The organism is Rhodococcus sp. P4_E4 (assembly GCF_056401575.1).
Map to the genome: position 1 here is coordinate 56,776 of NZ_JBFUJB010000006.1, position 57,671 is coordinate 114,446.

Consider the following 57,671-nt stretch of genomic DNA (forward strand, 5'->3'; position numbering starts at 1 on the left):
TAGTCCGAAGAATGCCGGGAACGTTCCCCACAACAGGAACGCCGCCACACCGTAGAAGATCCCCGAGGACGAACCGGACCTAGCGCGTTCGTCCTTGTTCACGGAACCGGAGTTCACGGGACCGGGCCGTCGTCGGGGCCGGGAGCAACGACGTCCACGTACTCCGGCAGCAAGGGACGAACGGCAGCGAACCACGGCGAGGCGTCGGACGGCAACGCTTCCACTGCACGGACGTTCGAGTCATGTTCGATCGCTTCGAGTCCTTCGGGAGTAGCTCGCACCAGCACGCCCACCGCGCAGGCGCACCCGGCGGACAATTGCTTCGCCGACGCGAGCGCCACCTGTTGCTGACGATCGGTGTCGCCGCCGAGCGAGATCAGTCGCGTGGCTGCAACACCGGGCGATCTGCGCACTGCTTCGTCGTTGTCGGGAACGGGCACGGACATGAGCGGCGTCTGGACGCGCTCGATCGGAACTCGGAACATGACCCTGGACACGCGAACGCCCGAGACCTCAGCGCCCGGCACCTGAACACTGCTGGTCGACGTGATGACCTCGTCGACGGTGAGTGCCTTCGTGAACGAGACCAACGCCCACACCGGCCCATCGACCGACGCGACCGAATCTCGCGCTCGGTCGAGGTAGTCCGGCACAGCTTCCCCACTGTCCGGACCGAGAGTGTCCGTCGTGATCGGCGGGGTCGGCACGGGATTCGCGAACCCCACGCCCACCACCGCCGCCACACCGACCACCACCGCGACGACGGCCAGCGCGGGGGTAAGCCCGCGCGGTGTCATGAGGACCGGAGAACTTCGAGTGCGTGTTCGAGGTCCTTCGGGTACTTGCTCTTGATCTCGACCCAGCGACCGTCCGCCGGGTGGGCGAAGCCGAGCGAGACTGCGTGCAGCCACTGGCGTTCGAGACCGAGCCTCTCGGCAAGTCGGGGGTCCGCGCCGTAGGTCAGGTCGCCGCAGCACGGATGGCGCAACGCCGAGAAGTGGACACGGATCTGGTGTGTGCGACCGGTTTCGAGGTGCACGTCCAGCAGACTCGCTGCCTGGAACGCCTCGATGGTGTCGTAGTGCGTGACGCTGGGCTTGCCGTCGGCCGTGACCGTGAACCGCCAGTCGTTCCCGTGGTGGCGTCCGATCGGGGCGTCGATGGTTCCGCTGCTCGGGTCGGGGTGTCCCTGCACGAGTGCGTGGTAGCGCTTGTCGATGGTCCGCTGCTTGAAAGCGCGCTTGAGCAAGGTGTATGCGCGCTCGGAGGTGGCAACCACCATGACACCCGACGTTCCGACGTCCAGACGGTGAACGATGCCCTGACGCTCGTGGGCACCGGACGTCGAGATACGGAAACCGGCCGCGGCAAGTCCGCCGATGACGGTCGGTCCCGTCCACCCGACGCTGGCGTGCGCGGCAACTCCGACGGGCTTGTCGACTGCCACGACGTCGTCGTCGGCGTAGAGGATCTCCATCCCCTCGACCGGTGTCGCCTCGATGGTCAGGGGCCGCGGCGGTTCGGGCAGGACAACCTCGAGCCACGACCCTGCGGTCAGACGATCGGACTTGCCGACCGCCACACCGTCGACGAGTACCGAGCCTTCTTCCGCGAGTGTCGCGACCACGGTGCGCGAGAGTCCGAGAAGGCGCGCGAGGCCGGCATCGACCCGCATGGCGTCGAGGCCGTCGGGCACGGGCATCGAACGGGATTCCCTCACTTGGTTTCTCCCTCGGCTGCGGCCTTCGATTCGGTGAGCTTCTTGTCGTCCGCCTTGTGATCACGCAGGCGTTCACCGTTGGGTTCGAAGCCGAAAAGAGTCAGTACGACAAGCAGGATCGCGCCACAGACGATCGCGGAATCCGCGATGTTGAACACGGGCCACCAACCGACGGAGACGAAGTCCACCACATGTCCGCGCATGATTCCGGGAGAGCGGAAGAATCGGTCGACGAGGTTACCCAGCGCGCCGCCGAGCACGAGGCCGAGACCCAGCGCCCACCACGGTGATCGGAGCGTGCGACCGATCTTGATCACACCGATGACGACACCGATGGCGACGAGGGTGAGGATCCACGTCATCGACGTCGCCATCGAGAACGCTGCACCGGGATTGCGCACCATCGTGAATGTGACCACGTCACCGATGATTTCGATCGGCTGCCCCGGCTTGACCGCGGCGACGGCCCACACCTTCGTGAGAATGTCCGAGAGCAGGATGACAGCGGCGATGGCAATGAGCATGGTCAGCCGGCGGGGCTTTGCGACCGGCGCAACCGCCAGGTCACCGTCTTCCGATTTCACGGCTTCCGGTTTCACGGTTTCGGGCTCGTCGGCCTTCGAGATTTCGGTAATCGGCTGATCCTCCGCGTTGACATCTCGGTCTGGGTGGTCTGTACTCACGCAACCATCATCCCTCATGTTCACCGCACCGGGTCACGCACTCTGCAACTGCGGCTAGCCTGGAGCGCGTGCCACTGCTGTCCACGACCGGCCGACGAGTTCCGTTCGCCCTCGCTGCCCTCGCTCTCACCACCGTTCTCACCGCTTGCGGCGACTCGGATCAACCTCCCACCGCACCTACCTCGTCGCCGAGCGAAGTCACTGTTCCGGTGACCGCCGCCACCGTCGAGGTACTCGATGCGGGAAGCGAACCGCGCGAGGTGTTGCGCATGAACTTGCCTGTCGGCACCACGCAGACGGCGACGCTCGTCACCCAGGCGGTCGTGAGTCAGCAGATCGATCAACAGCCGGCACAAGATTTCTCTTCGCCGGAGATCACGATCCCGCTCTCGGCAAACGTGACCGCTGACGATCCCACCGCTGTCGTAGACCTGACGCTGTCGTCGATGACCTCGCCGGATGCAACGCTGCAGGCAGCGCTGAGCGGGGCCGACGGATCTGCGGCCGGATTGTCGGTCACGGATTCGGGCGCCATCACCGCCCTACGGTTGAAGCCGTCCGCCAACTCGGCCAATGCTGCCCGCGCTGCAATCGAACAGGCGCTCGGCCAAGCGGTCTACCGGACCGTTGCACTCCCCGACGCTCCGGTCGGTGTCGGCGCACGTTGGGTGGTTCGACAACAAGTCAGCAGTGAAATCCTGCTCGATCAGACAACCACCGTCACGCTCACCGCGCGCGATGGTAATCGGCTTTCGCTCGCGGTGGACGTATCGCAGACCCCGCAGAGCCCGGTCTGGAACCTGGCCGGTGACGCCGGAACGCTGAACATCGATCAGTACGTCATGGCCGGCTCCGGAAACCTCACCGTCGACCTCTCACTCCCCTTGCCGATCGACGGACAGATGACCGTCGGCGGCGACCAGGCGTACGGAGATCCGGACAGTTCCTCGGTGATCCGGCAGACCATCTCCAACAGCATTCGGTGGGAATCGTGACACGCCGATCGCTCGCACTGGGCCTGACAGCAACGGCGGCACTGTTCGTCGTCACCGGTTGCGGCTCGGACGACTCTCCTAGTGCTGACACAACTACGCAGGTTTCCGCCCCACAGGTCGGCTTGACGCCGTTCACAGCTGCTCCGGCCGCATCGCTGAGCGGGGCACCTCTCGACCGTGATGCGCTGCAACGAGCCGCGCTCACCCTCTCCGAACTACCTGCGGACTTCGACATAGTTCCCGACCCGGTCGACGACCTCGGCCTCGCACCGGCGCCGGAGAGTTCGGAGGCGGACAAGTCGAGCACCGACCCCGCCGTCTGCGCCCAGGTTCTGGCGCCGATAGCCACCCAGGCTCCCGAATCGGTCGCCGACCTCTCCGACATGTTCACCGGCCCCGATTTCACGAGCATCGATCAGGACTCTGCTTCGTACGCCGACGGCACCGCGGCAGCAGCAGCTTTCGAGAAACTTCAGACCACGCTGGCCGGGTGTGCGGAGTATTCGGGAACCGATGCCGACGGAACGAAAATCACCTATCGCGTCGGCGGAGCGTCGGGCCCGAACGTCGGCGACGCGTCTTTCGCTTTCCGAATCATCACGGAGAGTGGCGGTTTCACCTTGGTCGCCGATGCGATCGTGGCCGCAGTCGGGACCACGTTGACCCAGGTGTCCGCAACTGCGCCGAGTCCGATCGCCCCCGACGTGCTGCACTCGATGGCATCGGCTGCCGCCGATCGCCTGCGCGCACAAACGCCCTGACAACGAGCGGATTAGACCCGTCTCGGCCTTACGCGAATGATTCGGGACCACAGACCCTTTGACAACTGCCCGTCCACACTGAACGGTGAGAGTAGGTACGAAACAGACCAACGCGACACACTGATGTGAGGAGCCAGAGTTCATGCCGGAACCCAGAAGGTCAGATCACACCGATTACGTAGCCGTCAATCCGATCTTCTCGAGGCCCGGCGAGGATTCGGTTGCATCGAAGTACACACTCGAACCCGACGGCATGCTTCCCGAGACCGCCTATCAGATCGTCCACGACGAAACGATGCTCGACGGCAATGCGCGGCTCAATCTCGCGACGTTCGTCAGCACGTGGATGGACGATCACGCCACCAAGCTGTATACCGAGTCGTTCGACAAGAACATGATCGACAAGGACGAGTATCCACAGACCGCCGCGATCGAAACCTATTGCTGGCGCATCCTTGCCGACCTCTGGCACTCGCCCTCCCCCAAGGACGCAATCGGTACCTCGACGATCGGTTCGTCCGAGGCGTGCATGCTCGGTGGCCTGGCGATGAAACGGCGCTGGCAGCACGCACGAAAAGCCGCGGGCAAGTCGACCGAAAAACCAAATCTCATCATGAGTTCCGCCGTCCAGGTGTGCTGGGAGAAATTCTGCAACTACTGGGACGTCGAGGCGCGCTACGTGCCGATCAGCGAGGAACACCGGACCCTCGACGGTCACGATCTGGACAAGTACGTCGACGAGAACACGATCGGCGTCGTCGCGATCATGGGTGTCACGTACACCGGGATGTACGAGCCGGTCCTGGAAATCTCGAAGGCACTCGACGCGATCCAGGAAAAGACGGGACTCGACGTTCCCATCCACGTCGACGGCGCTTCCGGCGCAATGATCGCCCCGTTCCTACAGCCCGAACTCGAATGGGATTTCCGGCTCCCACGCGTGCACTCCATCAACACCTCGGCGCACAAGTACGGACTCGTCTACCCCGGCCTCGGCTGGGTGGTCTGGCGATCGCAGGATCTACTTCCCGACGACCTCGTGTTCAAGGTGAGCTACCTCGGCGGCAGTATGCCGACCTTCGCGCTGAACTTCTCGCGGCCCGGCGCTCAGGTGATCCTGCAGTTCTACTTGTTCCTGCGTCTCGGCCACGACGGCTATCGCGCGATCCAGCAGTCCTCACAGGACGTGGCGAAATTCCTCGCCGAAGGAATCGGGAAATTGGACGCCTTCGAACTGTGGAACGACGGTTCCGACATCCCGGTCTTCGCGTGGCGCCTCGCCGAGGGCCACACGTCCAACTGGACGCTGTACGACCTGTCCGACCGACTGCGGGGCAAGGGCTGGTTGGTGCCGGCCTATCCCATGCCGGACGATCTCTCGGATCTGACAGTGCAGCGCATCGTGGTTCGTAACGGACTGAGCATGGACCTGGCAGCCAATCTGCTGCGCATCATCGAAGAGGAAACCGCGTTCCTCGACGAACTCGACAGCCCGATGCCGCGGCCACGCGTCACCGAGGGATTCCATCACTGACGACGCTCACTGCATGAAGAGCGGCCGCCGACTCCCTTTCGGGAGTCGACGGYCTTCGAGAGCTTCCAGACGCCGTCCTCGTAGACGAACGAAGCCTGCAGACCCTGCTGCAGCGGCTGGCCGTTGACGACGATGTTCAGCGAAGCTGCGGCCGTCTCGCTACCCGTGTCGGTGACCGGGTCGAGGATCTCGACCTGCGCGCCGGCAGCCTTGGCGGCAGCGGCGACCTGGTTGATCAGCTCGGGATCCTGCTCGGCGCCCTGGACGAGGTTGACCTTGTCTGCGGCCGGAACGGTCTCGTCGAGTGCCTGAGCGACCTTGCCGTTGAGCTCAGCAGACGTCGGGAGCTCGGGAGCTGCAACGTCCGTGGTGCTGGTGGTGGCCGTCGCACTCTTGGACGTCGTGGTGGGTGAGTCGGTCTTGTCATCCGAGCCACAAGCGGTCATCGTCAGGGCTGCTGCGATCGCCACGGCTGCAACGGTCATCTTCTGAAGCTTCAACTTCTCAGTCCTATCCATTCGGGTGTTCACATTCGAGCGTCAGTCGAACATCGTGCTTGCTCGAGGATCGTCGACAACATTACCCAACGGTAAGCGGAAAAAGTCTAAGGACATCCTCAGAGAAGGCTGTCGACCGCATCTGCTACCTCGAGCACCTCATCCGATTCGGCGAAGGTTTTGGCTATTCCCGTTCCGCTGGAACGGGTTTCGAAGCGAACTGTCACCACTCCGTGCCCGGCGCCCTGCACCCAACCGTGTCCGTATTCTGGATGCTTCACGTCCAAACCAGGGTGCCAGTAGCGCTGAGGGACGCGTGCGGCCACCGGAACGTCGAGTTCGGCCTCATCGAGGGCGCCCGTGAGAGTCTCGACCGGATAGCCGGGAACGTCCTGATCCAACTCGGGAAAAAGTGATCCTTGCCGAACGGTGGACAAACCGGCGAATCCCACACCGACCAGGCGAATCGGCCCCAATTCCTGTGGATCGATGACCTGTTTCTGCGCGGTCGCGATAAGGATTTGGCGGTCGATCGTGGCAAACGGCAGCGTCACGGATCGCGTCAGAATGCTCATGTCGGACTTCTTGAGCTTCAGTACGACGGTGCGAGCAGCTCTTCCGTCCTTCTCCAGCCTGGAAAATGCTGCACGACCACTACTTTCGACGGCCGCGCGCAATTGTGCCATCGTGACGATGTCTGCGGCGAACGTGGATTCCGCGCTGATCTGCTTGGATTCGGCACGCTCGGCGACCGGCCGATCGTCGATCCCCTGCGCAAGCCGATGCAACCCCGGTCCGACAGTGGTTCCGAGTATCGACGCCACCTCGGCTATGGGAGTGCGGGCAAACCCTCCGATGGTTTCGATGCCGAGACGCTTGAGCTTTTCCTCGGCAACAGGACCGATCCCCCACAGCTTTCGCACCGGAAGAGGATCGAGCAACTCGTGCTGCATCCCGGGAGGAATCACTGCGACGCCGTCGGGCTTTGCCAGTCCCGACGCGATCTTGGCGACCTGCTTACCTGCGCCGGCACCGATCGAGGCGACCAACCCGGTCTCGGCCTTGATCAACGCCCGCAGGTCCTCGCAAAACGCGCGGACCTCGTCGGCCCCAACTCCGGCCAACTCCACCGGTTCACCGAAGGCCTCGTCCACCGACAATTGCTCGAGGATCGGCATACGAAGGCGCAACGCGTCGAAGGTGCGTTTACTCAGAACTGAATACAACGACATCCGCGGTGGCAATACCACCGCTCCGCCACCGACCATCCGGCGTGCTTGGTGCATCGGCATTGCCGAACGCGCACCGAAAACTCTCGCTTCGTAACTTGCCCCGGCCACCACTCCGCGCCCGCCCAAGCCGCCGACCAGCACCGGCCGACCTCGCAGCGTGGGACGCGTCAACTGCTCGGCGGAAGCGAAAAACGCATCCATGTCGAGATGCAGCACCCACCTGCGACTTCGTGTGGGATCACCTTGATTCATCGGGAGTTACGGTTCTCTCAAAAGTAGGTGCAGAATTTACGTCCGCGCCTTCTTCTTGGGCGACTTCTTCTTCGGCAGGGGTAGTACGTCGGCAGTCCGTTGAATGAAGGCGTGCAGGTGATCGAGGTCCTGCAACCGTTCCTCCGTCACCCGGTAGTAATCCTTCGCTCCCGGGTACGGCGGAGCCAGATCCGCCTCTGATCCGAACTCCGCACTGACCTCGGTGGGTTTGACGAACAGAACGTCTCCGCAGATCAAGCCCACGATCTTCTCGTCGCAATACAATCCGTACTCGCCGAACATCGCCCTTGCCCGCACGTCGAGCGGTTCCAACTGCTCGAGAATGCGCGCCACGGTTTCCTTGCTCGTACTCATGAGAGCAAACTACTCCGGCACCCCGACATACAGACATTCATCGGGGAACCGGAGTAGTTACGGCGGTATTAGACCTTCGTGATCGCGGCGCGGATACCGTCACCGAGATCGACGGCGTCGTCTCCCGCTTCACCCACCGAGAACGAGGTGGCCAGAACCTCACCGGCGATCAATTCGCGATGACGCTCCGCCCACTCCTTGCAGTCCTGCGGAACCTCGAGTACGACGTTGATCCGGTCCGAGACGTCCAAACCGGCGGCACGACGCGCATCCTGCAACTGACGGATACGGTCCTTCGCCCAGCCCTCGGCTTCGAGTTCCTCCGTCACGACGGAATCGAGTACGACGAGTCCCGCACCGTCGGGCAATGCAGCCGTCGAATCAGGCTCGGCTGCAACCAGTTTCTGCGTGTACTCCTCGGGCAGCAGTTCGATGCCCGCCGCAACCACGACGCCGTCAGCGTTCTCGGTCCAGTCGCCCGCCTTGACCGCCTTGATGACAGTCTGAACGGACTTGCCCAGACGCGGTCCTGCAGCACGCGCGTTGACCGCGATCTCGAAGCGCCCGTGCACGTCGACGTCATCGGTCAGATCGACCTTCTTGACGTTGACCTCGTCGGCAATCAGTCCGAGGAACGGACGCAGACGCTCGGCATCCGGCGCCGCAACCGTGACCTCGGGCAGCGGAAGACGAACTCGCAGATTCTGCGCCTTGCGCAGGCTCAGCACCGTGGAGCACACGGTCCGGACGTCGTCCATCGCCGCTACCAGCTCGGGGTTCGCGGGGAGCTCCGACGCCTCGGGCCAATCAGCCAGGTGAACCGAGCGCTCCCCGGTCAACCCGCGCCAGATCACCTCGGATACCAGCGGCAACAGCGGCGCAGCGAGACGCGTCACGACCTCGAGCACGGTGTGCAGGGTGTCGATCGCGTCGCGATCCTCGTCCCAGAACCGCGAACGAGACCGTCGCACATACCAGTTGGTGAGCGCATCACAGAACAACCGAAGCTCGTCGCACGCGCCGGCGATGTCGTTGACCTCGAGGGCCTCGGTGATCACGTCGCGGGTGGTAGCGAGCTTGGCCAGGATGTACTGATCTAGGATGTTCTCCGAATCGGTACGCCACACACCGGATTCCGGCGCGTACAACTGCAAAAAGCTCCAGGCGTTCCACAGCGGGAGCAACGCCTGACGTACGCCTTCGCGGATGCCCTGCTCGGTCACGATGAGGTTTCCGCCGCGCAAGATCGGCGAGGACATCAGGAACCATCGCATGGCATCGCTGCCGTCGCGGTTGAACACCTCCTTCACGTCCGGGTAGTTGCCCTTGGACTTGCTCATCTTCAGTCCGTCGTCGCCGAGCACGATGCCGTGCGCAGCAACGGTTTTGAACGCCGGACGATCGAAGAGTGCGGTTGCCAGTACGTGCAGCGTGTAGAACCAGCCGCGAGTCTGCCCGTTGTACTCGACGATGAAATCGCCCGGGAAATGGCCCTCGAACCATTCACGGTTCTCGAATGGGTAGTGCACCTGCGCGTACGGCATCGAACCGGATTCGAACCAGCAGTCGAGCACCTCGGGAACGCGGCGCATCATCGACTTCCCGGTCGGGTCGTCGGGGTTCGGACGGACCAGGTCGTCGATCATCGGGCGATGCAGGTCGGTCGGACGCACACCGAAGTCTGCCTCCAACTGATCGAGCGAGCCGTACACGTCCGTACGCGGGTACTGCGGATCGTCCGACACCCACACCGGGATCGGGCTGCCCCAGTAACGGTTTCGGCTGATGTTCCAGTCTCGTGCACCTTCGAGCCACTTGCCGAACTGGCCGTCACGGATGTGCTCGGGCACCCAGGTGATGTCCTTGTTCAGCTCGACCATGCGATCTCGGAACTTGGTGACCGCGACGAACCACGAGGGAACCGCCATGTAGATCAGCGGCTGCCCACTGCGCCAACTGTGTGGGTACGAGTGCTCGATCGTCTCGTGCCGCAGCAGCTTTCCGGCAGCCTTGAGGTCCTTGATGATGACCGGGTTGGCGTCGAACACCATCAGGCCCTCGTACGGCGGAACCATCGAGGTGAACTTTCCACCCGGATCGAGCGGCTGTACGACCTCGATACCGTTGGCCGTGGCCACGTCCATATCCTCTTCACCGAAAGCCGGTGCGAGGTGGACGATTCCGGTTCCGGAGTCGGTTGTCACGTAGTCCGCCGAGAGCACGACGTGCGCATTCGGATGTCCGAGGAAGAAGTCGAACGGCGGAGTGTACGACAGTCCGACCAGCTCGGCGCCCTTGTGACGGGAAACGACCTCGGGGTCCTCCCCCAGTTCACGTGCGTAATGAGCTACCCGTGCTTCTGCGAGCACGTACCGCTTTCCGTCCTCGCCGAGCACCTGGACGTAGTCGACCTCGGGATGAACCGCAGTGGCCAAGTTGGACGGCAGTGTCCACGGAGTCGTGGTCCAGATGATCGCGTTTGCGCCGTCGAGGGGTGAACCCGGAGCGACCAGCGGCATGTCGACCGTGACTGCAGGATCCTGACGCATCTTGTACGCGTCGTCGAGACGAGTCTCCTGATTGGACAGCGGAGTCTGCTCGTACCAGCTGTAGGGCAGCACACGGAAGCCCTGATAGATCAGGCCCTTGTCGTGCAGCTCCTTGAAGGCCCACATGACGGACTCCATGAAGTCGACGTCCAGGGTCTTGTAGTCGTTGTCGAAATCGACCCAGCGCGCCTGGCGGGTGACGTAGTCACGCCACTCGTCGGTGTACTTGAGCACCGAGGCCTTGCAGTACTCGTTGAACTTGGCCAGACCCATGACTTCGATCTCGGCCTTGTCCTTGATGCCGAGCTGCTTCTCCGCTTCGAGCTCTGCCGGAAGGCCGTGGCAATCCCAGCCGAAGCGTCGTTCGACCTTGCGTCCACGCATTGTCTGGAAGCGCGGCACCAGGTCCTTGACGTACCCCGTCAGCAGGTGGCCGTAGTGCGGCAAACCGTTTGCGAATGGCGGTCCGTCGTAGAAAACGAACTCTTCGTTACCGTCCCGATTGGAAACCGACGCACGGAAGGTGTCGTCGTCGTCCCACTGTTTCAGGACTTTCTGTTCCAGTTCGGGGAACTTGACTCCGGTGTCGGCGGGGACACCGTAGTCGACTTTGGGATACCCGTTACTCGCCATGGCGATCTCCTCGTGCCAGTCGGACTCGGCACGGGGACGACGTGACGCTTGTGCGCCGACACCGCGGTACCACCCCGTTTGCACCCCGCAGATCCGTGCTTTCACACCGGATCTCGAGCTGCCACTCGATCGAGCTGTGACGGGCTCACCCGTTCGGTTCTACTGGGTCCTCGACACGTACGAAAGCGTCGACAACCGTTCTTCCGAAAGCTCCCCGGTGATTGCCGGATCACAGCCTGGTATTCGTGTTGGACAGTCTAATACTCGTCCTGGACCTTGTCGGAACTCGCCCTAGGTCTTGTCGGGGGCACCCGGCGACCCGCCGTGGTTTCCCTGATTGTCGTCGTTGGCAGTAGCTGCATCATCGGTCGAGGAATCCGAGGAACTCTCGACTCGACCGTAAGGCGACGACACGCCGCTGCCCGATATCGGGTCATCCAACGAAGGAACCGCCTTCCTGCTGGTCAGCGCACTGACCAGCAGGAGGACGGCACCTGCTACACAAATCGCGATACATGCCCACGCCCAGATCAGCGACCCTGTGGTCAGGGCAACGATCAGGAGAGCGAAGCCAACTCCCGCGAGAACCAACGTCACGACCAGCACGTATCAACCTTTGTCCGGTCCGATAGCTGAGCCGACGAGGCGCTCTCGGTCAGCTGTTTCCCTTGGCGAAGGACGGGCTGTAGGAATCCTGTCCACCGTCGACCGGAACGGCCGAGCCACGCTGTTCGAGCTCTTCGAGCTGCGATTCCAGGTAGGACTTCAGGCGCACCCGGTACTCACGTTCGAACGTCTTGAGCTGCTCGATACGGCCCTCGAGGACCGAACGCTGCTGGTTGATGGTCGCCATGATTTCGGTGTGCTTCTTCTCGGCGTCTGCCTTGAGAGCGTCTGCCTTCTCCTGAGCCTGGCGAAGCTGGGTCTCAGAGCGAGTCTGAGCGTCGGTCAGCATTGCCTCCGACTTGTTGCGCGCATCCGCGATCATGCCGTCGGCCTTGCTGCGAGCCTCGCTCATGAGCTGCTCGGAGTTGGTGCGAGCACTGCCGAGCAGCTGCTCGGATTCGGTCTTGGCATCGTTGGTGAGGCGATCCGCCATCTCCTGAGCCAGTCCGAGGACCTTCGCGGCCTGCATGTGGGTGTCGCCACTCTGCGGCGCTGCAACGGCAGCGGCGGCGGGAACCGGAGCTGCAACGGGTGCAGGCTTGGGCGGTTCGACGACCCGAGCGGGCTCCGGCTTGGGCTGCGCTGCGACGGGTGCTGCCTGCTGAGCAGGTGCCGGCGACTTCTTGGCAGCCGCGAGCTCCTGATCCAGCTCACCTACGCGCTGGCGCAGGTCCGCATTCTCTTCGATGAGCTGCGACAGCGCCTGCTCGACGAGGTCGAGGAATGCGTCGACCTCGTCCTCGTTGTAGCCACGCTTGCCGATAGGCGGCTTGCTGAACGCAACGTTGTGCACGTCAGCTGGAGTCAGTTGCGGCATGGAAGGATCCCTTCACGCGTCATTTGGCGGTCTAGCAAGCATTCAGTTGCAACACAGTCTACGTAGTGGCGAACCACCGGATGAGTTATGGCTTCCATTCTGGCATACCACTCACTCGGACTGCGCTCAGCGAACAACCGACATCAGGATGATGACGATGAAAAGCAAGACCATGATGGATAGATCCAAGCGAACTCCACCGAGGTTGATCGGGGGGATCAACCTGCGGAGCAGTTTCACCGGAGGATCGGTGATCGTAAAAATGGTTTCGAGAATGACTGCGACCAATCCGGTCGGTCGCCAATCTCTGGCAAACGAACGAACGAACTCGACGATCACTCTGCCGATCAGCAACAGCCAGAAGACAACCAGCACCAGATAGATCACAGAGAGAAGCGCGTCCACACCCTCACTCTGCCTGACTTCTGCGGTGTGTCCAAAACAGACACACCGCAGCAATTCCGGAACCGGCCCGCATCGAGTCCGTCTTGTAACGGCCGGCGATGGGTCCGAATGCGGCGTCCGCCGAGACGGGCCGCCGTTCGAATGTGCTCACGTCACCCCTGCTCAGGGGCCGGACTGCGGTCGAGACCATCATTTCTGGCTGTAGAAACCCGTCTCCGCGATACGACGGCGTTCCTCAGCGGAAACGTCGATGTCAGCCGGTGAGAGAAGAAACACTTTGGTGGCTACCTTGTCGAAAGAACCACGCAATGCGAACGCCAGGCCGGCCGCGAAATCGACCAGACGCTTCGCGTCGGCGTTGCTCATGTCGACCAGATCCATGATGACGGGGGTGCCGTCGCGGAACCGCTCACCGATGGTGCGGGCCTCTGCGTAGCTCTGCGGACGCAGTGTCGTGATCTTGGCGAGCGGGCCGCCGTCATCGACAACAGGCGCACGTCGCGCTTCGGGACGCTCTGCACGGGCGTCGACCGCGAGGTTTCCACGGCTTGCCGGACGCGGCGCCATCGCCGGGCGGCTACTGCGGCTGGGAACGGTGTCGACGCGGGGCCGGGAATCGTAGCGATCGAACTCCGCGTCCTCTTCGTCACGACGACTGGGCGCGTAGCTCGCCTTCGAGAAGGCAGGTTCGACGAACTCGCGGTCGTCGCGCTCGGCATAGCCGTCGTGACTACGACGGGGTGCGCGGCGAGCCTGATCGGGCTCCTCCACGTATTCGTCCTCGTAGTCATCGAGGGGAACCATGCCGAAGTAAGCCTTGAACTTATGCAGGTTGCTCATTGATCGACCTTCCTTGGCGCGGCGGAATCAATCCGACTGCGACCGGTCGCAGCGGTGTGGACGGGTTGGGCGATCACCTGAGCGATCACCTCGAGATTACTGGTCGTGAGCCGAGCAGTGCGGTTCCGACACGCACGCACGTTGATCCGTGGCGCACTGCGGCCTCCAGATCACCGGTCATGCCAGCCGAGAGTTCGGTTGCCCGGGGATGCGATTCGAGAATCAAAAGATGTGCCCTGCGGAGGATTTCGAACTGCTCGTCCGGATCTGATCCAAGTGGCGGGACGGCCATCAGTCCCGCAAATTCGAGACCTTCGGCTGATTCGATCCGCTCGGCGAGAGGGGTTAGCTCTCCCGTCGGAACTCCGCCACGCGCAGGGTCTCCGTCGAGACTTACCTGGATGAGCACCCGCAGCGGCGCTTTACGCTCCCCGTCGGACAAAGCTCCGAGCGCCGCCCGATCGAGTGCATCGGCCAGTCGTGCACTGTCCACCGAGTGAATTGCGTAGGCCCACTTCGCTACCGAACGCGCTTTGTTGCGCTGCAACTGCCCGATCATGTGCCAGCGAACCGGATCGTCGATCGCGCCGCTCTGTGCAGCGCCGTCGAAGTCCGCGACCTTCTCCACTGCTTCCTGCTCACGAGACTCACCGAATTCACGGCAACCCAGTTCGTACAGGATTCGGGCGTCGGACGCCGGAAAGAATTTGGTAACTGGCAGCAGTGCTACGTCGGAAACTTCACGACCGGCGGCAAGGCAGGCGGCCGCCAGCCGCGCACGCACCGAGTCGAGTGCCGTCGATATTTCTGTCAGCCGCATATCCGTCTGGCGCATTTCTGCCTAGACGGTTTCCTGCGCTGCGGGCGCTTCCATCCAGATCACTGCAGCTTGACGCCCGGTCAGAGATTCTCGGCGATGACTGAACAACGCGCGATCCTCGATCGTGCACCGCGGGTCCTCGGCAACACCGGACACACCCGCGGCGAGCAACTGCTTACGCAGTCCCGCACGCAGATCGAGTCCCGGCGTGCCCTTCTCGGTGCGAGTTGCGCTGCCCGGCAAGTGCTTTTCCACGTCCGCACGCATCGCGGCGGGAACCTCGTACTGGCGTCCGCTCGCTGCCGGGCCGAGGAAGGCACCGATACGTGAGACGTCCGCGCCCTGTCGCACCATCTCCGCGAGGACACGCGGGACGATACCGATGCGGGCACCGATCCGTCCGGCATGAACTGCCGCGATCACACCGGCCTCCTCGTCGGAGAGCAGAACGGGAACACAGTCTGCGCTGAGGGTGGCGAGCGCCAGGCCGGGAACGGTGGTGACCAGAGCGTCCGTCACGGGAATCACTTCGTCGGTCGGTTCCGTCACGACAGTGACGTTGCGCGAGTGGATCTGTTCCATCCACACGAGATGGTCAGGCTCGACGCCTATTTCGCGTGCCAGACGACGGCGATTCGCCTCGACGGCTGCCGGATCGTCTCCGACGTGATCGCCGAGATTGAACGACTCGTACGGCGACGCGGAAACACCACCGGCTCGGCTGGTCACGACGCGGCGAATGCGGGTGCGGATGGTCGACTTCTCGGTACTCAAGATAAGTGTGCTCACAAACGTCGAAAGTTGTCGTCCGGCTCAGACGTGACCGGACATCCAGTCAAGAACAGGGTACCCAGAAATTCCGGGCACCCTGTTCTCGAAACTGTTTGTAGCCCTGCGTCAGCGACGCATGAAGACAGGCACATCGACGTCGTCGTCGCCCTCGTCTTCCTGGACCGGCGCATGGCGTGGGCCACCGATCGGAGGCAAGCTACCCGAACCCGTCGTCTCGCGCGCTGCGGAAATCGGCTGCTCGCCAGCAGGTTCGGCGGCCACCGGTGACCGGCCGACCTCACCCGCGCGCCCGGCGCCGATAGCTCCACGTCCCTGTGCGGTCGACTCCACGGGACGACGAGCCGGAGCTCCTCCGTCGAATCCCGCAGCGATGACCGTCACACGAACCTCGTCACCGAGTGAATCGTCGATGACCGTTCCGAAGATGATGTTGGCGTCGATGTGCGCGGCTTCCTGCACCAGCGAAGCCGCCTCGTTGATCTCGAACAGGCCCAGATCGCTACCGCCGGCGATCGACAGGAGAACGCCGCGGGCGCCTTCCATCGATGCTTCGAGGAGAGGCGAATTGATCGCAGATTCCGCCGCCTTGATCGCGCGTCCCTCACCACGTGAGGATCCGATGCCCATCAACGCACTGCCTGCACCGGACATGACACCCTTGACGTCCGCGAAGTCGACGTTGATCAGACCCGGGGTGGTGATGAGGTCGGTGATGCCCTGGACACCGTTGAGGAGAACCTCGTCGGCGCTGCGGAAGGCGTCCATGAGGCTGACGGCCGCGTCACCCAACTGGAGCAGGCGATCGTTGGGAATGACGATCAGCGTGTCGCAGGACTCACGGAGCGCCTGGATTCCGGTATCCGCCTGTCCCCCACGACGCTTGCCCTCGAAGGAGAACGGCCGAGTCACGACGCCGACGGTGAGTGCGCCCAGCTTCCGGGCGATGCTTGCCACGACAGGGGCACCACCGGTTCCGGTGCCACCACCCTCGCCTGCGGTCACGAACACCATGTCGGCGCCCTTGATGACCTCTTCGATCTCGTCCTTGTGATCTTCGGCTGCCTTGCGACCCACTTCAGGGTCAGCACCGGCGCCGAGGCCACGGGTCAATTCACGACCGACGTCGAGCTTGACGTCGGCGTCACTCATCAGAAGGGCTTGCGCGTCCGTGTTGACCGCGATGAACTCGACTCCCTTGAGTCCCTGTTCGATCATGCGGTTGACTGCGTTCACGCCGCCGCCGCCGATGCCGACGACCTTGATTACGGCGAGGTAGTTGTGCGGGGGCGTCATCGGCTCTCGCCTTCCGTGTCGTGTTTCACGCTGTTTGTCAGTGCTGCTGTCTTTTTACTGCTGCTGTATTTGTAACTGCTGGTGTATTTGTTACTGCTGGTGTTCGAGATAAACTCTAAACCTCAACCACAGGGTTAGAGTTATGTCAAGTATTCGATCTGAAACGAAACGCTATGCACCGTCGTCGCGTTCCGCCATTAGGCGCGCCGAGACACACCGAAGTATTTGCCACGCACCGGCGCACGGGTGCACCGTGCGCTATCGGACCGTCGGAAGATCAGGACTGGACACGTCGTACGTCTGCCCCGGTTGAGTCAACAGAGGAAGCGTCACGGCAGCCTTACGATCCGAGTGCTCGACACCGCCCCAGTTTACGACGCGACCGTCGAGCAGAGTCAGCGTGACACTCGAAATCGACCGAGCGGCAACCTCTCCCACCTGAAATCTCAGATCCGGCGGCAACACCGACAACACCTCGAGCGCGGCAAGCGTCGGCTCGTCGTTCCATCCCGGCGTCGGTGTCACCAGACGCGGAACCCCCGGCGGCGGGACTCCCATCTCGAAGTCGACACCCTTCTCGTCCAGCAGGTGTGCCCCCTCGGGTGAGTCGACGAAGACAACCGGTACCCGTTCGGTGACGGTGACGCGAATGGTCGACGGATACATCCGCTGCACTCGGGCGGAGGCCACCTTCGGAATCGTCGCTACACGTGCGGCGGCGGCGCCGGTGTCGACCCGCATCAACGGCTGACCGGTCGGTACTGCCAGGAGCGAAAGGATCTGTTCCTCACTGACCGTCGTCGCACCGAGAACTTCGGTGCCCCGGACCGAGAGCACCGGAGACAACCAGGCCGTCAGCGCAATTCCCACCACCAGCACGATTGCCAGCGGTGCCACGATCAGCGGTCGCTTGAACCACTTACGAGTCGGCGTGGGTTCGGGAGCCGGCTCCGTCGACCGCGTCGAATATCGCGATTCGGTGCGAGTACTGCGCCGACGCGTACTGGTGGCTCGCCTGGCCTGAGGATCTCGACGCCCGCGACGACTTCGTGCGTCGGGTGTCATCGCGGCGCGGGATGCGGCGCCGAACGCAAAGCATCGAGGATCTGTTTGCCGAGCATGGTCACGTCACCGGCGCCCATCGTGATGACGATGTCGCCGGGGTGAGCCAACGCCGCCACCTGCTTCGGTGCCTGCGACAGATCGGGTTGATAGTGAACAGGTTTGGTGACCGATTGAGCGACAAGCGCACCGCTGACTCCCGGCATCGGCTCTTCGCGAGCACCGTAGACATCAAGAACCACTACCTCGTCGGCCAAGTCCAGTGCCTGCGCGAACTCCACGGCAAATGCCGCTGTGCGCGAATAGAGGTGAGGTTGGAAGACCACGATCACACGTCCGGCTGCCGAATTGGTCGACGACGAATCATCTTCCGGTCGAACCAGATCCGCGGCCGCGCCGAGAACCGCGCGAACTTCGGTCGGATGGTGGGCGTAGTCGTCGAACACCCGGACACCACGCTCGCGGCCGGTGAACTGGAAGCGGCGGTGGACGCCACCGAATCCGGCGAGCCCCTCGACGATCTCCTCGGTCTCGGCGCCCGCATCACGGGCGGCCAGCAGGGCGGCAAGTGCGTTGAGCGCCATGTGCCGACCCGGCACTGCCATCCGCACGGTTCGCGCGGCGCTCTCACCGGCCAGTTGGAACTGCAGGACTCCCCCGACGTCGTGTGCATGGAAGCCCAGTAGTCGGACTCCGACCTCGACGCYGTCGACAGGCTCGAAGGCAGTGCCCGCTTCTACTTCCTGCGCATCCGCTGATCCGTAACCGAGCACACGGATGTCCGAACGACCCGAGGCCACGATTCGCTTCGCGAGATCCGCAGATCCCGGATCGTCGAGGCAAGCAATCAAGAGTCCACCCGGACGTAGCTTGTCGACAAAATCGTCGAACACCTTCACATACGCTTCGACGCTGCCGAAGTAGTCGAGGTGATCGGCCTCGATGTTGGTCACGACGATCACGTTGGGGTCGTACTGAAGCAGCGACCCGTCGCTCTCGTCCGCCTCGGCGACAAAAACGTCACCGCTGCCGTGATGGGCATTCGTGCCCGCCTCGTTGAGTTCGCCGCCAACGGCAAACGAGGGGTCGAAACCGCAGTGCTGCAGGGCGACCACGAGCATCGAGGTCGTCGACGTCTTGCCGTGTGTTCCCGAAACCAGGAACGTGCGATTGCCCTGCATGAGTGATGCAAGGACAGCCGGCCGAAGAATCACCGGGATTCCGCGGCGAGCGGCCTCGACGAGTTCCGGGTTGTCCTTCGGGATAGCTGCGTGCGTCGTGACGACGACGGTCGGTCCACCTGGCAGCAGGTCGAGAGCATCGGCGTCGTGGCCGATCCGGACCTGTGCCCCGCGTGCACGAAGCGCCAGGACTCCTCGGCTCTCCTTGGCGTCCGAACCCGAGACAAGGCCCCCGCGGGAAAGCAGAATTCGAGCGATGCCGGACATACCGGCACCGCCGATTCCGACCATGTGTACTCGCTCGAGGTGGGCGGGCAGCGCGGTCATCGGTTTCCCCTTGCGTTTTCCTGGACGGCGTTTTCCTTTGCCGCGATGTCGAGCACGATCCGTGCGATCTCGGTTGCCGCCGTGCGGTGCCCGACATTGGCAGCGCCACTGCTCATCTTGTCGAGACGCGCGCTGTCGCTCAGCATCGGGACGACGGTGCCGGCGACGAACGTCGGCGTGAGCTCGTTGTCGGAGACGATGATCGCGCCGCCCGCTGCGACAACGGGTTTCGCGTTGAGTTCCTGTTCACCGTTGCCGTGCGGCAACGGAACGTAGACGGCCGGTAGTCCGACCGCCGAGACCTCGGCGACCGTCATCGCGCCCGAACGACAGATCGTCGCGTCGGCTGCGGCATACGCGAGATCCATCCGCGAAAGATAAGGAACAGCCACATACGGTGCCGTCTCCGAGTACTGCGTGACCTCGAGGGAGTTCTTGGGTCCGTGTGCGTGAAGGACCGAGATCCCGGCCTTCGCCAGTTCTTCCGCTGCTCCGGACACCGCGTCGTTGAGCGACTTCGCGCCTTGCGATCCGCCGAAGACGAGCAGAACGGGACCGTCCTGAGGCAGTCCGAAGTACTCGCGAGCTTGCGAGCGGAGTCCCGCTCGATCGAAATTGGCGATCGACGCGCGAACCGGGATGCCGACGATCTCGGCGTCCTGATCGCCGCGGTTCTTCACTCCGGAACCCGGAACAGCGGCAAGCACCCGCGTCGCCAGGCGAGCACCGATCTTGTTCGCGATGCCGGCACTGGCGTTCGCCTCGTGGATGACGATCGGAATCTTGCGGCGGCGCCGAAGAACACCGCCACGTGCGGCAAGATACGCCGGAAGCGCGACGTAACCACCGAAACCGACGATCACGTCGGCGTCGACGGAATCGAGTACCTCACGGGTCTTGCGCACCGAGGCGAGGATGCGTGTCGGCAATTTCACCAGATCCATCGTGGGCTTACGAGGAAGCGGAACCGGCGGAATGAGCTCGAGTGTGTACCCGCGGGCAGGCACCAAGGTGGTTTCGAGACCACGTGCTGTCCCGAGTGCGGTGATCCTGGTGTCGGGCTGAGCGGCCTTGACCGCGTCCGCGACCGCAAGTGCGGGTTCGATGTGACCAGCCGTGCCTCCCCCTGCCACCACTACCGACAGAGCCGATTTGTTGCCGCTCACCTACGAATTCCTCGCTCTCGAACTTCTCGTGGATCTTGTGCCCTACGTGTCGGCGCCTGCCGACGCTGACCATTCTGCCCTCCCGCGGTGCGCTTCCGTGACCCAGCGGCCGCACCTCGGTTGGAATCCGAGGAAGGGCGAGCGCCTTGATCTGCCCGCTTGCGTCGATCGCCCGTCTCGATCGCGCGCCGGCCGTCGCGTCCGCGTGCCGGTTCGATCTGTCGTGCGGGCTTCGGTCGACGGATAGGCCGGCCCCCTGACGGCGGGTGGTACAGCACCGGCTTGGGCAGTCTGAGCAACTTCGAGATCTTGCCGTCCTGCCCGGAGTTCAGAGCGGCAACTGCTTCTGGCTCGTGGCGCGCTGCATTGGCGATGACCCCGAACATGAACAGCGTGATCGCCAAGGACGAACCACCGGCGGAGACCAAGGGCAACTGGAGTCCGGTCACCGGCAGCAGTCCGATGACGTAACCGATGTTGATCATCGCCTGGCCGACGATCCAGGTAGTTGCGGTGGCCGACAGGAGCCGCCAGAACGGATCGATGCTGCGGGCTGCGATCCGCAATCCCGTGTACACGAATACAGCGAACAAACCGATCACCACAGCGCAGCCGACAAATCCCAGCTCTTCGCCGATGATCGCGAAGATGAAGTCGTTGTGCGCGTTCGGTAGGTAGTTCCATTTGGCGACGCTCTGCCCGAGTCCGCGACCGAAAACGCCGCCGTCTGCGAGCGAATACAAGGCCTGCTTGGCCTGATAGTTGTTGCCCTGCAGGTCATCACTCTTGTTGAAGAAGGCCTGGACTCGGTCGGATCGATACCCGGCCGTCATGGCCAGGACAGCGGCGCCGACAACGCCTGTCAGCGCTATCGAGCCGAAGAGTTTCAGTGGAAGCCCGCCGAACCACAGCAGGGCCCCGACGATGATTCCCAGTGCGATGGTCGTACTGAGGTTCGGCTGCGCGACGACCAAGGCGAAGACCAGCATCGCAGCGGGCACGAGCGGAATCAGGATCGACTTCACGGATCGGTCGTCCGGACGTCTCGAGGCCAACAGATGCGCGCCCCAGATCGCCAAGGCGACCTTCATGATTTCCGATGGTTGCACCGAGAATCCACCGACGTTGAACCAGCGACGCGCACCCTGCGCTTCGGTGCCGATTCCCGGAATCAGAACGAGTACCAGCATGATCAGCACGACGACGAACAGCGGAAACGAATACTGCCGGAGCACTCTCGCCGGGATCCGCAGCGCGACGTAGAAGAGCACCGCCCCGAGAATCGCGAAGATCAACTGCTGGGTGAACAACGAATATGCCGAGCCACCGGACACGTACTGCTCGACGCTCGACGCAGACAGAACCATCACGAGCCCCAAGACAGTCAACATCGTGGCAATCGTCACCACCAGGTGGAACGACGCCAACGGCCGCGCCAACCAGGCACCGATTCGGGTCTTGGGACCCTTGGTCATAGCAAGTTCCCGGCTTGGCCAGGCAAATCCGTGAACGGATCGGGTAATGCGGCTACGGCGGCGGCGAAACTGTCACCACGGTGTCCGTAGCTGGCGAACATGTCCAAGGACGCGGCGGCCGGGGCAAGTACAACTGCATCACCGGGGGACGCCAACTCGGCAGCTTCGACGACCACTGCGGCCATGACGGCATCCGCGTCGGCACCCGACGGCAGCCGGATGGTGAGAGTCGAGTTGCTGCTGTTTTCGCTCACCGCTTCATCGTCCCCCGACAGCACGTGCACCACGGGAACATCGGGCGCGTGTCGCGCCAGCGCGTCCTCGATCACACCGGCGTCACGGCCGAGAAGAACGGCGCCGGACAGTCTCGGTCCCACTTCGCTCACCAACTGCTCGACGCTTGCGCCCTTGAGCAGACCGCCTGCAACCCAGACGACGCGGTCGTGCGCGAGTATCGACGGCCTGGCTGCGTGCGGATTGGTGGCCTTGGAATCGTCGATGTACACAACGGACCCGACACGACCGACCAGGGCCCCTCGGTGTGGGCCGACCTTGTGTGCGGCCAGACCGCGTTCGACGACGTCGGCCTCGAATCCGAGTGCCCGCGCCAAAGCGGCAGCGGCCAGCGCGTCCATGACGCCTGCCGGGCCGGCCGGATCTATGGAAGCTGCTTCGGCCAAGCGGACGTGATCGCCGAAAGCGTTGTCCACGAGGTGTCCCGCTTCGACACCCAGTTCTCCTTCGCCCGGTTCACCCAATCTGAACCCGGTGACAATGTCTGCAGTTGCGCGAGTTCCCAGTTCGGAAGCGATTGCGTCATCGAGGCCGACCACCGCGACCTTTCCACTCAGCGCCCGCGACTTTGCCTCGGCGTACGCGCTCATTCCGCCGTGCCAGTCGAGGTGATCCTCGGCGACATTGAGGACGACGCCGGCATCCGGACGCACCGAAGGCGCCCAGTGCAATTGGAAAGACGACAGTTCGACAGCGAGGTACTCCACGCGCGGCGACGTCTCGGCGAGTGCGTCGAGTATCGGAAGCCCGATGTTCCCGCAGGCTCGGCCGACAACTCCGGCGGCGTCGAGAATCGACGCCAGCATCGACGTCGTCGTGGTCTTGCCGTTCGTCCCCGTCACGACGAGCCACTTACGGGGACCGCCGAAGTGCCCGCTGTGGTCGACGCGCCACGAGAACTCGACGTCTCCCCAGATGGGAATCCCGTGACCGGCGGCCGCTGCAAGGATCGGTGCATCGGGCCGAAAGCCCGGACTGGTGACGACGAGCCCGTACTCGGTGATCGAATCCGGAGCATCCTCGATCGAGGTGGTGGTCACCATGTCCGCGCCGMGCTCGGCGCAGCGCTCCGCAAAGTCCAAGGTCGAATCGGCGACCGTCACGACAGCACCAAGAGCGACGAGAGGTTCGATGGTCGCTTGACCGGACACCCGCCCTCCGGCGACCAGCACTCGCGTACCGCGGAGCCAGGACAGGTCGTTCTCGGAATCCGCTGAGCTGGTCATGGTTTTCAGCCTCCGAGCGCTGCGAGGTATTCGCTGTAGAAGAGTGCCAATCCGATAGCCGACGCAATAGCCGCCAGCAACCAGAATCTGATGATGACCGTGGTTTCAGCCCACCCGGCGAGTTCGAAGTGGTGATGGAACGGCGCCATTCGGAAGACCCGCCGTCGGCTGGACCGGAACACCGCTACCTGGATCACCACCGACGCGGCCTCCGCGACGAACAGTGCACCGATGACCACCATCAACAGTTCCGTGCTTGTGGTGATCGACAATCCGGCGAGCATGCCGCCGAGGGCAAGAGAACCGGTGTCGCCCATGAAGATCTTGGCGGGTGCGGCATTCCACCAGAGGAAACCGATGCACGCGCCGGCGCCGGCCGCGCAGAGCACCGCGAGATCGAGCGGGTCTCGGACGTCGTAGCAACCCTTACCGGGATTCGTCTCGCACGAGTAGCGGAACTGCCAGAACGTGATGATGACGTAGGCGCCGAGAACGAAACTCATCGCTCCGGCGGCCAGTCCATCGAGGCCGTCCGTCAGGTTGACGGCATTGGACCAGGCGCTGACCAGTAGGTAGCAAAAGGCGATGAAGACCACGGAACCGAGTGAGACGGTGGCGATGTCGCGGACGTACGACAAATGAACACTGCCCGGAGTCAGCCCGTCGTCACCGCGGAACTGCAGGGCCAAGATTCCGAAGGCAATGGCAGCGACGAACTGGCCGACCAGCTTCGCGGTCTTGTTCAGTCCCAGATTGCGCTGCTTGCGGATCTTGATGAAGTCGTCGAGGAAACCGACTCCACCGAGCGCGGTGGTCAGACCGAGAACGAGTAGGCCGGACGCCGATGGCCCCTCCGCGTTGTCCATTCCGAGACCGATGAGGTGTGAGCCGAGATAGCCGGCCCAGATTCCGGTCAGGATCGCGACGCCGCCCATCGTGGGAGTGCCTCGCTTGGCCTGGTGACTGGCTGGACCTTCGGTTCGGATCTCCTGCCCGAAACCTTGTTTCGAGAACGCCTTGATCAGGATCGGCGTGAGCATGATGGAGACCGCCAGCGCGATGCCTGCGGCGAGAAGAATCTGGATCACTGCGAATCCCCGCCGTTCTCGCCATCGGTGTTCGCGTCACCGGTGTTGTCGCTGGACGTTGCGGCCAGAATCGCTTCGGCGACCGTCCACAGTTCAACCGACTTGGATGCCTTCACCAGGACGAGATCGCCCGGTTCGAGTTCCGCTTCGAGAATGGCGATTGCCGCAGCTGCGTCTGGCACGACGACGGACTCGTCACCCCACGACCCCTCCATCACCGCACCTTGATGCATCGCACGCGAGGTGCGGCCCGTTCCGACGACGATCAACTTGCTGACATCTAGTCTGACGGCCAGGCGACCGATCGCGTCATGCTCGACGACCGATTCCGGCCCGAGTTCACCCATCTCACCGAGCACAGCCCAGCTACGGCGCCCGAAGTGCCGATCCGATCGCGCCATGGACACCAACGCTTTGAGCGCAGCGCGCATGGAATCGGGATTTGCGTTGTAACTGTCGTTGACGACGGTGACGCCGTCGGCGCGCTCGGTGACTTCCATCCGCCTCGCGGACGCTGCCTTCGTGCCCTCGAGGACACGCGCGATGTCTGCAACCGCGAGGCCGTTCTCGAGTGCGACGGCCGCAGCGGCAAGAGCGTTGCTCACGTGATGTTCGCCGTGAACGGCCAGGCGAATACGCGCAGAACCCTGTGAACAGTTCAGCGTGAAGGAAGCCCGGGCCTGGTCGTCGACAACAACGTCGGTCGCCCGAACGTCGCAGTCTTCGGACTGACCGACGAATACGATCCGGGCCTTGGTTCGACTCGCCATTGCGGCGACCATGCGGTCGTCGGCGTTGAGGACCGCAACTCCACCGTCGGCTGCCGACGGGAGTGCTTCCACCAGTTCACCTTTGGCGACCGCGATCGCTTCACGCGAACCGAATTCACCGAGATGGGCGGTGCCGACATTGAGAACGACGCCGATCTTCGGCGGCGCGATCTTGGTCAGTTCGCCGACGTGACCGACCCCACGGGCCGACATCTCGAGGACCAGGAAGCGGGTCTTCTCGTCGGCGCGGAGCACAGTCCACGGCAAACCCAGTTCGTTGTTGAACGAGCCTGGTGGGGCGACCACCTCACCGCGCTCGCGAAGCAGCGCCGCAATCAGGTCCTTGGTCGAGGTCTTGCCTGCCGAACCAGTGACACCGACCAGCGTCAGCCCGCCCCCCGAAGCCGACCCCTCTGCTGCCAGTTCGTCGACCACGGCCCTGGCCAGGAGGCCGAGGGCATGCAAGACGGCAGCCCCGGATCCGTCTGTGTCATGTTCGAGCAACATCACAGCGCTCGGACCGTCGTTCGGTACCGACGGGACAACTATCGCCGGAACCCCGACCGGCCGCGCTGCTAGCACCGCCACCGCACCGGCGGCCACCGCCGCTTCCGCATGGTCGTGACCGTCGACGCGTGCGCCGGGGAGTGCGAGAAACAGTCCACCTGGACCAGCCTTGCGCGAATCGAATTCGACGGTTCCTGTCACCTGAGTCGACGGATCGTCGACGTCATGCAGGGTTCCTCCGACGATCTCGGCGATCCGAGAGAGCGTCATCGGGATCATTGCTTGCCTCCATGTGCTGTGTTGATCGCGAATCGGCCGATCATTTCGCCCAACACCTCGCGGTCGTCGAATGGGTGTTTGACCCCGTCGATTTCTTGACCCACTTCGTGGCCTTTGCCTGCCACCAGTACTACGTCGCCTGGCTGCGCCCACCGGACTGCTTGCTCGATCGCGAGCGCCCGGTCCCCCACTTCGCGAATCTCGCCGCGTTCGGATTCGGGAACGTCGATGGCGCCTTGCATAACCGAAGCGCGAATTTTCGCGGGATCCTCGGTGCGCGGGTTGTCGTCGGTGACGATCAGCAGGTCTGCGCCCCTCGCACCAGCTTCGCCCATGAGGGTGCGTTTGCCGGCGTCGCGGTCACCGCCCGCACCGACGACCACAGCCACTCGGCCGGGAACCTGATTGCGCAGGGTGGCGATCACGGCTTCGAGCGCTGCCGGTTTGTGGGCGTAGTCGACGACTGCCAGGAAGCTCTGCCCACGGTCGATCCGCTGGACCCGTCCGGGGACATCCACCGTTCCGAGTGCTCGAACAGCAGCGTCCGGATCGAGTCCGGCCGCGAAGCTGACAGTCAGTGCCAAGGCTGCGTTGGCCACGTTGTATCGACCGGGGAGGCGAAGCGAGACGGGCCACGATTGTCCGTCCGGTCCGACCAACTCGAAGGTCTGCGAGCCGTCCTCGGCAACCTGGACGGCGCCGACCTTCCACTCGGCCTCGGCCGTCGAGGTCGAGACCGTGGTCACCGCATCGCTCTCGTCGGTCGCGGCCAACTCAGCCATCCGTCGACCCCATACGTCGTCGACGCAGACGACGGCATGCTCGGCTCGCACCGTCGACTCGGGATCGAACAGTCGAGCCTTGGCCTGGAAGTACTCCTCGAAGTCCCGATGGAAATCCAGGTGGTCCTGCGAAAGATTGGTGAACGCGCCGATGTCGAAGCGGATGCCGTCGACGCGTCCGAGAGCCAGCGCGTGACTGGACACCTCCATGACAACGGTATCGATCCCCTGCTCTGCCATCACGGCGAAAAGAGCATGGAGTTGCGGAGCTTCCGGCGTGGTCAGAGCGCTGGGTACTCGGCGGCCGTCGATCCGAGTCTCGATGGTGCCAACCAGACCGGGCTTGCGGCCGGCTCCGGCAATCGCCGCTTCGAGCAAGTACGACGTCGTCGTCTTGCCGGATGTGCCGGTAATGCCGACGACCTGCATCTTCTCCGATGGCCGGCCGTAGATCTCCGCTGAGATCTCACCGAGCACATCCCGCGGGTTCGGATGAACGAGAACCGGGACGGACCGGTCGGGCGCCTTGCCGGCGGCCTCGATCAATTCGAGACCGGCCTCGTCGGTCAAGATCGCGGTCGCACCGCGCCCCAGAGCGTCGACGGCGAACTGAGCGCCGTGCGTCCTGGCACCGGGCAGAGCGGCGAAGAGGTCATCGGCCACGATTCCCTGCGCACGCAGGTCGACGCCCTTGACGACGACCTCCGACGACTGTGATCCCGGTTGCCCGACCCATTCGAGGCGAGCTCCGGACAATTCGGAGAGCGCCGTGATCGCGGTAGCAACCGGTTGTGTCGGACGCGTCCCGGGAGCGCCGTCCGAGTTCGACGATTGCAAACGATTCGGCACTGTCACTCGACTCCTGGCAATTGTCGTTGTTCTATCGCGGTCGTTGTTCTGTGGCGGTCGCAGCGCAAGCAAAGTTCGGCGTACTGCGATGAATGAGGTTACTGCGACGTTTGAGATTACCGTGTCCGGGATTCACCCGAAGACCCTGTCGAAACCGACACACCGCAATCAGTCCGCCTGCAACACCAACTTGCGACCGGGGTCCGGCGACATCGGAACGCTGTCACGCTGCAGCATCCACGACGCGATGTTGTGGAACAACGGTGCTGCCGATTGACCGCCGCCGCCGTCCACACCGCGAACCGGTGCGTCGAGCATGATTCCGATCACGAATCGGGGGTTGTCCGCGGGCGCGATCCCCGCGAAGGTGATCCAGTAGTTGGAGTTGGAGTAGCACTTGCACGCGGGATCCACTTGCTGCGCGGTGCCGGTCTTTCCGCTGACCTGGTATCCCTCGACGCCCGCGGCAACACCGGTTCCTCGTTGGTTGCCGGTGTCTTCCTGAGTGACCGATCGGAACATGTCCCGAACCGTCGACGCTGTCTGGGCGCTGACCACCTCGACACCCTCGGGCTGCGGCGTCTCGGTCCGAGTGCCGGAAGAATCGACAGTCGACTTCACGATTCGCGGAGGAATTCGCACACCGTCGTTGGCAATGGCCTGGTACATCCCGGTCATCTGCAAGGTTGTCATCGAAAGACCCTGCCCGATCGGCAAGTTCGCGAAGGTTCCGCCGGACCACTGATCGCGACTCGGGACGCTGCCGGCGCTCTCGCCGGGAAGTCCGACGTCTGTGCGTTGTCCGAGGCCGAACCTGTTCAGCATGTCTGCGTAGCGATCCTCGCCCACTCGCTGAGCGAGCATCAAGGTGCCGACGTTCGAGGACTTTCCGAACACACCGGTAGAGGTATACGGGGCCACACCGTGATCCCACGCATCCTTGACTGTGGCACCGGACATCGTGATGCTGCCCGGGACTTGCAGAACTTCGTCCGGAGTTGTCTTACCGTCCTCGATGGCCGCTGCTGCGGTGACGATCTTGTTCACCGATCCGGGCTCGAACGGCGTGCTGACCGACGGATTGCCCATTTCGGCTGTCGGCGCGTTCTTGTCGATGCCGATCGCGGGGTTGAAGGTGCTGTCGTTGGACATGGCCAACACCTGTCCCGTCTTGGAGTCCATGACCACAACCGAAGCGTTCTTGGCGCCCGACTTGTCCTTGGCGATCTGGACCTGCTGCTGAACGTAGAACTGGAGGTCCGAATCGATGGTCAGCTCGACACCCGAACCGTTGACGGCCGGTTGCTTGTCACGCCAGCTACCAGGGATCACAGCGCCGTCGGAACCGCGGTCGTACGTTTCGGATCCATCGGTTCCGGCGAGCGTGGAGTCCATCGAATCTTCGAGGCCGAGCAAACCGTGCCCGTCCCAGCCGGTCGCGCCGACGAGATTCGCCGCCAGAGAGCCACCGGGGTACTCGCGGATGTCCTGTCGCTCGAGGCCGACCTCCCGGAACTTGTCCGAGATCTCGGCAGCAACCGCCGGATCCACGCTGCGAGCGAGGTACGTGAAAGTCTCGTTGCTGTTCATCTTCTGAAGCAGATCTTTTTCCGGAACGGTATCGCCGAGCTTGGCGTGGATTCCGGCGGCGATCTCGGCGAGGCGATCGCTGACTTCCGGCGCCTGCTTGTCACCCTCGGCGCCCTGCTCGATGCTCTTCGCGCGCGCTTCCTCGAGTTCCTTGCGTACTCGCACCGGCTGGAAAGTCAGCGCCTTGGCTTCCATGGTGAACGCGAGGGGGTTTCCGTTGCGATCGGTTATCGAGCCGCGTACGGCCGGATCGACCTGCGTCGTGGTTCGTTGATTCGCAGATTCCGCAGCCAGGCTCGGCGCATCGATTCCCTGAATCCACAAGAGCTGCAATGCCGCAACGGCGAGCGCACCACACATGGTGATACGACCGACTCGCTGACGAAACGGAAATGAGGCAGTGGCCGAGCGGCGCGGACGCCGACCGGGGTTGTTACGGGAGTTCTGACTCACCGACGTTCCTCAGGCGGAGCAGGCACCGCCGTCGTGGTGGCGGGTGCTGTCGTCGTGGGGATCACAGGAACCAATTGTTCACTCTGCGCGAGGTTTCGCGTGTTATTCGGAACGCTCGGCGTGACTCCAGGAACAACCGGCGTTGTGGTGCGCGGCGGTGTCGCGGTCGGTGCGGGCACCGATGTGGGCGCATCGAGCGGCGGCATCGCGCCGGCAGTCGCGGGAGTCGGCGTTCCGACGACCTCGACCGAACCATCCGGATGAACTACCAGACGTGCAGGGTCCTTGGCGGGGACCATGCCGAGAGCGCTTGCCTGATTTGCCAACTCCGGAGCCGAGTTACGCGACTGGAAGTCACGTTCGAGCGCTGCTTTCTGCTCGACCAAAGACTGGTTGTATGCACGTGCATCACTGAGTTGGTACGAATCCTCGGCAGCGCGAGTGGTCAGCAGCAGAGTCACCGCGAGACCGATGGACAGAAGTCCGATAACGGAGGCCACGAACGGTACCCGCCCCTTGAGCATCGCCCGAGGAGAGATCGACGGGCCGGCAGCAGCGGCAGTTCCGGTCCGGCCTGCCGCCCGTGCGGTGCGCTTGTCGTATGCGCGTTGCGCTGCACCGGATTTGCCCTGACGACTCATGCCCGCCTCCTGGAAATGCGTTCTGCGGCACGCAAACGCACCGGAGCTGATCGTGGGTTCTCTTCGATTTCCTGCTCAGACGCACGTTCTGCGCCACGGGTGAGAATGCGGAACTCCGGCCCCATACCCGGCAACTCGACCGGTAGACCTTCGGGACTGGAGGACTTCGAGCGGGGAACCAACTCCGCCTTCACAACTCGATCCTCGAGCGACTGGTAGGACATGAACACCACTCGCCCACCGACTGCCAGTGCATCGAGCCCGGCAGGAACGGCCGCGCGAAGCGAATCCAACTCGGCATTGACTTCGATCCGCAGCGCTTGGAAGGTGCGCTTGGCCGGGTGTCCACCCGTACGCCGCGTGGCCGCCGGGATTGTTCGGTACAGCAACTCGACCAGAGCTGCACTGGTGGTGAATGGTTCACGCTCACGCTGCCGAAGGATCTCGGACGCAATCTTTCCGGCGAACCGCTCTTCGCCGTACGTGCTCAGAATGCGAGCAAGGTCGCCGTGACTGTAGGTGTTCAGGACCTCTGCCGCGGTCAGCCCGACCGTCTGATCCATCCGCATGTCGAGAGGGGCGTCGATCGAGTACGCAAAACCTCGGTCGGCTTCGTCCAACTGCATCGACGACACACCCAGATCGAAGAGGATCGCGTGAACCGACTCCGTCGACGGCAGACCTGCCTGTTCGAGCGCGTCTTCGATCCCGTCATACGTGGTGTGCACGAACGTGGTTCGGTCCGCGAATGGCGCCAGACGCTCGGAAGCGATGCGGAGTGCGTTGGTGTCGCGATCGAGACCGATGAGGTGAAGGCCCGGGTACTTGCCGAGGAAGAATTCGGAGTGGCCTCCGAGCCCCAACGTCGCATCGATCATGTATGCGCCTTCGCCACCGTCACCGACGGCGGTGATGGCAGGGCCGAGAAGATCGTCGGCACGATGCAGAAGTACGGGGACGTGCGCGAAGCCATCGGCATCCGAGGGTTCGTTCACCTCGTGATCCACCATGATTGCTCCGGCTCCTACTTTCATGATTTCCGATGACTTTTCGAAAAGGTGCTGACTTTCCGAGAAGGCGATGACTGTTCGAGAAGGCGAATGCTTCGAGGTCCCTGCCCGAAGGAGAACCTGGCGCTGGGGAAGTGCGTCAGGGTCTTTCCGGGCAGAGGCCTCGCGGCATTCGCCGGGGGCTCTTCGCCTAGACGATCTCGCTGAGAGATTCGCCTGTTGCCTGCGAATAGTCCTCTTCGTTGTCTCCGAGATACCTCTCCCAGGCTGCTAGATCCCAGATCTCGAGGTAATCGACGGAGCCGGTCACTACGCATTCCTTGGACAGGTTTGCGTAACGCCGATGATCAGCCGAGAGGGTGATTCGCCCCTGGGCATCGGCGTGCTGTTCATCTGTACCGGCGGCCAGGGCACGTACATACGCCCGAGCTGCCGGATCATTGCGTGGAGCTGCCGCTGCCTTTCGAGCAAGCTTGACGAACTCGTCCCGGGGGTAGATGGCGAGGCTGTGATCTTGACTCTTGGTGATCATCAATCCTCCTGCCAGTTCGTCTCGGAACTTTGCCGGCAACGTGAGCCGACCTTTGTCGTCGAGCTTCGGCGTGAAGGTACCGAGGAACACTCGACACCTCCTGCGAGCTTGCGCTGAAACCCTCCCTATCGAGCGGATCGTGCTTCAGCTCTCCGCCCGAACCCACAGTACCCCACTTTCCCCCACAAACAAGGAGCACATGGTCCCTATTCAGCATCATTTGCTGACAAATAGCAGGTCAGAGCAGGTGGGGATACGTGGGGGAAATTTGCAACCGTGTCCCGGCCCACACCGCCGTCATATCGACCCTTCACGCCACGATTTGTCGCTCCCCCAAGCAAAATCGCAGTACAAGCGCGGTTTTTGAATAGACGTGAGCGGGACGAGGTCTGGTCGTGCGTTGCAGTTCGACCAGGGTGGAGGAAAGTGGAGGGGCGAGTGGAGCGAAGTGGAGGAAGCCCGCGGGCTTGCCTAGGGGCGACCGTGGGTGGCGAGTGATTCGCTCGCGCGTCACTGATTCACTTCGATGGATTGCCGGCACACATGTACAACACCCACACCAACGACGTGTGGTCGTCCGTGCCCTACAGAGGGCGTCATGTCCGAACTGCACCACTCTCGAAGTACGCCCGAAGAAGGGCGGGAGAGCTAGTCCTGCTCGAACCTGCGTTTGAATCGATCTTCCATCCGCGACGAGAATCCGCCGCCGGACTTGCGGCCGCGTCCCCGCCCGGATCCACCGGCACTACCCCTACCCGGCGGACCGGAGGGATGATTGCCACCTTCGGAAGCGGGTTCGGCTGCTGCTGCGGACTTGCGTCCACCACCCCAGAGGAACAAGACCCCTGCGCCGAACATGAACAAGAAACCGAACAGGCTGATGATCGGAAAACCGCCCGGCTTGAGCGGGAGGGCAACCCCCGCGATCAGCAGGACCAGACCCAGCACGAATAGAGCCGCTGCTTGGAACCGCCGTCTACTCGACGGCGCCCGCATACGGCCGCCCCTCACATTGGAGGCGAACTTGGGGTCTTCGGCATAGAGAGCGCTCTCGATCTGATCGAGCATGCGCTGCTCGTGCTCGGAGAGTGGCACGGTACCTCCCCCGGCACTGGAAGTTTGGCAACCACCCCACGGTGTGGGGCGGCGGGTAATCAAGTTGGACGATTACCTGTTTTCATAATACGAGCAGTTTAGGTCTCGGACCACCAACTCCGGGTACGAGTTCCGCCACAAGCGTACGTATTCGTGCCGAAGGGCCCCGATTCGGCTCCATTTGCCTGTGCGGACCAGGAAATTCCCCGGAAACAACTGCCAACACGGACCATTTGTTCACGACGCTCGCAAATGCTCGGACGCGTCCTGACCGATGAAATCTTCGACCGCCGTGAGAAAACGACCGACCTCGGCGAAGAATGCATCGGAATCGGAGTCCGTGATCACGATCGACACACCGGTTTCCACGGCCGCACGCGCAGCGGACCACCCCGCGAAGAACTTCGACCACGCTCCGAACGCGGGCGCTGCGGCGTCCATCAGAACCCACGCGTTTCCACTTCGCTTGCGCTTCGATCCGGCACCGGCAGGAGCTGCGGCCAACACTGCCCCGGCACCACGTAGTGCTGCCAGATAGGCACACCGGAACCGGTCGGCAGGATCGCCCGCCCCAATCGCTTCCTCGAGAAGCGCATCCGCCTTCCTGAGGAGCCCCCACGCCACACCGGACTTTCCCACTTGCGCAGTGCGGTGGCTGGCGTCCGTCGCACCGAAGGACCGTCTCGCCGATATCGGCAATCGCGAGATTGCGGCATCCGACGGGCTCGACAACTCGGCCGGAAGAGTTCGTTGGCACTTCACACGATCAGGCTTTACATGCTCGGACATCGGGGCACCTCCTGCACCGTAAGGATCCAAGGCCAGGTGGGCCGGAGATGCCCGCTTCCCTTCGGGCATCTCCGGATCACCCACATCGAACATCTGTTCGACCTATTCAATATAACTGCACCCACCGACACGCCGTCAAGAGAAGAGGTGAGACCGGTCGACCCGCAGATCGCCTGGACACCACATACGGTCGACCTCGATCGTGAAGAATTCGCGAGTCGACTCCACGAGGCACTGGCCGTGTACGTCACTGCGATGGACTATCCGCGAGGAACCGAGTTCCATCGCGCACCGATGTGGCAGGAGCACGCGAACCGGCCTGGCTGGAAAGCCGTCGGCGCATTGGCGGTTCCCCAGCAACCGTCACACGAAAATCTGCCGCTGGTGGGGATCGCTTACGGGTATCGCGGGAGCCCGGACCAGTGGTGGCATCAACAGGTACTGCACGGGCTTCGGCGCTCGGGTCGCCCTCAGAGCGAGATCGACGCGATTCTGAGCGACTACTTCGAACTCACCGAACTCCACGTGCATCCGAACGGTCAAGGTCACCGATTGGGCGAATCGCTCTTGCGCCACCTCCTCCTCGATCGAACCGAACGCAGCGTTCTGTTGTCGACACCTGAGGTGTTCGACGAGGACAACCGAGCCTGGCGGCTGTACCGCCGTCTCGGATTTCGCGACGTACTCCGCAGATTTCGTTTTGCCGGCGACAACCGACCGTTCGCAGTCCTCGGCCGTGGACTGCCGCTGTGAGCGCATTTCTCGACGCCGTCGTCGTCGGTTCCGGACACAACGCGCTCGTTTCGGCCGCGTATCTCGCACGTGATGGTTGGTCGGTCGAGGTTCTCGAGAAGGACACGGTTCTCGGCGGTGCCGTCTCGACCGTCGAGCGATTTCCCGGATACAAGGTGGACCGGGGGTCGTCTGCGCACCTCATGATCCGACACAGCGGCATCATCGAGGAACTCGGACTCGGCGCGCACGGCCTTCGCTACATCGACTGTGACCCGTGGGCGTTCGCTCCGCCCGCCCCTGGCACCGACGGGCCGGGCATCGTGTTTCATCGCGACCTCGATGCAACCTGCCGGTCCATCGAACGAGCTTGCGGGACAAAGGACGCCGACGCGTACCGGCGGTTCGTCGCGGTGTGGTCGGAGCGCAGCCGACACGTGATGAGGGCATTTTCCACACCGCCCACCGGATCGAACCTGATCGGTGCGTTCGGAGGACTGGCCACAGCGCGCGGCAACAGCGAACTGTCGCGGCAGTTCCTCGCGCCTGGCGACGCACTACTGGACGAGTATTTCGACAGTGAGGCGCTCAAGGCAGCGTTGGCGTGGTTCGGCGCCCAGTCCGGGCCTCCGATGTCGGAACCGGGAACCGCTCCGATGGTCGGCTTCGCGGCCCTCATGCACGTCCTGCCGCCCGGGCGAGCAGTCGGAGGGAGCGGCGCACTGAGTGCTGCGTTGGCCTCCCGGATGGCTGTCGACGGCGCCACCGTCGCGCTCGGTGACGGCGTGACGTCGATCCGCCGGAACTCGAATCACTGGACCGTCACAACCGAGAGCGGTCGAGAAGTTCACGCTCGCAAGGTAATCGCGGGTTGCCACATCCTCACGACACTCGATCTCCTGGGCAACGGAGGCTTCGACCGAACCACGCTCGATCACTGGAGGCGGAAGATCAGGGTCGGCCCCGGCATCGGCGCTGTATTGCGACTGGCGACATCTGCGCTCCCTTCCTACCGCGGCGACGCCACCACACGGGAAAGTACCTCGGGATTGCAATTACTCGTTTCCGATCGCGCCCACTTGCGCACTGCACACGGCGCAGCACTGGCAGGGGAACTGCCTCCTCGCCCTGCGGTTCTCGGAATGAGTTTCAGCGGAATCGATCCCACGATCGCCCCGGCCGGGCGGCATCAGGTGACACTGTGGTCGCAGTGGCAGCCGTATCGTCTCAGCGGACATCGCGATTGGGCGTCGGTCGCCGAGGCCGAGGCCGACCGGATCGTCGGCGAGATGGAGGCTTTTGCACCCGGATTCGCCGATTCCGTCCTCGACCGCTTCATTCAGACTCCCCGCGACATCGAGTCGGAATTGGGGATGATCGGCGGAAATGTCATGCACGTCGAGATGTCACTCGATCAGATGATGTTGTGGCGACCGCTTCCCGAACTGTCCGGCCATCGCGTTCCGGGAGCAGACGGGTTGTATCTGACCGGAGCCTCGACGCATCCCGGTGGTGGTGTGTCCGGAGCCAGTGGTCGCAGTGCCGCTCGAATCGCACTGTCCGACGGCCGCCGGGGTAAAGCGAGTCAGTGGCTGCGTCGTTCGAGCAGGTCGTGAAGGTCACCCGCCGAACTTCACCCGCCGACACGCCCCCGCCTCGATGACTGGCTACGCCACGGCTGGCACGATGACCACTGTGCAACAGTCCACCGATCCCGCCGCCAAGCCGACCAGTCGGAAACGTTTCCTGACGGTTGCCGCGCTCGCCCTCATGCTTGTTCCCTTGCTTGCCGGGTGCATCCGCGTGCAGGTGTCGATGGGAGTGTCCGCGAACGATCGTGTGACCGGACAGGTGGTAGCTGCCGCTATTCCGGCGAACGAGGCGGACAAGGGTCCGCAGCTGACCCCGCCTTCCTCGCTGGAGGACAAGATACGGGTTCAGGAATACAAGAAGGACGGATACGTCGGCAGCCAGGCGTTCTTCAGCGACTTGTCCTTCGGTGACGTCGCCCAACTGGGCTCGATGTATGCCGAGGGATCCGGGTCGTTCCAGATCACCCTCAAGCGATCCGGGGACACCGTCACGCTCGACGGCAAGGCAGACCTGAAGACGGTTCCAACTCAGGGCGCCGACGTCCAGGTCAGCATCGCCTTCCCGGCACGGGTCGGCACGACCAACGGAACACGAGACGGCGATTCCCGGGTGTCGTGGACTTTGCCCGCCGGCGAGGTGTCGACAATGCGCGCCGAGGTCAACTACGCGGACCCCAGCACCCGAAGCTTCGCCGGGTGGGCAGGAATCATGGCCGGACTGGCGCTCGGTGTCGCGATTATCGTCGGTGCAATGGCCTGGATGGCGCGCAATCGAGCACCGATCAAGCGCGCGCCCGCCGCGAAAGCACCGGCCATGAAGACGCCTGTCACGAAATCACCTGTCAGCAAGCAAGCTGACAACAGGAATCCGAAAAACACCACGAAGTAGCGCCTGGCGGTTGCCCCCTCGATTGGTGTCGAGCGGGGCAACCGGGATCAGACGGCTTGTGCTGTCCCGACAGAGGTGTCGGGGGTGAGACCGAGTCGCTCGAGGACCTCACTGGTGGCGCGCGCGAAGTTCAACGTGATGAAGTGCAGGCACGGAGCGCCTTCGGCGATCAACCGCTCTCCCATCTCGGTGGCCAGATCGATGCCGAGTTCGCGGACCGCTGCACGGTTCTCGTCCGGACCGCTTCCGGCCGCGGCGTCGAATCGGCGTTCGAGGGCGGGAGGCAACGACGAGCCCGAGAGCTTGAGCATGCGCCTCACCGAGCGCAGCGACGTCACCGGCATGATCTCCGGGATGATCGGCTTGGCGCCCTGTTCTGCGTCGTATGCACTCACCCGGTCACGGAGACGGAGGTAGTCCTCCACGTCGAAAAACATCTGCGTGATCGAGTACTCGGCGCCGGCACGCAACTTCGACACCAGGTACTTCGTGTCGTATGCCAAGTCCGGAGCGCGGTAGTGCCCCTCGGGGAACGACGCGACACCGACGTGGAAGTCGCCCAGGTCACGGACCATCCGCACGAGTTCCTCGGCGTACTCGACGCCTTCGGGATGCTTCTTCCACTCGCCGAGCGGATCACCGGGCGGATCGCCGCGCAACACGAGGATGTTGCTGATCCCACGATCGGCGTATGCACCGACCATGGCGCGAAGTTCTTCGGTGCTGTGCGAGACGGCAGTCAGGTGAGCAACCGGCAGCAGGGTCGTCTCCTCGGCCAGTTCGCCGGTGACGCGCACCGTACGATCGCGCGTCGAGCCACCTGCGCCGTAAGTCATCGAGACGAACGCCGGTCCGAGCCGCTCGAAGGTACGCACCGCACGCCACAGGCGCGCTTCGGCGTCAGCGTCGCGCGGCGGCGAAAACTCGACCGAGAACGGAATACGGCTACCTGTCGAGGAAGCGATCCGATCGACGATCGACGGTGTTCGGGTGGCCCACCCCTCGCTGGAGCGGCCCCTGACTGGATCGAATGTCACCGGTCAAGCATATGTTTTCCAGCTGCAAACAAGCTCATCGCCCAGGACTGCGTATCCCGAATGTCAGGATCACGCAGTTCACGGCCCGAACCCCCGTTGATTCCAACCCCCACTAAGCTGGGCCCCAAGCTCGCTTCCGTGTAACCCTCCGGCGCGAGAACATACCGATCTTGGAGGCCACCCTGTCCGCAGGAACCGCGCGCGTTGGACAGAGTTCGACCAACACCGCACCGCATCCGACCTCACTCGAACTGCCAGGCGTGTTCGAAGGAGCGCTCCGCGACTTCTTCGATTCACGCCGCGAACTCGTCTCGAACATCGGCGGTGGATACGAGAAAGCCGTCAGCACCCTCGAAGCCTTCGTCCTGCGCGGAGGAAAGCGCGTCCGGCCGTCGTTCGCCTGGACGGGATGGCTCGGCGCCGGAGGCGACCCGAACGGGAGCGACGCGGACGCGGTGATTCGTGCATGCGCGGCCCTCGAACTGGTGCAGGCCTGCGCGCTCGTCCACGACGACATCATCGACGCATCAACGACCAGGCGCGGCTTCCCGACCGTTCACGTCGAATTCGAGGACCAGCACCGAGGCGAGGAGTGGAGCGGCGACTCCGCGCACTTCGGCGAGGCCGTCGCCATTCTCTCCGGCGACCTGGCCTTGGCCTGGGCTGACGACATGATCCGCGAATCCGGGATCAGCCCCGACGCGGCCGCACGAGTGAGCCCGGTCTGGTCGGCAATGCGCACCGAGGTGCTCGGTGGCCAATTCCTCGACATCAGCAACGAAGCCCGCGGAGACGAGACCGTCGAGGCAGCCATGCGGGTCAACCGTTACAAAACCGCCGCGTACACGATCGAACGCCCACTGCACCTCGGCGCCGCACTGTTCGGTGCAGACGCCGAGTTGATCGATGCCTACCGGACGTTCGGCACCGACATCGGGATTGCCTTCCAACTTCGCGACGACCTGCTCGGTGTCTTCGGAGATCCGTCCGTCACGGGCAAACCGTCGGGCGACGATCTCATCGCCGGCAAGCGGACTGTCCTGTTCGCGATGGCGCTTGCCCGCGCCGACATCGCAGATCCGGCGGCAGCAGAACTGCTCCGCAACGGAATCGGCACCCAGTTGACCGACAACGAAGTCGACACTCTGCGTCAGGTGATCACCGATCTTGGCGCCGTCACCGACGTCGAAACGCAGATCGACACCCTCGTCGAGGCAGCTGCGAACGCCCTCGACTCGAGCACGGCAACGACAGAGTCCAAGGCTCGCCTGACCGATATGGCGATCGCGGCCACGAAGCGAAGCTACTGACCGTGGCAGACGTGCACCGCACTCGAACCGTCAGCTCGCCGACCGATCGAGTCGTGATCGTCGGCGCGGGACTTGCCGGACTGTCTGCGGGGTTGTATCTGCGTGGCGCCGGCCGCGACGTCACGATCCTCGAGAGCAACGGCTCGGTCGGCGGGCGAGTCGGTGTCTACCAGGGCAGTGACTACAGCATCGACAACGGCGCAACGGTGCTCACGATGCCCGAACTCGTCGAAGACGCTCTTGCGGCCGTCGGCGCCGACCCCGACTCGACAAACCCCAAATTCGTTGTGCACAAGCTCGATCCGACGTACCACGCGCGATTCGCAGACGGCACCGCTCTCGATGTTCACGCCGACCCCGAAGACATGGCTGCCGAAGTCTCTCGTGTCTGCGGGCCGGAAGAAGCGCAGCGATACCGTGCGTTGCGGCGATGGCTGAACCGCATCTTCGACGCGGAATTCGACCGCTTCATGGACGCCGACTTCGATTCTCCCCTCGGACTGGTCAATTCGCGTGAAGCAGTCAAGGATCTGAGCCGACTCGTCGCACTGGGAGGATTCGGGAAACTGGGCGGGCAGGTGGATCGCAAGATCCGCGACCCTCGCCTCCGGCGGATCTTCACCTTCCAAGCGCTGTATGCGGGCGTTGCTCCATCTCGAGCCCTCGCGGTGTACGGAGCGATCGCTCACATGGACACCTCACTGGGCGTCTACTTTCCCGAGGGCGGGATGCGCACGATCGCCGAATCGATGGCCGACGCTTTCACCGAGGCCGGCGGAATTCTGCATCTCGGCCGCACGGTCGAACGACTCGAGGCGAGCGACCGTCGCGTGCGTGCCGTACACACACGCGACGGTGAGAGCTACGACTGTGATGTCGCAGTCCTCACCCCCGACATGGCCGTCACGGACTCCCTCTTGCGCCCGCATACGCGATTGCGCCCGCGACCGGTGCGTACATCGCCGTCCGCGGTCGTGATTCACGGCACTGTTTCTTCAGCCGTCGCCGACGGATGGCCCGCGCAGCGACACCACATGATCGACTTCGGCGAGGCGTGGAAGCGCACCTTCGCCGAGATCACGGCACGCCGCGGCCGCGGGCAATTGATGAGTGATCCGTCACTGCTCGTCACCCGACCGGCGCAGACCGACCCGAGCCTGGCCTTCTCGCGAGACGGCCGGATCCGTGAACCGCTGTCAGTCCTCGCGCCGTGCCCGAATCTGGACAGTGCGCCGCTCGACTGGGCAGTTCTCGGCCCGGCCTACGTGCGTGAAATCATCCTCACGCTGCAAGAACGTGGCTATACGGGACTGGTCGAGGGGTTCGATATCGATCACGTCGACACCCCGCAGACCTGGCTCGAGAAGGGCATGGCCGCGGGTAGCCCGTTCGCGGCGGCACACACCTTCACCCAGACGGGGCCGTTCCGACGCAAGAACCTCGCCCGCGGCTTCGACAACGTCGTTCTCGCCGGATCGGGAACCGTTCCGGGGGTGGGAGTACCGACCGTTCTGCTGTCCGGCCGGCTCGCCGCCGAACGTATTACCGGTACACGCGAGCGAGCCAGCGCGGTGGGCACTCGTGCGAGCAACTAAACTAGCCCCTCGTAACCGACCATTCATCCACGATTCACCGACTCGGGCGCTGCATGCGCCGATCGACACCGATCTCCTCGGGGGAGGAACCTGCACCGATGACGTCCTCTGCCGCAGCCACTGAAAGACCGTGGCACCTAAGGGCCGCCAATTTCCTTCGGACTCCCGAAGGTCACAGTGCACTGCTCGGTTTCTTCGGCGCAGTCATGATCACGTTCGGCGGATTCGGTGCCGGTAGCGTCCGGCGCCAAGATCCGCTGCTCGAGTCGATGCATCTGTCCTGGCTCCGTTTCGGACACGGATCGATTCTGTCGGCGGCCATCGTCTGGATCGGTGTCCTGTGCATGATCGCTGCCTGGGTTCGACTGGGCCGCTCGACTCTGCGCGGTGACGTCTCGTTGCGCGGCCTGCGCTACGTCGTCCCGGTCTGGACGTTTCCGCTGCTGTTCGCGGTGCCCATGTTCAGCCGTGACGCCTACTCCTACCTGGCACAGGGCGCCTTGTTACGCAACGGCTTCGACCCGTATGCCGTCGGCCCCGTCGTCAATCCGGGAATCCTGCTCGACAACGTCTCCAACGTGTGGACGACGACAACTACCCCGTACGGCCCGGTTCACCTTCTCCTTGCCGACGCCATCGTTCGGCTGACCGGCGAGAACGTCATCGCCGGCACGATGCTGTTGCGGATCACGATGCTGCCCGGACTCGCCCTGATGATGTGGGCCGTTCCCCATCTCGCGACGAAGCTCGGCGGAAACACCTCGATCGCCCTGTGGCTCGCAGTACTCAATCCCCTCGTCCTGATCCACCTGATCGGCGGCGTTCACAACGAGATGCTCATGGTCGGCCTCATGGCCGCGGGCATTGCGCTCGCTCTCGAACGCAAGCACCTGTTCGGAATTGGGCTGATCGCACTCGCCGTCGCGATCAAGGCAACCGCGGGCGTCGCACTTCCCTTCATCGTCTGGATCTGGATGATCCACGAGCGGGAGGACGCGGCCGCGGCCGGGCGCGAACCGGCGTCACCGATCCGATCGTTCGTCAAAACGGCCGGTGCAGGTTTCGCGGTATTCGTGGCGGTACTCGGATCCACCTCACTGATCGCCGGAGTCGGCCTCGGCTGGACGACCGCACTCTCGGGTTCGGCAAAGATCATCAACTGGCTCTCGCTGCCCACGATCGTGGCGCACATCGGAACCATGGCCACCTCCTGGTTCGCCGGTGACCATTTCAACGACATCCTCGAAGTCTCCCGGACCATCTCGGCGGTTGTGTTGATCGCGATCATCGCCGTCGTGTGGTGGCGTTACCGCAAGACCGAGCGCGACGCCGTCATGGGCATCGTGATCGTGATGGTCGCCATCGTCGTTCTGTCCCCCGCAGCACTCCCCTGGTACTACTCCTGGCCGCTGGCAGTAGCGGCCGGTTTCGCAATGTCGCCGACGACTCTCGCCGTACTGACAGGGCTGTCCACCTGGCTGATGCTGGTGTTCCAGCCTGACGGATCGATCGGCCTCTACACCTTCCCGCATGTGGCTCTGGCCATCGTCGCTGCCGTGATCGCGGCTATGTCCTTGCAGACGGAAGATCCACTCAGACTTCGTGGACGCAAACACGAGAAACCGATCGAAATGACGTCAGCCGCCTCGGCGCCCTCGACGTCAGAATCTGCGTGATCCGCGTGTCATGAACGCATTGTCTGCGTCCTATGAATTCTGCGAGGACGTGACGAGGGAACACGGCCGAACGTACTTTCTGGCCACTCGGTTGCTGCCCGAGCCTCGACGCCGCGCAGTTCACGCTCTCTACGCATTTGCTCGCGTCGTCGACGACGTCGTGGACGAACCCTCGGGTCCGCATGAACGAGGCACGGTGCTTGCCGACGTCGAACGTGCAGCCGTCACCGCACTCGACAACCCCACTGCGACAGGTGGCTTCCCGTCGACGGTTCCCCTCGACCTCACACGCGTACTCCCTGCCTTCGCCGATGCTGTGAAGACGTTCGACATTCCGCGTGCATACTTCGACGCCTTCTTCGAGTCCATGCGGATGGACGCCCCCGACACGGCGAAGTTTCGACCCGTCTACAACACGATGGACGAACTCAGCGAGTACATGTACGGCTCCGCCGTCGTCATCGGTTTGCAGATGCTCCCGATTCTCGGAGTGAGCGTTCCGCAGCAGGAAGCTGTAGTGCCCGCGTCGAATCTCGGTGAGGCGTTTCAGCTGACCAACTTCATCCGCGACGTCGGTGAAGACCTCGACCGGGGACGTCTGTATCTCCCGGCGGGCGAGTTCGCCGCATTCGGGGTCGACATCGAGATGCTCGAGCACGGGCGCAGAACCGGAACGGTGGACGTTCGGGTCAAGCGCGCGCTGGCACACTTCATTGCCGTGACGCGGGGGCGGTATCGGTCTGCCGAATCCGGCATCCCGATGCTCGATCGGCGGGTCCAGCCGTCGATCCGCACGGCTTTCGTGTTGTACGGAGCAATTCTCGACCAGGTCGAGCGCGCCGACTTCCGGATACTGCATCGACGAGTGTCCGTTCCCGGACGCACGCGACTTCGAGTCGCTGCGCCGGGTCTGGTCCGGTCGGCAACCTACGCGGCGAAAAACCGCATGAGGTGAGTTGTCAGAAGGCCGGCATCTCAGAAAGCCATGGCCTGTGCGCGGCGGATGACCTCACGCGCGAGATCACCATGCAGTGCGTCCACCGGGCGCCCCGGCAGGGAATCGTCGGCCAGGAACAACCAGCGAAGGATTTCGATATCGGTGTAGCCGCCGTCGTGCAGCACCGCCAGCAGACCGGGCAACCACTTGACGATCTGGCCGTCCTCGCCGAAGAACACTTCGGGGACACCGAGAACGCCATGCCGCTTGACTGCGATGATCTTGTGATCGCGAAGCAACTGGTGAACCTTGCTCACCGGCAACCCGACGTTCTTCGCCACATCCACCAGCTGGAACAGGGAAACCGAAGAATCCAGGACATCATCACAATAAGGAATCGCGCTCACCGCGAGAAGTTTATCCGGTCCGGCGAGCCCGCTGTGTACCGCCCGGTGCAGTGCTCGAAACCGCCGCTCCGCTTGGGTCACAGCGCTCTGTGACGTTCTCGAGACTTCCGCGTCGGTATCGCTGGCTACGATGGACGGGATGCGGCGTATCAGTAACCGAGATTTCGCGAACCGGGATTTCGTGAACTGGGATTTCGTGGTGACCGCGAATCGGCGCCCGTACGGCGGGGGCCACACTTACATGCTGACAGCTACCGCCCAGAGCACAACCACACAGATCGCAAGCACGGAGGAATAGTCATTACGGAGGTCGAGGGTTGATCGGCGAAATGCTCGAGCGCCGCTATCGAGTGGACGCACCGATCGCGCGCGGCGGTATGTCGACCGTGTATCGAGGCCTCGATACACGGTTGGATCGACCTGTCGCGATCAAGGTGATGGACCCGCAGTTTGCCGGCGATCCGGCGTTCCTGACTCGTTTCGAGTTCGAGGCCCGGGCCGTGGCCAGACTCAAGCATCCGTCCCTTGTGGCCGTCTACGACCAGGGCAGCGATCGCAATCACGTGTTCCTCGTGATGGAACTCGTCGACGGTGGAACTTTGCGCGAACTCCTTCGTGAGCGCGGACCGATGCCGCCTCACGCCGTCGCTGCAGTCGTGGCACCTGTCCTGGACGCGTTGGCGGTGGCGCATCGAGCGGGACTGGTTCACCGTGACGTCAAACCCGAGAACATCTTGATCTCGGACACCGGCGAAGTGAAGATCGCCGACTTCGGATTGGTGCGTGCAGCCGCGGCAGCAACCACCACCTCCAACAGCGTGATCCTCGGCACCGCAGCCTATCTGTCGCCGGAACAGGTGACGTCAGGAATTGCCGACACTCGAAGCGACGTCTATTCGACCGGCGTGTTGATGTTCGAACTTCTCACCGGTACAACACCGTTCACCGGTGATACGTCACTCTCCATCGCCTACCAACGCATCCACGACGATGTCCCGCGCCCCGGTTCACGCATCCCCGGTGTACCGGCGCAGTTCGATCGCCTGGTTGCCGAAGCCACTCACCGCGAGCCGGCACATCGTTTCGCCGACGCTGGTGAGATGGCAGCTGCACTTCGCAGTGTGAGCGAGCAACTGGAACTTCCGTCATACCGCGTTCCGGCTCCGCGTCGAAGCGCCCAGCACCAGAGCGCGCAGGTTGCCCCGGCTCGGCCACAACCGGCGCCTGCGCCCCCGACGGATGTACACCCGAACTCTGCTGCGCGCCCGAACCCTGGTGCCACGACGGTATTGGCGTCCGGCGTGGCCCCGGCTGCGGCAGCCACCACGGCGCTCGGCACGGGCTCTCCTCCCCCCGGTGGCATTCAGCACACTCGCGCGGTCACCGCACAAACTGCTCGTCCGGCGACGGTCGACGGCGACTCGGACTTCGACGACGGTTCCGATTTCGGCGACGACCAACTGGGACCTGACGATCCGCACGCTCATTTTGTCGAAGCACGACGCAAGTCTCGACGAGCCACCCTGATCTGGCTGCTCGTCATCGCGGTCCTCGCGCTTGCGTTGGGCTTCGGCGGATGGTGGATGGGCTCGGGCCGCTATACAGCTGTTCCCTCGATCGACGGGCTGACCAAGGACACTGCGGTCACCGCTCTGCAGGACGCCGGGCTCTCCCCCGACGTCCAGGGTCAGTACTCCGACGCCCAACCCATCGACACGGTGATCGGGACAGACCCGGCCTCCGGCTCCAGGGTTACCAAAGGCTCGACCGTCGCGCTGCTGACTTCGCTCGGGCGTCCGACTGTTCCGCCCATTCCGGCCGGCGGCGACGTCTCGGCCCTAGGCGCACAACTCGCCGACCGCACTCTCGTCGCGGTCGACGGCGGGGACACATTCAGCTCCAAGATCCCGATCGGCGGCGTGGCGGCGCTCGACCCGGCGCCGGGAACCGAGGTTGCCGTGGGCTCCTCGGTCAAGGTCATCACGTCCAAAGGGTCACCGCCCGTTGACATTCCCGACGTGAAGGGCATGTCCGAGAACGCTGCGCGCGCCGCCCTCGACAAGGTAGGTATCTCCGTCAGCACCACCAGAACAACGTTCGACGACGCCGTCGAGGGCGGTAGCGTGATCGGCACAGATCCTGCAGTCGGGTCCTCCGTCAACGCCGGCACCTCCGTTGTTCTCCTCATCTCCGACTCCGTCAAGGTTCCCTCGCTGATCGGCCGCTCCGTGTCCTCAGCACGCGAAGAACTCGGCCGCCTCGGCCTCGAGATCACCGTGCGTCAGCTCACCCAGAACGACAGCTCGGTCATCATCAGCCAGAGCGTCAAGAACGACCTCGTTGCCAAGGGCACCGACATCAGCGTCGTCGCAATTCCCTGACAGTCCGCTTCGGCCTAGTCTGAATTCATGGCCACGTGGGAACCCGAGAGCATAGGGATACTCGACTTGCCGTCGGGGAGATCGATTCGGGGTCGAGGACTCCGCAATCCACTTCCTTCCGGGCCTCTCCCCACCTTCGGTGTCTATCTGACCGGTAAAGAACCTCCCGCCACCGAGTGGGATTCGGTGTGGGTCCGCTGGCGAGATTTCTGGTTGCCGAGCGATCCCGACGCGCTGCGCAGCGCCTTGCACGAAGTTTGGGTGCGTTCGGAAACCGAAAGAGTCGAGATCGCGTGCGGTGGCGGATTCGGCCGCACCGGAACAGCTTTGGCCGCTCTTGCCATTATGGACGGAGTGCCGAGTGAGGACGCCACCGCGTACGTTCGCGCACGCTACTCACCTCGCGCCGTCGAAATGCCCTGGCAGCGCCGATTCGTCACACGATTCACGAAATAGCGAACGCCCCCACCGGCGCGAGCGGGTGAGGGCGTTTGCCGAAAATCAGTGCCAGTGCGAATCAGCTTCGGCGAAGCAGGGTTTCAGCCTCGCAGCATCTCGGCCACGAGGAACGCGAGCTCCAACGACTGTTGGGTGTTCAATCGGGGGTCGCACGCCGTCTCGTAGCGACCACCGAGATCGAGATCTGAGATGTCCTGCGCGCCGCCGAGGCACTCGGTGACGTTCTCACCGGTCAGCTCGACGTGGATACCACCCGGATGCGTACCGAGGCCGTTGTGGACCTCGAAGAAGCCCTGAACCTCGTCGACGATGCGATCGAAGTGGCGCGTCTTGTACCCGGTGGAGGCTTCGTGGGTGTTGCCGTGCATCGGATCGCACTGCCAGATGACCTGGTGGCCGGTGGCCTGGACCTTCTCGATGATCGCCGGCAGCAGGTCGCGGACCTTGCCGTTGCCCATGCGCGAGATCAGAGTCAGTCGACCCGGCTTGTTGGTGGGGTCGAGACGCTCGACATATTCCACCGCCATTTCCGGCGTGGTGCTCGGACCGATCTTGAGGCCGATCGGGTTGGAGACCAACTCGGCGAAGGCGATGTGCGCGCCGTCGAGCTGACGGGTGCGGTCACCGATCCAGAGGAAGTGGGCCGACAGGTCGTAGAGCTTGGGGTGGTCGCTGTCGTTGTCGAGACGCAGCATCGCGCGCTCGTAGTCCAGAACCAGGGCCTCGTGGCTGGCAAAGATCTGTGCCTGGTGCAGGCTCGGATCGGTGACGCCACACGCGTTCATGAACTGCAGGCCGCGGTCGATCTCGGCTGCCAGTTGCTCGTAACGTGCGCCCGCGGGCGAAGCTGCGACGAACTCGCGGTTCCAGTCGTGCACCTTGTGCAAATCGGCCATACCGGCGCCGGTGAGCGCGCGAACCAGGTTCATCGCGGCGCTGGCGTTGGCGTATGCGCGCACCAGACGCGAAGGATCGTGCGCACGGACTGCCTCGTCGGCGACGAGCGAATTGATCATGTCGCCGCGGTACGACTTGAGCCCCAGCGAGTCGATGTCGGCAGAACGCGGCTTGGCGTACTGGCCGGCGATGCGAGCAACCTTGACGACAGGCATCGAGGAACCGTAGGTGAGCACGACGGCCATCTGCAGCAACGTGCGGATGTTTCCCTTGATGTGCGGCTCGGTGTTGTCCGCAAATGTCTCGGCGCAGTCACCGCCCTGGAGCAGGAATGCTTCACCACGCGCGACCTGCGCGAGACGCTCTTGCAGCGCCTCGACCTCGCTGGCCACCGTGATGGGAGGCACGCTCTCGAGCACAGTCCGCATGGCGGCCGCCTGGTCAGCGGGCCACGAGGGCTGCTGAGCAGCGGGCTTCGCGAGTGCCTCGTCGAGCTGCTTACGCAGTCCGGCAGGCAGCGGCGGGAGTTCGGGCAAGCGGTCGATCGGCACGTCGACAGTCCAGTTCACCTCTACAGGATATTCGCTCGCCCGTCGGCGCGTCACACAGGCTCTCGATCGCAGCCCAATCGGGACACTTCTCGCGCACCGAAACCTGAGTCAGCGAAGTGAACGTGCTGCCGAAATCGCGTCGAACTTCACGAGGTTGTGCCTGGCGTCGGCAAGTGCGTCGTGTGCGTCGGCGGGCGCTGACGGGAGGGCAGGACTGCCGTTGTCTTCCCAGAACTGTCGGAGTTCGCGGGTGTACCGCGGCATCGACTGCGGTAGTTCGGTCATATCGCCCCACAACTGGCACAGCGCGACGTGGTCGTATGCGGCTACCCACGCCCAGAGCTCCGGAACGACCATCGGCCGCGGAACGAAGAATTTCAGAAGATCGTCGCGGATCTTCTCGCGTGATTTCCACAGCGGCGACGAAGGCTGCGGCAACTTCGGCAGCACGTTCTTGCGCACCCAACTACCGGCACGGGCGGGATCGAACTCCGTCGAGACCGCGTAATACTCTCGGCCGTCCTCGCAGACAACGCCGATGGACACGAGATCGATGGTTCGACCGTCTTCGATGAATTCACAGTCGTAGAAGTAGCGCACGTCCGAAAACTATGCCGCACGCGCAGGCTCTGGAGCCAATGCGCGTGCGGCAGGTGTGGGAAATCTCTAGCTGGCCTGTGCGTCCGGGAGCGAATCCTTGTCGGTCTTCGCGGACTCCTTCGACTCGGCCGAGACCACGAGATCAACAACCGACTCGCCGCCTTCCGCCGGAACATCGACGGCAGCTTCGGGTTTCGTGGGCGCCTGGTTCTTGAGGCTCGCCGCGTAGATGTCCACGTACTCCTGACCGGAGAGTTTCATCAGCTTGTACATCACTTCGTCGGTCACAGCCCGCTCGACGAAGCGGTTTCCGCCCATGCCTTCGAAGCGGGAGAAATCGATGGGTTCACCGACGATCACGGTGACCTTCGCGGGGCGCCACATCCGTGAGCCGATCGGATTCATCTTGTCGGTACCGACCATCGCAACCGGGATCACCTTGACGCCCGATTCGAGCGCGAGGCGCGCCATTCCGGTCTTGCCCTTGTAGAGACGACCGTCAGGCGAACGCGTTCCTTCGGGGTAGATACCCAGCAGACTGCCCGAACCGAGAACCTTGAGACCGGCGTTGAGCGCATCCTGCGCCGCGTCCGCGCCGGTTCGGTCGATGGGGACCTGCCCGACCGCGGTGAAGAACCACTTCTGGAAAGCGCCCTTCAGGCCGGAACCGGTGAAGTACTCGCTCTTGGCAAGGAAGGTGATGCGGCGGTTGACGCGAAGCGGAAGGTAGAACGAGTCCAGAACCGCCTGGTGATTGCTGGCCAGAATGGCCGCGCCGTCAGTCGGAATGTTCTCGTGACCTTTGACCGTCGGACGCCCGAGCAGCCAGAGAATCGGCCCCAGCAACACATACTTGAAGAGCCAATACCACACGGCGTCCCTCCCATTCACAGCTGAATTTCGCTGAGTACGACCTTACTGCCGACCGGTAACCCCCGCTACACACGCCCCTGGAGGATCGACCCGATCACAGTCCGGCAGACGTGGTTCCAGCGCCGTCGACCCCACCGAGATCCTGAGGCACTACCGAACGCGCCAATGCGGCGGCGCCCACCATGCCCGCAGCTTCGCCGAGTTGAGCCGAACGGATTCGTGCCAGCGGGCGGTGCTTCGCGCCGGTCAACAATGTCGCGTACTGCTCACGGGCGTCGTCGAGAAACAGTGGGGCAGAACTCGCGACGCCGCCGGCGATCACGACCAGATCGGGATCGTAGACGTCCCCGACCATCGCCAATCCGACGGCCAGCCAACGGGTGAACTCGGCAATGGTTGCCAGAGCGAGTGGGTCACCGTCCTGCGCGGCGTTGGCGATCCGGCGACCGGTGAGGGAACCCGGATCCACCGCTACTTCGCGCGCTAGAACCGTCGACGCAGCCGGGTCGGCGGCCAGCAGTTCGATTGCCGTGTCCACGAGCGCCGTTCCGCTGCAATAGCGCTCCCAACACCCACGCTTGCCACACGCACACTGACGCCCGCCTGGCACGACCTGGATGTGGCCGAGTTCGGGGGCGACGCCGTGACTGCCCCGGTACAGCTCACCGTTGATCAGCAGCGCGCCGCCGATTCCGGTCCCGATTGCCACCATCACGACATTGCGGCCACCTGCGGCCGCGCCGAATCGGTGCTCCGCGAACGCCGCTGCATTGGCGTCGTGCTCGAGAACGACCGGCAATCCGAGCCGCTTACTCAAGTCACTGCCCACCGGCGCGTCCACCCAGGGCAAGTGCGGCGCGAACCGAACCGAGCTTCGATCGGAGGTGATGAAGCCTGCGACCGCCAACCCCACGGCAGATACCTCGTGCCGGGTCACCAGTTCGCGTACGACGCGATCGAGGCCGTCTTCGAGAGCGCGTGCGGACTGCGGGGTCGGGGCTTGAATCATCTCGAGCACTTGTCCGTCGACGTCCACGACGGAGGCCCTGATGCTCGTTCCGCCGACGTCGATGCCGACCGTCAAGATGTCGTCCATGGTGGAGTCGGAGACCGCTTTCAAGCGGCGCGCGCTCATCGCGCCAATTCCCGCGCGAGCGGCGCCCGCTGGAGTGCGCACCCTGTATCGGTGCCTCGTGCGTCGGTGACCATTGTGTCGATTGTGCTCAACTCGGGCCGTCAGCTCTACCCGGGGTACTAAGTCAGTCCTTGACCGTCACGTTGATCGGGACAAATGCCGCCGTTCGAGTTCGCTCGGCACCTGGCGTCGTCGCTCCGCTGTCCGGTCCGCGATCCGGGCCGGACGGCCCCCCGAGAAACTCGTCGAGAATCTCGCGAAGCAATGCGAGGAACGCCGCTGCGTGACCCGCGAGAAACGCCAGTAGTTCGTGGTGCTCACCGCGAACCAGTGCAGCGAGAGCGCACACCGGGCACCAACTGCAGCCAGTGAACACCGGCTGCGTGTCCGCTGACGCCGAGTCACCCGCAACGTCGGCCGTCGCTGCTGCAGCCTTTTGCAAGACCGGTTCCAGGCGCGTCAGAACGGTATCCGCCAGCGCGCGAAATTCCGCGACGAGGCGCTCGTGCTCTTCGCTCATACTGGCCACACCGCGGGATCCGGGCTGAACCGGATGATCAGGTAACTGCCGTCCAACTCCGCCCCGTTCACGACACAACGACGCAGCACCGACGCCAAACGAACTCTGCGTCGTACGCCGTCTGCTCCCACCAGCACATCGTCCTCCACCCGGCCCAACGACAACGACGACGGATCCACGAGCGGAAGGTACATCCGCATCACGTACACCGAATCGACTCCGGCCCCCGACTCCAACGACACCACGATGTTGTCCGCGGTGTCGACAGCGTCGATTGTGTCGACGGTGTCCGAATCCGTGCCCGTTCCACCCTCGAACGTGGCCGCGATCTCGCCCAGAGCCGCCAACCCTACCGGTTCGGCGCAGGCGCGCTCGACCGTTGTGACGGACATTCCATCAGTCGATCCACGCAATTCGTCGACGACGAGTGCCTGTGACGCCCTGATCGAAGCGAGCCACTGCGCCGCCGGCGAATCGTCGACACCCTTCCCGGCCGACGAGTTGAACTGCGGGACAAGGTTGTTGACCATAATCCCGTCGACTCGCAATCCGGCCAGAGCCAGACCGGACAACGTCCGGCGAGTCGCCGCGGCCGACACGCCATCGGCCGACGTCACAACGCGCACGCTGGTGTTCTCCCGATCCGAGAGGTGAACGGCGATTCGATCCACCGACGCGAGCACGCGTTCGATGACGGACACGAGTAGCAACACTCGCATGTCCGAGCCCGTCACGGCGACCATCCGCCTGTGCCGCGGCCACAATCGCTCGAGATACTCCGACACCATCGACGGTGACCCGAGGATCCGCAGCGCTTCGGCTGCGGCCGGACAGTCCACGATCACGAGGTCGTAGTCACCGCTGCTCGAGATATCGACGATCTCGGAGAGTCCGAGTATGTCTTGGATCCCCAGGGATCCCGTCAACTCTTCCGGTTCCAACCCCTCGAACGACGAACCGTGTTCGTGATCTCCCGCTCCGAAATTTCCTGCAGCATCGATCAATCCCGACAGTCCTCGGAACTTTTCCTCGAGGAGCTCGGAAGTGTCGAGTTGCCGGACGTCGAGGCGCTCGGTGAGAGGTGTAGTCGTTCGCAGCGCCGGCACGCCCACGACATCCGCGAGAGAACCTGCCTGATCGATCGACACCAAAAGCACTCGTGCCCCGTCGGACGCAGCCGACACAGCCGTCGCCGAGGCAAGCGTCGTCGTGCCTGCTCCGCCTTTACCGACGAACAGTTGGACGCGAGATCGTTGCTCCGGCACTCAGCCCTCGACTCGCTTCTTCAGTTCTTTCAGAGCTGTGTCGGTAATGATCTTCTCGGCCTTGCGCTTGAAGAGACCGATCATCGGAATCGTCAGGTCGACCGTCAACTCGTAGGTGACAGAGGTGGTGCCGTTCGGGCCGGGCTCGAGTGTGTACGAACCGAATTGGGACTTCTGGATCTCACCCGAGATCAGCTCCCAGCTCACTGCCATCCCGTCAGGCGCCCACGAATACTGCAGTTCGTAGGTATCCTTCACCATCCCCGCGTCGAGGACAAAACGCACTCGGTCCGCGCGGCCGCCCTGCCCCGGCGCCGTCACCTCGACGGACTTCGCCGCGGCCACCCATTCGGGGTACTGCGCGAAATCGGCGATGACGTCCATCACGGCGTCGGCAGGGGCGTCGATGCTGATCAACCCCTTGGTCTTCTCGGCCATACGACTGCGCTACCTTCCTTCGTCAAAAGTCCAGAACCTGCACAACGAGCACTACTTCGATTATCAGTCCGGTGCTACCCCGGCGGCACGTCCTGCTTCGAGTTCGCGCTTGAGCTGGAAGGACATGACCTTGCCGTCGACCCGACGCTTTCGGTTCATCCCGGCGAGGTCGAGGTTCGCCAGATCCGACGGTGATACGCCGACCGGTTCACAGTGCAGGAAGTAGTGCGCGATCGTCCCGTCCATGACCGGTTCGAGCCACACCTCCATGGTGCCGACCAGCTGACCGGACACTCCCCAACGGAATCCTGCGGGACCGCGATCTTCCCGGACTTCGAGCGCAAGATCACTGAACCAGCGACGCCACCGCGCGCGCGAGGACAACAGTTCGGCGACCCGCTCGGGCGGGGCGGCGATGAAAGTCTGGTCTGCGACCTGAATGCTGCTCACCGAAGTAGCTTCACATATCGCGTCGGCGAAGCGTCGAGGGGTGTCGCACCACTACATACCGGACAGACTGTAAGCCTGGCCACAACTGCGTCGGACATGCGACTACAGTAGGAGACGAAAACCCTACTCGTCAGTATTTCGCAGTGTCGGAGGTATTTCGTGCCTGAGTTCAGCGCACCCCAGACGTTCACCATTCCCGAGGATGCCTCCGCGGTCGACTCGGTCTTCGCCTTCGCGAAGACGAAGCCGGCGGCGGTTGTCTACAAGCGCAAAGTCGGAAATGCATGGGTCGATGTCACTGCAGGCGATTTCGCCGCCCAGGTGACTGCAGTCGCCAAGGGCCTCATCGCGATCGGCGTCAAGCAGGGCGACCGCGTCGGCCTCATGTCGGCGACGCGTTTCGAATGGCCGCTCGTCGACTACGCCATCTGGGCAGCCGGTGGCGTGACGGTTCCGATCTACGAAACCTCCGCAGCCGAGCAGGTTCGTTGGATTCTCGAGGACTCCGAAGCAATCGACCTCATCGTCGAGAACGACACTCACGCCGCGACCGTGAAGGACGTCGCTGCAGCCGCACCCGCGCTGCGCACGGTCTACCAGATCGATGCCGCGGCAGCCGGTAAGGGTGTCGTCGAGGAATTGACCGCACTGGGCGCCGACATCTCCGACGAGGACGTCCACGCCCGCGTCGCTGCACTGAAGGCCTCCGATCCCGCCACCCTCATCTACACCTCGGGCACCACTGGCCGGCCCAAGGGCTGCCAGCTGACGCACTCCAACCTCATTGCGGAGTCGAAGGGCATCCTCGACTCCAACCTCGGGACGCTGCTCAAGACTCCCGGCGTTCGCACCCTGATGTTCTTGCCGCTCGCGCACGTTCTCGCTCGCGCAGTCAGCATCGCGTCGTTCGATGCCGGTGCAGCGCTTGGACACACGAGCGACATCCCGAACCTCGTTCCGACGTTCGGCGAGTTCAAGCCCGACTTCATCCTCTCGGTGCCGCGCGTATTCGAGAAGGTCTACAACAGCGCACGCGCCAAGGCACACGGTGAGGGCAAGGGCAAGATCTTCGACGCGGCCGCAGACACCGCGGTCGCGTGGAGCGAGGCTCAGGACAAGGGCGGCGCGGGCATCGTTCTCAAGGCCAAGCACGCCCTCTTCGACAAGCTCGTGTACTCGAAGCTGCGCGCTGCACTCGGTGGACAGTGCCAGCTGGCCATTTCCGGTGGTGCACCCCTGGGCGCTCGACTCGGCCACTTCTTCCGCGGTATCGGCGTCACGATCTACGAGGGCTACGGACTGACCGAGACCACCGCAGCGTTCGCCGTCAACACCATCGGCGCACAGAAGGTCGGCTCTGTCGGAAAGCCGTTGGCCGGCAACTCCGTTCGCATTGCCGAAGACGGCGAAATCCTCCTCTCGGGACCGGTGGTCTTCACCGGCTACTGGCGCAACGAGAAGGCGACCGCCGAGTCGATCGAGAACGGCTGGTTCCACACCGGAGACCTGGGCACCGTCGACAAGGACGGCTACATCACGATCACCGGTCGCAAGAAGGAGATCATCGTCACGGCAGGCGGCAAGAACGTCTCCCCCGCTCAGCTCGAAGATTCCCTTCGCGCACACCCCCTGATCAGCCAGGCCATCGTGGTCGGCGACCAGAAGCCTTTCATCGGCGCTCTCATCACCATCGACGCCGAGGCACTTCCCGCCTGGAACGAGCGCAACAACAAGGCCGCGGGAACCACAGCTGCCGACCTGGTTTCGGACGGCGAACTGGTCGGTGAAATCCAGGACGCCATCGACGAGGCCAACAAGCTCGTCTCACACGCCGAGGCGATCAAGAAGTTCCGCATTCTTCCGGTCGACTTCTCCGAGGACACAGGCGAACTCACGCCCACGATGAAGCTCAAGCGCAACGTCGTGCACGAGAGCTTTGCCGCCGACATCGAAAAGATCTACGCCAAGTAGGTTTTCGGCAAGCAGCTTCTCGCAGCAACGAACGGCCCGCACCGAATTCGGTGCGGGCCGTTTGCGTTCGAGTCCCGGTGGCTCAGCCGAGCAGATTACGCAGCTTCGAAGCGAGCGTGTCCCACTTCCAGTCTTCGGCAACCCACTCCCGGCCGGCTGCTCCCATCGCGGCCGCTCGATCACGATCGGACAGCACCTCGATCACGGATTCTGCGACGTCCCGAACAGAGGTGCCGTCGACTACGAGCCCGGTCTTGTTCTGCTGCACGGTTTCCGGAGCGCCACCACTGCGGCCGGCGATGACCGGAACGCCGGTCGCCGAGGCCTCGAGGTAGACGATTCCCAGTCCTTCGACATCCAATCCCGCGCCTCGCGTGCGACACGGCATGGCAAACACGTCGGCAATCGTGTGGTGAGCCGCCAACTCTGCGGCGGGCACCGTGCCGGTGAAGACGACGTGATCGTCCATCCCGGTCTTACGTGTCAATTGACGGAGGTGGTCCTCGTACGGTCCACCGCCGACTATCACCAGTACCGCCCCGTCGACGCTCTTGCGAATGGTCGGCAGCGCCTTGATGAGCATGTCCTGCCCCTTGCGTGGCACGAGCCGCGACAGGCACAGGATCGTGGGCCGCTCTCCCAGCCCGTATCGCTTGCGCAGTTCTGCGCGGGCGACCGAGTCCGGGTGGAACACCGACGTGTCCACTCCGGACGGAAGGTGCTCGAGCGCCGCTTGCGGGCCGAAAGCCGCCGAGAACCGTCCACGGGTGTATTTGCTGACAAACGTCACCGCATCCGTGTGATCGCCGATAACACGCAACGACTGCCGCGCACCGGGAATCATCGACCACCCGACCTCATGGCCGTGAGTACTCGCGATCACTCGGCTCGCTCCGGCGCGTCGAACAACCGGCGCCAACAACGCCAAGGGCGCTGCCGCACCGAACCACACCGACTCACAGTCGTGCTTCTTGACCAGCTTCGCGGCCCGACGAGCGACAAAGGGCGACGGCAGCATCAGTGTCGTCGGGTGCCGAACGACCTCGAAAGGCTGTGCCGCATCGAACTTCTTGTGCGAGTCGCCCCGCCACCGCGGTGCGTACACCACCAACTTGTCCGCCGGCAGGTGCCCGGCAAACGTGTGGAGATAAGACTGGATACCTCCGGGGCGAGGAGGAAAATCGTTGGTCACCAAGAGGGTCCGGCGCATCCGTCCACCGTAGGGCACGCTGCGCTTGGAGTCGTGACAAGGGCACGCAGTGCTTCGAGACTTGCGAAGCTCACCTCGCCGCTGCAACTGACCCAGCCGCGAACTGCTCAGCCCAGATGGCTGTTGGTCCAGTCGACCCAGCCGACTCGCAGTTCCTCGGTTCCGACGCCGAGGACCGCTCGGATCCGCGAGTCGAGGTCTTCGGCCGTCATCTTTCCGGAGGCGAGGGCGCGAAAGAGGTCGGTCAGCTTCGCCTCGCCGAATCGATCAGCGATATACGCGTTGATAGACCACGCCGATTCGTACGCCAGTGAACTCACGACCGGGACACCGCCGAACTGTGTGTCGTCCGGAAACTCTGTCGGAGTATCGCCGGAGCGGACCGCTGCTGCCAGAGTCGGCGCGATCTCACCCCATGCCCGCGAGGATCCACGATTTCCCGCGTATTCGGCGAACCCTTCCAACACCCACATCGGCGACCCGTCACGGGTTTTCGATCGGGCGGCTATGTGCATGAGCTCGTGGCGCAACACCGCTCGCCTGGTGATGTCGGTCAGCCTCGAAGCCGCGGCAGGTGAGAAGACCACCCGCTGGCCGCTCACGTCGGAAGACCCGTCCGCCGTTGCATCCGCGACCGACACTGCGGCAATCGAAGCGCCGTCGTGATGGGAGCCGACCAGTGCGGTGAACTCCTCCGCGGACCCCGCCACCATGAGCACCGCGCGCTCGGACCACCACGGCCCCCACAACTGCGTCGTGTTTTCGA

At 63.6% G+C, this 57,671-nt stretch carries 53 protein-coding genes and 1 pseudogene (2 of these 54 only partly in view); 13 read left to right on the plus strand and 41 right to left on the minus strand.

Features of this window, described 5'->3' with window-relative positions; genetic code table 11:
• The 4 genes in view from rarD to lspA are tightly spaced (at most 11 nt apart) and all read right to left on the minus strand, a layout consistent with a single transcriptional unit that may run on beyond the window.
• On the minus strand, nt 1–102 hold the start of the coding sequence (gene rarD, locus AC1DVN_RS09000) for an EamA family transporter RarD (RefSeq protein WP_037120403.1). Its footprint begins 837 nt before the window's first position; only the first 102 of its 939 coding nucleotides appear in the window; the start codon lies at nt 100–102; the stop codon falls past the left edge of the window.
• Nucleotides 103–113: 11 nt separating this feature from the next.
• Nucleotides 114–797, minus strand: coding sequence for a hypothetical protein (locus AC1DVN_RS09005; protein ID WP_477993728.1), 684 nt, complete (start codon nt 795–797; stop codon nt 114–116).
• Nucleotides 794–1,720 carry an RluA family pseudouridine synthase gene (locus AC1DVN_RS09010; protein WP_007733161.1) on the minus strand — a complete coding sequence of 309 codons (927 nt, stop codon included), beginning with the start codon at nt 1,718–1,720 and terminating at the stop codon, nt 794–796. The genes AC1DVN_RS09005 and AC1DVN_RS09010 overlap by 4 nt, the downstream gene beginning before the upstream one ends.
• Nucleotides 1,717–2,403, minus strand: a complete 687-nt coding sequence (lspA, locus tag AC1DVN_RS09015; RefSeq protein ID WP_021344550.1) for a signal peptidase II — start codon at nt 2,401–2,403, stop codon at nt 1,717–1,719. Before lspA ends, AC1DVN_RS09010 begins: the two co-directional genes overlap by 4 nt.
• Nucleotides 2,404–2,471: 68 nt before the next feature.
• Between lspA and AC1DVN_RS09020 the strand changes: the two genes are divergently transcribed.
• The 3 genes from AC1DVN_RS09020 (at nt 2,472) to gad (ending at nt 5,693) form a co-directional block, all read left to right on the plus strand.
• Complete coding sequence (locus AC1DVN_RS09020) at nt 2,472–3,398, plus strand: hypothetical protein (RefSeq protein ID WP_477993729.1); 927 nt, start codon at nt 2,472–2,474, stop codon at nt 3,396–3,398.
• Nucleotides 3,395–4,159 (plus strand): sensor domain-containing protein, encoded by a 765-nt coding sequence (locus tag AC1DVN_RS09025; RefSeq protein ID WP_257237244.1) that lies wholly within the window; start codon nt 3,395–3,397, stop codon nt 4,157–4,159. The genes AC1DVN_RS09020 and AC1DVN_RS09025 overlap by 4 nt, the downstream gene beginning before the upstream one ends.
• Nucleotides 4,160–4,301: 142 nt before the next feature.
• Nucleotides 4,302–5,693, plus strand: coding sequence for a glutamate decarboxylase (gene gad, locus AC1DVN_RS09030; RefSeq protein WP_021344553.1), 1,392 nt, complete (start codon nt 4,302–4,304; stop codon nt 5,691–5,693).
• Here gad and AC1DVN_RS09035 read toward each other — a convergent pair.
• The 25 genes and pseudogenes from AC1DVN_RS09035 to AC1DVN_RS09155 all read right to left on the minus strand — a co-directional run bounded on the left by AC1DVN_RS09035 (nt 5,687) and on the right by AC1DVN_RS09155 (nt 33,980).
• Nucleotides 5,687–6,193 carry a WKL family lipoprotein gene (locus AC1DVN_RS09035; protein ID WP_477993730.1) on the minus strand — a complete coding sequence of 169 codons (507 nt, stop codon included), beginning with the start codon at nt 6,191–6,193 and terminating at the stop codon, nt 5,687–5,689. The two genes, gad and AC1DVN_RS09035, sit on opposite strands and share 7 nt — an antisense overlap.
• Before the next feature lie 116 nt (nt 6,194–6,309).
• On the minus strand, nt 6,310–7,674 hold the full coding sequence (locus AC1DVN_RS09040) for a DNA polymerase IV (protein ID WP_042452844.1): 1,365 nt from the start codon (nt 7,672–7,674) through the stop codon (nt 6,310–6,312).
• Between the two features lie 36 nt (nt 7,675–7,710).
• A complete protein-coding gene (locus tag AC1DVN_RS09045; RefSeq protein WP_021344556.1) occupies nt 7,711–8,049 on the minus strand; it encodes a TfoX/Sxy family protein in 339 nt (112 codons plus the stop codon).
• Between the two features lie 68 nt (nt 8,050–8,117).
• Complete coding sequence (gene ileS / locus AC1DVN_RS09050; protein WP_020908068.1) at nt 8,118–11,231, minus strand: isoleucine--tRNA ligase; 3,114 nt, start codon at nt 11,229–11,231, stop codon at nt 8,118–8,120.
• A gap of 420 nt (nt 11,232–11,651) precedes the next feature.
• Nucleotides 11,652–11,837 (minus strand): annotated as a pseudogene (locus AC1DVN_RS09055) (hypothetical protein); the annotation flags it as partial.
• Nucleotides 11,838–11,886: 49 nt separating this feature from the next.
• Nucleotides 11,887–12,714, minus strand: coding sequence for a DivIVA-like cell division protein Wag31 (gene wag31 / locus AC1DVN_RS09060; RefSeq protein WP_003941722.1), 828 nt, complete (start codon nt 12,712–12,714; stop codon nt 11,887–11,889).
• Nucleotides 12,715–12,840: 126 nt separating this feature from the next.
• Entirely contained in the window at nt 12,841–13,119 is a 279-nt protein-coding gene (locus AC1DVN_RS09065) for a YggT family protein (RefSeq protein ID WP_003941780.1), read from the minus strand.
• A 189-nt stretch (nt 13,120–13,308) separates the two neighbouring features.
• On the minus strand, nt 13,309–13,959 hold the full coding sequence (locus AC1DVN_RS09070; RefSeq protein WP_003941752.1) for a cell division protein SepF: 651 nt from the start codon (nt 13,957–13,959) through the stop codon (nt 13,309–13,311).
• Nucleotides 13,960–14,044: 85 nt separating this feature from the next.
• Nucleotides 14,045–14,794, minus strand: coding sequence for a YggS family pyridoxal phosphate-dependent enzyme (locus tag AC1DVN_RS09075; RefSeq protein ID WP_019748868.1), 750 nt, complete (start codon nt 14,792–14,794; stop codon nt 14,045–14,047).
• Nucleotides 14,795–14,800: 6 nt separating this feature from the next.
• A complete protein-coding gene (pgeF, locus tag AC1DVN_RS09080) occupies nt 14,801–15,568 on the minus strand; it encodes a peptidoglycan editing factor PgeF (RefSeq protein WP_051296029.1) in 768 nt (255 codons plus the stop codon).
• Between the two features lie 108 nt (nt 15,569–15,676).
• The gene (gene ftsZ / locus AC1DVN_RS09085; protein WP_003941788.1) at nt 15,677–16,864 is read right to left on the minus strand and encodes a cell division protein FtsZ; all 1,188 of its coding nucleotides are present in this window, start codon (nt 16,862–16,864) and stop codon (nt 15,677–15,679) included.
• A gap of 258 nt (nt 16,865–17,122) precedes the next feature.
• The gene (locus tag AC1DVN_RS09090) at nt 17,123–17,929 is read right to left on the minus strand and encodes a cell division protein FtsQ/DivIB (protein WP_019748870.1); all 807 of its coding nucleotides are present in this window, start codon (nt 17,927–17,929) and stop codon (nt 17,123–17,125) included.
• Nucleotides 17,926–19,434: a UDP-N-acetylmuramate--L-alanine ligase gene (murC, locus tag AC1DVN_RS09095; RefSeq protein ID WP_477993731.1), complete on the minus strand. Its 1,509-nt coding sequence runs from the start codon at nt 19,432–19,434 to the stop codon at nt 17,926–17,928. The genes AC1DVN_RS09090 and murC overlap by 4 nt, the downstream gene beginning before the upstream one ends.
• Entirely contained in the window at nt 19,431–20,600 is a 1,170-nt protein-coding gene (murG, locus tag AC1DVN_RS09100; protein ID WP_019748872.1) for an undecaprenyldiphospho-muramoylpentapeptide beta-N-acetylglucosaminyltransferase, read from the minus strand. The genes murC and murG overlap by 4 nt, the downstream gene beginning before the upstream one ends.
• Nucleotides 20,597–22,075, minus strand: a complete 1,479-nt coding sequence (ftsW, locus tag AC1DVN_RS09105) for a putative lipid II flippase FtsW (protein WP_019748873.1) — start codon at nt 22,073–22,075, stop codon at nt 20,597–20,599. The genes murG and ftsW overlap by 4 nt, the downstream gene beginning before the upstream one ends.
• Nucleotides 22,072–23,595: a UDP-N-acetylmuramoyl-L-alanine--D-glutamate ligase gene (murD, locus tag AC1DVN_RS09110; RefSeq protein ID WP_477993732.1), complete on the minus strand. Its 1,524-nt coding sequence runs from the start codon at nt 23,593–23,595 to the stop codon at nt 22,072–22,074. The genes ftsW and murD overlap by 4 nt, the downstream gene beginning before the upstream one ends.
• Nucleotides 23,596–23,600: 5 nt before the next feature.
• Nucleotides 23,601–24,683, minus strand: a complete 1,083-nt coding sequence (gene mraY / locus AC1DVN_RS09115; RefSeq protein WP_003941699.1) for a phospho-N-acetylmuramoyl-pentapeptide-transferase — start codon at nt 24,681–24,683, stop codon at nt 23,601–23,603.
• The gene (locus tag AC1DVN_RS09120; RefSeq protein WP_021344562.1) at nt 24,680–26,239 is read right to left on the minus strand and encodes a UDP-N-acetylmuramoyl-tripeptide--D-alanyl-D-alanine ligase; all 1,560 of its coding nucleotides are present in this window, start codon (nt 26,237–26,239) and stop codon (nt 24,680–24,682) included. The genes mraY and AC1DVN_RS09120 overlap by 4 nt, the downstream gene beginning before the upstream one ends.
• Nucleotides 26,236–27,870 carry a UDP-N-acetylmuramoyl-L-alanyl-D-glutamate--2,6-diaminopimelate ligase gene (locus tag AC1DVN_RS09125; RefSeq protein WP_021344563.1) on the minus strand — a complete coding sequence of 545 codons (1,635 nt, stop codon included), beginning with the start codon at nt 27,868–27,870 and terminating at the stop codon, nt 26,236–26,238. The genes AC1DVN_RS09120 and AC1DVN_RS09125 overlap by 4 nt, the downstream gene beginning before the upstream one ends.
• Before the next feature lie 168 nt (nt 27,871–28,038).
• Entirely contained in the window at nt 28,039–29,913 is a 1,875-nt protein-coding gene (locus tag AC1DVN_RS09130) for a peptidoglycan D,D-transpeptidase FtsI family protein (protein WP_020908076.1), read from the minus strand.
• Nucleotides 29,910–30,554 carry a cell division protein FtsL gene (ftsL, locus tag AC1DVN_RS09135; RefSeq protein ID WP_477993733.1) on the minus strand — a complete coding sequence of 215 codons (645 nt, stop codon included), beginning with the start codon at nt 30,552–30,554 and terminating at the stop codon, nt 29,910–29,912. Before ftsL ends, AC1DVN_RS09130 begins: the two co-directional genes overlap by 4 nt.
• Complete coding sequence (gene rsmH / locus AC1DVN_RS09140) at nt 30,551–31,564, minus strand: 16S rRNA (cytosine(1402)-N(4))-methyltransferase RsmH (protein WP_097388180.1); 1,014 nt, start codon at nt 31,562–31,564, stop codon at nt 30,551–30,553. The genes ftsL and rsmH overlap by 4 nt, the downstream gene beginning before the upstream one ends.
• Nucleotides 31,565–31,754: 190 nt before the next feature.
• On the minus strand, nt 31,755–32,186 hold the full coding sequence (gene mraZ / locus AC1DVN_RS09145) for a division/cell wall cluster transcriptional repressor MraZ (RefSeq protein ID WP_003941779.1): 432 nt from the start codon (nt 32,184–32,186) through the stop codon (nt 31,755–31,757).
• 558 nt (nt 32,187–32,744) lie between these two features.
• On the minus strand, nt 32,745–33,191 hold the full coding sequence (locus AC1DVN_RS09150) for a DUF3040 domain-containing protein (protein ID WP_019748880.1): 447 nt from the start codon (nt 33,189–33,191) through the stop codon (nt 32,745–32,747).
• 237 nt (nt 33,192–33,428) lie between these two features.
• Nucleotides 33,429–33,980 (minus strand): SAV_6107 family HEPN domain-containing protein, encoded by a 552-nt coding sequence (locus AC1DVN_RS09155; protein WP_020908080.1) that lies wholly within the window; start codon nt 33,978–33,980, stop codon nt 33,429–33,431.
• A 147-nt stretch (nt 33,981–34,127) separates the two neighbouring features.
• Between AC1DVN_RS09155 and AC1DVN_RS09160 the strand changes: the two genes are divergently transcribed.
• The 3 genes from AC1DVN_RS09160 to AC1DVN_RS09170 all read left to right on the plus strand — a co-directional run bounded on the left by AC1DVN_RS09160 (nt 34,128) and on the right by AC1DVN_RS09170 (nt 37,193).
• Complete coding sequence (locus AC1DVN_RS09160) at nt 34,128–34,733, plus strand: GNAT family N-acetyltransferase (RefSeq protein ID WP_020908081.1); 606 nt, start codon at nt 34,128–34,130, stop codon at nt 34,731–34,733.
• Nucleotides 34,730–36,328 (plus strand): phytoene desaturase family protein, encoded by a 1,599-nt coding sequence (locus AC1DVN_RS09165; protein ID WP_097387278.1) that lies wholly within the window; start codon nt 34,730–34,732, stop codon nt 36,326–36,328. Before AC1DVN_RS09160 ends, AC1DVN_RS09165 begins: the two co-directional genes overlap by 4 nt.
• Nucleotides 36,329–36,398: 70 nt before the next feature.
• Complete coding sequence (locus tag AC1DVN_RS09170) at nt 36,399–37,193, plus strand: LppM family (lipo)protein (RefSeq protein ID WP_202022304.1); 795 nt, start codon at nt 36,399–36,401, stop codon at nt 37,191–37,193.
• 47 nt (nt 37,194–37,240) lie between these two features.
• Here AC1DVN_RS09170 and AC1DVN_RS09175 read toward each other — a convergent pair whose 3' ends face one another.
• Nucleotides 37,241–38,230, minus strand: a complete 990-nt coding sequence (locus AC1DVN_RS09175; RefSeq protein ID WP_477993734.1) for a methylenetetrahydrofolate reductase — start codon at nt 38,228–38,230, stop codon at nt 37,241–37,243.
• Nucleotides 38,231–38,400: 170 nt separating this feature from the next.
• Between AC1DVN_RS09175 and AC1DVN_RS09180 the strand changes: the two genes are divergently transcribed.
• From AC1DVN_RS09180 to AC1DVN_RS09195, 4 genes are all read left to right on the plus strand, one after another.
• Nucleotides 38,401–39,540 (plus strand): polyprenyl synthetase family protein, encoded by a 1,140-nt coding sequence (locus tag AC1DVN_RS09180; protein WP_477993735.1) that lies wholly within the window; start codon nt 38,401–38,403, stop codon nt 39,538–39,540.
• Nucleotides 39,541–39,542: 2 nt separating this feature from the next.
• Nucleotides 39,543–41,135, plus strand: coding sequence for a phytoene desaturase family protein (gene crtI, locus AC1DVN_RS09185; protein ID WP_113683672.1), 1,593 nt, complete (start codon nt 39,543–39,545; stop codon nt 41,133–41,135).
• 98 nt (nt 41,136–41,233) lie between these two features.
• A complete protein-coding gene (locus AC1DVN_RS09190; protein ID WP_020969867.1) occupies nt 41,234–42,811 on the plus strand; it encodes an alpha-(1->6)-mannopyranosyltransferase A in 1,578 nt (525 codons plus the stop codon).
• A 10-nt stretch (nt 42,812–42,821) separates the two neighbouring features.
• Nucleotides 42,822–43,766: a phytoene/squalene synthase family protein gene (locus AC1DVN_RS09195; protein ID WP_020908087.1), complete on the plus strand. Its 945-nt coding sequence runs from the start codon at nt 42,822–42,824 to the stop codon at nt 43,764–43,766.
• A gap of 20 nt (nt 43,767–43,786) precedes the next feature.
• On the opposite strand, the gene AC1DVN_RS09200 is transcribed toward AC1DVN_RS09195, so the two are convergent.
• Nucleotides 43,787–44,155 (minus strand): Rv2175c family DNA-binding protein, encoded by a 369-nt coding sequence (locus tag AC1DVN_RS09200; RefSeq protein WP_020969869.1) that lies wholly within the window; start codon nt 44,153–44,155, stop codon nt 43,787–43,789.
• A 317-nt stretch (nt 44,156–44,472) separates the two neighbouring features.
• Between AC1DVN_RS09200 and pknB the strand changes: the two genes are divergently transcribed.
• On the plus strand, nt 44,473–46,536 hold the full coding sequence (pknB, locus tag AC1DVN_RS09205; protein ID WP_019748891.1) for a Stk1 family PASTA domain-containing Ser/Thr kinase: 2,064 nt from the start codon (nt 44,473–44,475) through the stop codon (nt 46,534–46,536).
• A gap of 27 nt (nt 46,537–46,563) precedes the next feature.
• On the plus strand, nt 46,564–46,992 hold the full coding sequence (locus tag AC1DVN_RS09210) for a protein-tyrosine phosphatase family protein (protein WP_020969872.1): 429 nt from the start codon (nt 46,564–46,566) through the stop codon (nt 46,990–46,992).
• 83 nt (nt 46,993–47,075) lie between these two features.
• Here AC1DVN_RS09210 and AC1DVN_RS09215 read toward each other — a convergent pair whose 3' ends face one another.
• The 8 genes from AC1DVN_RS09215 to AC1DVN_RS09250 form a co-directional block, all read right to left on the minus strand.
• The gene (locus tag AC1DVN_RS09215) at nt 47,076–48,461 is read right to left on the minus strand and encodes a class II 3-deoxy-7-phosphoheptulonate synthase (RefSeq protein ID WP_007730070.1); all 1,386 of its coding nucleotides are present in this window, start codon (nt 48,459–48,461) and stop codon (nt 47,076–47,078) included.
• A gap of 90 nt (nt 48,462–48,551) precedes the next feature.
• Nucleotides 48,552–49,043, minus strand: a complete 492-nt coding sequence (locus AC1DVN_RS09220) for a polyadenylate-specific 3'-exoribonuclease AS (RefSeq protein WP_003941683.1) — start codon at nt 49,041–49,043, stop codon at nt 48,552–48,554.
• A gap of 66 nt (nt 49,044–49,109) precedes the next feature.
• Nucleotides 49,110–49,916: a lysophospholipid acyltransferase family protein gene (locus AC1DVN_RS09225; protein WP_020969874.1), complete on the minus strand. Its 807-nt coding sequence runs from the start codon at nt 49,914–49,916 to the stop codon at nt 49,110–49,112.
• A gap of 94 nt (nt 49,917–50,010) precedes the next feature.
• Complete coding sequence (locus tag AC1DVN_RS09230; protein WP_020969875.1) at nt 50,011–51,051, minus strand: ROK family protein; 1,041 nt, start codon at nt 51,049–51,051, stop codon at nt 50,011–50,013.
• A 124-nt stretch (nt 51,052–51,175) separates the two neighbouring features.
• On the minus strand, nt 51,176–51,571 hold the full coding sequence (locus AC1DVN_RS09235; protein ID WP_019748896.1) for a hypothetical protein: 396 nt from the start codon (nt 51,569–51,571) through the stop codon (nt 51,176–51,178).
• Entirely contained in the window at nt 51,568–52,836 is a 1,269-nt protein-coding gene (locus tag AC1DVN_RS09240; RefSeq protein ID WP_097387274.1) for an ArsA family ATPase, read from the minus strand. The genes AC1DVN_RS09235 and AC1DVN_RS09240 overlap by 4 nt, the downstream gene beginning before the upstream one ends.
• On the minus strand, nt 52,837–53,274 hold the full coding sequence (locus tag AC1DVN_RS09245; RefSeq protein WP_019748898.1) for an SRPBCC family protein: 438 nt from the start codon (nt 53,272–53,274) through the stop codon (nt 52,837–52,839).
• 63 nt (nt 53,275–53,337) lie between these two features.
• Nucleotides 53,338–53,724, minus strand: coding sequence for an SRPBCC family protein (locus tag AC1DVN_RS09250; protein ID WP_019748899.1), 387 nt, complete (start codon nt 53,722–53,724; stop codon nt 53,338–53,340).
• A gap of 159 nt (nt 53,725–53,883) precedes the next feature.
• Between AC1DVN_RS09250 and AC1DVN_RS09255 the strand changes: the two genes are divergently transcribed.
• Nucleotides 53,884–55,695 carry an AMP-dependent synthetase/ligase gene (locus AC1DVN_RS09255; RefSeq protein ID WP_070386503.1) on the plus strand — a complete coding sequence of 604 codons (1,812 nt, stop codon included), beginning with the start codon at nt 53,884–53,886 and terminating at the stop codon, nt 55,693–55,695.
• Nucleotides 55,696–55,777: 82 nt separating this feature from the next.
• On the opposite strand, the gene AC1DVN_RS09260 is transcribed toward AC1DVN_RS09255, so the two are convergent.
• Both AC1DVN_RS09260 and AC1DVN_RS09265 read right to left on the minus strand, forming a co-directional pair.
• A complete protein-coding gene (locus AC1DVN_RS09260) occupies nt 55,778–56,905 on the minus strand; it encodes a glycosyltransferase family 4 protein (RefSeq protein WP_020908095.1) in 1,128 nt (375 codons plus the stop codon).
• A gap of 107 nt (nt 56,906–57,012) precedes the next feature.
• Nucleotides 57,013–57,671, minus strand: the 3' end of a protein-coding gene (locus AC1DVN_RS09265; protein WP_477993736.1) for a gluzincin family metallopeptidase. It continues 700 nt past the right edge of the window; the window shows 659 of its 1,359 coding nt (coding positions 701–1,359); its start codon lies off the right edge, out of view; it ends in the stop codon at nt 57,013–57,015.

Coding starts and splice junctions, on each gene's coding strand:
- AC1DVN_RS09005 (WP_477993728.1), bottom strand. CDS start 797: ATGACACCGCGCGGGCTTACCCCCGCGCTGGCCGTCGTCGCGGTGGTG.
- gad (WP_021344553.1), top strand. CDS start 4,302: ATGCCGGAACCCAGAAGGTCAGATCACACCGATTACGTAGCCGTCAAT.
- AC1DVN_RS09040 (WP_042452844.1), bottom strand. CDS start 7,674: ATGAATCAAGGTGATCCCACACGAAGTCGCAGGTGGGTGCTGCATCTC.
- AC1DVN_RS09045 (WP_021344556.1), bottom strand. CDS start 8,049: ATGAGTACGAGCAAGGAAACCGTGGCGCGCATTCTCGAGCAGTTGGAA.
- ileS (WP_020908068.1), bottom strand. CDS start 11,231: ATGGCGAGTAACGGGTATCCCAAAGTCGACTACGGTGTCCCCGCCGAC.
- wag31 (WP_003941722.1), bottom strand. CDS start 12,714: ATGCCGCAACTGACTCCAGCTGACGTGCACAACGTTGCGTTCAGCAAG.
- AC1DVN_RS09070 (WP_003941752.1), bottom strand. CDS start 13,959: ATGAGCAACCTGCATAAGTTCAAGGCTTACTTCGGCATGGTTCCCCTC.
- AC1DVN_RS09075 (WP_019748868.1), bottom strand. CDS start 14,794: ATGCGCCAGACGGATATGCGGCTGACAGAAATATCGACGGCACTCGAC.
- ftsZ (WP_003941788.1), bottom strand. CDS start 16,864: ATGACGCCCCCGCACAACTACCTCGCCGTAATCAAGGTCGTCGGCATC.
- AC1DVN_RS09090 (WP_019748870.1), bottom strand. CDS start 17,929: ATGACACCCGACGCACGAAGTCGTCGCGGGCGTCGAGATCCTCAGGCC.
- ftsW (WP_019748873.1), bottom strand. CDS start 22,075: ATGACCAAGGGTCCCAAGACCCGAATCGGTGCCTGGTTGGCGCGGCCG.
- AC1DVN_RS09120 (WP_021344562.1), bottom strand. CDS start 26,239: ATGATCCCGATGACGCTCTCTCGGATCGCCGAGATCGTCGGAGGAACC.
- ftsL (WP_477993733.1), bottom strand. CDS start 30,554: ATGAGTCGTCAGGGCAAATCCGGTGCAGCGCAACGCGCATACGACAAG.
- rsmH (WP_097388180.1), bottom strand. CDS start 31,564: ATGGTGGATCACGAGGTGAACGAACCCTCGGATGCCGATGGCTTCGCG.
- AC1DVN_RS09155 (WP_020908080.1), bottom strand. CDS start 33,980: ATGTCCGAGCATGTAAAGCCTGATCGTGTGAAGTGCCAACGAACTCTT.
- AC1DVN_RS09170 (WP_202022304.1), top strand. CDS start 36,399: ATGACCACTGTGCAACAGTCCACCGATCCCGCCGCCAAGCCGACCAGT.
- AC1DVN_RS09190 (WP_020969867.1), top strand. CDS start 41,234: ATGACGTCCTCTGCCGCAGCCACTGAAAGACCGTGGCACCTAAGGGCC.
- AC1DVN_RS09195 (WP_020908087.1), top strand. CDS start 42,822: ATGAACGCATTGTCTGCGTCCTATGAATTCTGCGAGGACGTGACGAGG.
- AC1DVN_RS09210 (WP_020969872.1), top strand. CDS start 46,564: ATGGCCACGTGGGAACCCGAGAGCATAGGGATACTCGACTTGCCGTCG.
- AC1DVN_RS09230 (WP_020969875.1), bottom strand. CDS start 51,051: ATGAGCGCGCGCCGCTTGAAAGCGGTCTCCGACTCCACCATGGACGAC.
- AC1DVN_RS09235 (WP_019748896.1), bottom strand. CDS start 51,571: ATGAGCGAAGAGCACGAGCGCCTCGTCGCGGAATTTCGCGCGCTGGCG.
- AC1DVN_RS09245 (WP_019748898.1), bottom strand. CDS start 53,274: ATGGCCGAGAAGACCAAGGGGTTGATCAGCATCGACGCCCCTGCCGAC.
- AC1DVN_RS09260 (WP_020908095.1), bottom strand. CDS start 56,905: ATGCGCCGGACCCTCTTGGTGACCAACGATTTTCCTCCTCGCCCCGGA.